We start from the raw sequence: 57,480 nt of genomic DNA, 5'->3' as shown, positions 1-57,480 counted from the left end.
TAACGTCGATCTGAGAACCGGGCAGGAAGGTTTCCATTCCGAATACGTCAACGATAAGACCACCTTTGGTTTTAGAAGTAACAGTACCAGTGATAACTTCGCCGGTTTTGTGAACTTCCACGATACGCTCCCATGCACGTGTGATACGGGCTTGTTTGCGGCTGAGGTTGAGGTGACCATCCCTGTCTTCTTTCTCAACTACCATCACTTCTACTTCATCACCTGTTTTCAGGTTAGGCAGATCGCGGAATTCGTTGAAAGAAACAAGACCATCGGATTTGAAACCGATGTTGATCACAACGTCTGTTTTGGTCAGCGCCACTACGAGACCTTTCACCAGTTCACCATCGGAAACGGCTTTGAAAGTGCCTTCGTAAACAGAGTCGTATTTCTCTTTTTCTTCTTTGCTGTAAGTAGCAACATTGCGTTTGTCGATACTCCAGTCGAAATCGTCATGCGCACCTGCATCTTCTACTACAGGCTGCGTTTGCGCAGGTACAGTTGTTGTCGCTGCAGCTTCTGCGGAAGCAGAAGACTCCTGTGCATCAGCGTTAAGTTGTTTAACAATGAAATTCTGAAACATGATAAATACCCGAAGGATTTTGATTTCGGGGGAGCAAAGATACGCCAAAATATGGGAAAATACGGGATTTGAGGCCGTTTTTTACCCCTGCAATAGGTTGATTTTCAAATGCCCGCCGGGATATTTTTTGAGCGATGTTGAAAAATATGCAGTATTATTTTTACAAAAATACTACCACGTAAAAGTCTTTTCTCACTACTTTTAGGCGAATTTCTAATCAACAATTGTTATGATCACACCGATCTTGATTCAACTCTTTGAAGAAGGGCTTACGAAACTCGCAGATGAAATCAATCAGTATCCCGATGATGCCAGCTTATGGATCCCGTTGGAAGGAATCAGCAATCCCGGTGGAAATCTTTGCTTACACCTGAATGGCAACCTGCAGCATTTCCTGGGCGCCGTGCTGAATGATTCCGGTTATGTGAGGAACCGCGATGCTGAATTTTCATTGAAGAATATCTCCAAAAAGAAATTGCTCGATGAAGTGGAAGCAACCAGGATGAATGTTCGCGACACACTGGAACAACTGAGCAAGAAAACTCTGGAAAAAGATTATCCGATCCAGGTGTTGGGTGAACCCAGGTCCACTGAACATTTCCTGGTATACCTGCTGGCGCATCTGAACTATCATATCGGACAGATCAATTACCACAGGAGACTGGCAACTGCGAAAGTAGCTGCTCCGCAGGCATAAACTTATGTACAGAAGGTGAACGGGGCCGAGGCTTCGTTCACTTTTTTTTATTCCTGTTTTGCGGTTTATGCTTTTGGGCTCATTTGCTTTGCAGCTGATTCGACTGAAACGGTTTTAACGGCTGTAACGACGATGGGGATATAAAAGGCGGGCTGTGAAATGTACCACCGCGGGAGAATATAAGTTGAGCTGTGGGATGGAGAGATGGGCCTGGGATCTTTGCCAGGCTGTATCGCTTACATTTGCAAGGCCCGGCTTTTATATCCCGCATCGCCTCCTGGTTGAAGGTGCAGCAACTTAACCGCAACTATTGGCGGAGAGGAATGATTACTGCTATCAAATCATTTCAGAAACCGCAGAGTCCCGCTTTGCGTTGTATGATGGAGCTCAATTACAACAGGATTTCTTCATTTGTATCGGAAGACTGCTCTGTTTTGCTTTGCCTCCCTGCATTTTGTTGTTTTGTTTTACCAATTGCAAGAGTAAATGCAGATCGCAGCTATTTCAATTGAGCGGCAATAAATCCGCTGGTCCAGGCATGTTGAAAATTGAAACCGCCGGTAATACCATCTACGTCGAGGATCTCACCCGCGAAATATAGTCCCGGCACCAGTTTGCTTTGCATGGTGCTGGCATCCACTTCGGATAAGCGTATACCCCCTGCCGTTACAAACTCTTCCTTGAATGTGGTTTTGCCACTTACGTTATGTTCCTGCGCACAACAGTTTTTGATCAGCTTGTTTTGTTCTTTTGAAGGAAGGTCAGCCCATCGCAGGTCAGGCTTTATGTCCGATTGTTGCAATAGATATTCCCAGAGTCTTTGCGGCAACTGGAAGGGATTCTTATGACCGATTTTTTGTGCGGCCAGTTCAAAACGATGGTATTGCAATTCCTCGCGGAAACTATTCTCATTGAACTGCGGTAACCAGTTCACCATTACCGTGAATTTGTATTCTTTTTCCGCGAGCTCCCTGGCTCCCCATGCGGATAGTTTCAGCACTGCCGGACCACTCATTCCCCAATGCGTGATCAGCAGTGGGCCTGAAGAATTCAGCTTACTACCGGAGATCCTTAGCTGTGCTTCAGGAACAGAAACACCCATCAGTTCCACGATCGGGTTTCCCGGCATATTGAATGTGAACAAAGAAGGTACAGGCACTTCAATAGTATGTCCCAACTGCTGCAACCAGGCAAACATAGAGGTCTTTGGAAAACCACCACAGGCCACACATACAGCATCTGCTTCAAAGATCTTTCCATCGGCCGACTTCAACTGGAACCTGCCTCGCTCCGCCGCATCACCATCTTTATTCACCAAAATCTCTTTCACATCCGTATTCATCCACAATTCCACTTCATACCTGTTCAGTTCTGCAATGAGGCAATCGATGATCGTCTGCGAAGAGTCAGTAACAGGGAACATCCTGTTATCTGCTTCTGCTTTGAGTTCCACGCCTCTCTCCTTAAACCAGGCAATGGTATCCGTGGTAAAAAAATGATGAAAAGCGCGTTTCACAAAATTCCCTCCCCGCGGATATTTCTTCACCATTTCGCTGATAGAGTCACACTGGTGTGTAACATTACATCTTCCACCACCAGACACTTTCACTTTCGATAATACTTTGGAACTTTTCTCCAGCAACACCACCTTCAATCCCGGATGTAATCTCGCAGCATTCACTGCACAGAAGAAACCTGCTGCACCTCCTCCAATTACGATCAGTTGTTTAGCGCTCAATTAATCTCAATATTTAAAACAGAAAAAAAAGAATTCAGAAAAATCAAAAAAAGAGAATTCAAAAATTTATCAGAGCTACAAATCCACAAGCACCGCAGTACCCATTGATCACGCTGACGCACCCGTTACCTCTCTCCCTCCTCAGTCTGATGAAGCATCATCTCAGGGTGCCCGGGGCGAAGCGGAATATGAAAGAAGGGCCTTGCAAACGCAAGCGAAAAAGTCCAGCCCTGATCCACAGCCCCATCCCACCAACCAACAGCTCATCAAACAAACAATAGCGCCGGTGCGTTTCACAGCCCACCTTTCATATCCGCTTCGCCCAACCCAAACAAATCAAAAAACAAAAAGCGCCGAAACCAGCGCTTTCTAAAATTTATGAAACCACTACTCTATCTTTCTTCAACTCCGCATTCGCATTCTCCGCCGCTTCAATGATGCTGTAATCAGACAATATATCCGCCTTTCCTTTCATTACGGCCACATCATGCTCAAAATGCACAGAACATTTATTGTCTTTGGTGCGGATGGTCCAGCCATCATCTTCCGTATAAACATCTTTTACGCCGAGATTGATCATAGGCTCGATGGCAATCACAGTACCTTCTTTGAGTTTGGACCCGGTCCCGCGTTTACCATAGTTGGGCACTTGCGGATCTTCGTGCATTTTTCTGCCGAGACCATGCCCAACCAGTTCACGTACTACGCCATATCCGTATTGTTTTTCGGTATGTTCCTGGATGGCGCTGCCGATATCGCCAACCCGGTTGCCGGCAACTGCTTTCTCAATGCCTTTGTAGAGAGATTCCTTGGTTACGCGGATGAGCTGCATCAGTTCTTCGCGAACGTCGCCGATTGCAAAGGTGTAGGCATGATCTCCGTGAAATCCGTTTTTGTATACGCCAACATCCACGGAAATGATATCGCCATCTCTCAGTTCTGTTTTATTGGGGAAGCCGTGTACCACTACATCATTGACAGAGGTGCAGCTATTGAAGGGATAGCCGTGAAATCCGAGGAATGAGGGAACTGCATCGAAACTGCGGATGATCTCTCCCACTTTCTGATCGATCTGCAGGGTGGTTACGCCGGGTCTCAGCATGGAAGCTATTTCCGTGAGGGTTTGACTTACCAGGCGGGCGCTGATGCGCATCAGCTCAATTTCTTCCCTTGACTTGATATGGACCATATTATTGAACTTCTTTTTGATATTATTCTTTTAAAACAAAACCTGACAACTGATGGTTCAGTTGTCAGGTTTGCTATGCGAAAATAGAATATTTTACATAGATGATGCCGGGGAAACGGTTTGACGTCCCTGGATACGGCCGCTCTTCATCAGACCATCGTACTGACGCATCAGCAGCTGGGTCTCGATTTGCTGGAGGGTATCGAGGATTACGCCTACCATGATCAGCAGGGATGTACCACCGAAGAAGGTAGAGAATCCGGGCTGGATACCGAGGCGTTGTGCAAAACCGGGGAGGATACCAACCACGGCCAGCAGAACTGCGCCGGGGAGGGTGATCTTATCCATTACGGAACCGATATAATCTGCTGTAGGCTGACCTGGTTTAACACCGGGGATGAAGCCGTTGTTACGTTTGAGGTCATCAGCAATTTGTTTCGGGTTGAAGATAAGCGCTGTGTACAGGAAGGTGAAACCGATCACCATTATAGCGTATACCAGCATGTACCAGTAGTTGCTGTGATCGCTGAACACTTTTGCCACGCCCTTGGTGGTTTCGAAACCGCTGAGGAGTGTGGGAAGGAACATGATCGCCTGGGCAAAGATGATAGGCATTACACCGGCGCTGTTCACCTTCATGGGAAGGAACTGGCGGGCGCCCCCGAACTGGCGGTTACCAACAATCTGTTTTGCATATTGAACAGGGATCTTGCGAACGCCCTGGATGAGAACGATCAGACCCATGATGATAGCAACAAGTACAGCGAGCATGATCACGAAATACAGCAGACCGGCGCCGCCTTTGGCTGATTGAGCACCCCACTCCTGCCAGATGGATTGCGGCAGACGGGCGAGGATACCAACCATGATCACAACGGAAGAACCGTTGCCAAGTCCTTTATCAGTGATCCTTTCAGACAGCCACATTACGAATAATGTGCCACCGGTAAGGATAACGGTAGTGGATATGCGGAACAGGTCCCTGAATGCGGGGATCATTGCCGGGCCATTTGTTTGATACAGGTAAGACACGTATGCGTTTGCCTGTAGGATAGTAACAAATACGGCGAGGTAACGGGTGTATTGGTTGATCTTCTTTCTTCCGCTTTCTCCTTCTTTCTGTAATTTCTGGAAAGGCGGATAAAGAATGGTCATCAGCTGCATGAAGATTGATGCAGAGATATAGGGCATGATACCCAAAGCAAGGATAGAAGCTTGAGAGAAGGCGCCACCGGCAAATGCATCGATCAGACCGATGATACCGGTTCCGCTACCTGCAGTATTGATCAGCGTAGGGTTCATACCTGGCAATACGATATGCGTACCCAGGCGATAAACGGCTACCAGGGTAAGAGTCACCAGAATTTTACTCCTCAGTTCCTCAATACTCCAGATATTCTTAAGGGTTTGTATGAACTTTTTCACGAAACGCAGATGTTTAAGATGATGCCTTTTGTTGAAAACCAGAAACAGGTTTGCCAAAAAGAACTTTAGTTGCAAACCTGTCTCTTTTTGAGCGATCAATTTAAGTGAATAAAATCGATCCACAAAAAAGACGCATGATAAATGCGTCTTGCAATGTACGAATTACTTTAAAACTTCCACGGTTCCGCCTGCAGCTTCGATGGCAGCTTTGGCTTTTTCGCTTACGGCATTCACCTTGAAATGCAATTTGGTCTTGATTTCACCATTACCGAGGATCTTAACGAGATCGGTACGGCTAACGAGTCCATTTATGTACAGGTTCTCCATGGAGAACTCCTGCAGTTCATATTTTTCAACCAGGGTTTCAACCTGACCGAGGTTAAACACTTTGTATTCAACACGGTTGATATTGTTGAATCCGCGTTTGGGGATACGGCGCTGGATCGGCATCTGACCACCTTCGTGGGCATTTTTGCGTTGGTAACCTGCGCGGCTCTGACCACCCTTGTTACCTTTGGTAGAAGTGCCACCTTTACCTGAAGCTTCACCACGACCTAATCTTTTTTCTCTATGCGTAGCCCCTTTTGCGGGCCTGATTTCATGTAATTTCATTGTAATTGATTTTTACTCAACGGGGAATCTCCCCTCGCTTTATTGAATTCAGAAAAATTATGCTTCTTCCACTTTCACCAGGTGGGTAACCTTGCGGATCATACCCAGGATCTGAGGAGTAGCTTCTACTTCTTTGGTAACATTGAGCTTGTTCAGTCCCAGTGCTTTCAGAGTCAGTTTCTGACGCTCGGGCCTGTCAATCGCACTCTTTACCTGTGTTATTTTCAACTTTGCCATTGTTATAAGAATTTCGGGATGCAAAATTAACCATTAAAAACCTTCTTCAGGTTCAGCCTGCGGGTCTTAGCCACAGTGATCGGCTCACGGAGCATGGCAAGGGCCAGCACAGTGGCTTTAACCACGTTGTGAGGATTGGCAGAACCGAGAGATTTGGCCAGAACGTCGGTGATACCGGCGCTTTCCAGCACAGCACGCATGCTACCTCCGGCGATCACACCAGTACCGTGGGCGGCTGGTTTGATCAGCACTTTCGCAGCGCCGTCTTTAGCCAGCTGGTCGTGAGGAATAGTACCTTTCATTACAGGCACTTTGATCAGGTTTTTCTTGGCATCCTCGATACCCTTGGTGATTGCCTCCTGAACTTCCTTGGCTTTACCCAGACCATGACCTACCACACCATTTTCGTTACCAACCACAACCAGGGCAGAGAAGCTGAATGCGCGACCGCCTTTAGTAGTTTTTACAACACGGTTAATGGCTACTACCTTTTCTTTCAACTCAAGGTCACCGGCTTTAACTCTGTTTAAATTAACTTTTGCCATTATTGCTATTTGAGATATGAAATTTGAATGTTAATTAGAATTGTAAACCACCTTCACGGGCGCCGTCAGCTACGCTTTTTACGCGGCCATGGTAGAGGTTCCCACCGCGGTCGAATACCACTTTGCTGATTCCCAATTCTGTTGCTTTGCGTGCAATTGCCTGACCTACCAGCTTGCTCTTTTCAGATTTTGTACCTTTCTGAGCAGCAATGTCTTTATCTTTTGAAGAAGCAGATGCCAGTGTTTTGCCTTCATTGTCGTCAATCAGTTGAACGTAGATGTCTGCGTTACTTCTGAAAACTGACAGTCTGGGTTTACCAGCAACACCGGAAACCTTTTTACGGATCCTGTAACGGATCTTTTGCTTCTTTTCAGCTTTAATGTTCATGACTTTTATTTTATATCCCCCCGATACTGCCGGGGGGATCTTTTTATTTCAAATTATTTACCAGCAGCTTTACCAGCCTTACGACGGATAACTTCGCCAACATACTTAACACCTTTTCCTTTGTAAGGCTCAGGTTTGCGGAGGCTGCGGAGTTTGGCGGCTACCTGCCCGATCAGTTGTTTGTCGATACCTTCGAGGGTGATCAGAGGGTTCTGACCTTTCTCCTGGGCAGTAGCTACTTTGAGTTCAGAAGGAACTTCAAAGATGATATTGTGAGAGTAACCGAGAGACAGGTCCAGCAGGTTACCCTGGTTGGAGGCTTTATAACCTACACCCACCAGTTCCAGCTTTTTAGTGAAGCCTTCAGTTACACCTTTTACCAGGTTGTTCACCAGTGCGCGGTACAGACCGTGCATAGCGCGGTGACGGATCTGGTCGGTAGGACGTGTGAAATTAACCTCACCATCCTTGATCTCTACAGTAATATCCCTGTCGATGGCTTGTTTCAGTTCGCCTTTAGGGCCTTTCACGGTGAGCACATTATCCTTACCTAAGGTAGCAGTAACACCTGCGGGAAGCGTTACCGGTTGTTTACCTATACGAGACATAGTTGATTTTTTTAATAGTTGTTTAAATCCCGGGATGAAAGTGTTCAGTTCCGTATAGAAAACTTAATTGTCAGTCATCCCTTTTGCCCCCACCGTTTGGTTTGGGGCTGCAAATATAGAGAAATATAGAAAGGGAGCGGCATATTCTGGCACTCCCCCTGAAAATTGTCTAGTAAACGTAGCAGAGAACTTCTCCACCAACGTTGTTCAGCTTAGCCTGCTTGTCTGTCATCACACCGCGGCTGGTGCTCACGATAGCGATACCGAGACCATTCTTCACACGTTTGAATTCAGCAGGGCTAGCGTACTGACGCAGACCAGGGCGGCTGATTCTTTCCAGTGATTTGATAGCTGGTTCTTTGCTGTTGGGATCATACTTCAGGGCGATCTTGATCACACCTTGTTTGTTATCATCCTCAAATTTATATTTCAGGATATAGCCTTGATCGTACAGGATCTCGGTCATACGCTTTTTCAGATTAGAGGCGGGGATCTCCACGATCCTGTGGCCTGCCATCTGCGCATTACGGATTCTGGTCAGAAAATCTGCTATAGGATCAGTTACCATTTGTATTTGAATTAAACTGTTCTAAATTTTGTTAATAGGATCATACCGGCAAGGGATAGTTGCCCCACCCGGCAGATATCTTATTGTAATTACCAGGAAGCTTTTGTAACTCCCGGAATTTTGCCATTTAAAGCCATCTCACGGAAAGTCACCCTGGAAATACCGAAGTAGCGCATGTAGCCTTTAGGACGGCCGGTTAACTGACAACGGTTTTTCAGACGAACTTTAGAAGAGTTCTTTGGGAGCTCATCCAGCTTCTGCCACTCACCGGCAGCTTTCAGTTCAGCACGTTTTTCAGCGTACTGAGCTACCATGCGTTCTCTCTTTCTTTGTCTGGCTTTTACTGACTCTTTTGCCATAATTGAATTATTTCGAATTTAATTACTGATTGTCTTTTCTGATATTCTTGAACGGCATGCCCAGTTCTTTCAGGAGCTCGTAAGCTTCTTCGTTGGTGCCTGCAGTTGTAACGAATGTGATATCCAGACCTGTGATCTTGTTTACCTTGTCGATATCGATCTCAGGGAAGATGATCTGTTCAGTAACACCCAGTGTGTAGTTACCACGGCCGTCGAATGCTTTATCATTCACGCCCTTGAAGTCACGTACACGTGGGAGCGCAGTGGCGATCAGCCTGTCCAGGAATTCATACATCTTCACACCGCGGAGTGTAACTCTTGCGCCGATGGGCATAGCCTTACGGAGTTTGAAGTTGGAGATGTCTTTCTTGGAGAGGGTAGCCACCGCTTTCTGGCCGGTGATATTGGTCAGTTCGTCGATGGCGATATCCACCAGTTTCTTATCGGTAACAGCGCCGTTCACACCGCGGTTCAGGCAGATCTTCTCCAGTTTGGGAACCTGCATAACCGTGCCGTAGCTGAAACGTTTCATGAGGGCAGGTACAACATCTTTTTTGTACTTGTCTGCTAACCTCGGAGTATATTTTGTTGTGCTCATGATCTGTAAAGTTTATCCTTTATGTATCGGCCCTGCCCGGACTTTTGCCATCAGCCCTTGCAGGGGATGAGAGCCGGCGGACAGATTAATTATTTAATGACTTCACCGGATTTTTTGGTAACGCGAACGAGTTTACCGTTTTCGCGTGTACGTTTGATTCGGCTACCCTCACCTTTTTTAGCGTCCCACAGCATCACATTGGAGATGTGGATAGCAGCTTCGCGCTTAACGATACCGCCTTTGGTATTACGCGCAGAAGGCTTGGTGTGTCTGGTAACGATGTTAACGCCTTCAACCAGTACGCGCTCTTTGTCCGGAAAAACTTCCAGCACTTTGCGGGGCTTGGTAGCATCTTTATCGTCGCCGGCAATCACAACCACTGTGTCGCCTTTTTTGATATTAAACTTAGGTTTGAATCTGTTGCTCATTTTCTTATGCTTTATCTCGTATGAGAATATTGTTCATCATGATCGGCATCACACGGGTGATGGCGAAAACTCTGCTTAGAGTACTTCGGGGGCCAGTGAAATGATCTTCATGTAACCCTTGTCGCGCAGCTCACGGGCAACGGGTCCGAAGATACGGGTACCGCGTGGCTCGTCAGAAGCGTTGAGAAGTACAACAGCGTTGTCGTCGAAACGGATATAAGAACCGTCTTTACGGCGGAGTTTATTTTTGGTGCGAACGATAACCGCCTTCACAACAGTACCTTTTTTGATACCGCCTGCAGGGATCGCATCCTTCACCGTTACTACGATCTTATCGCCGATCTTTGCATAGTCCTGTCCGCTGTTACCCAGCACACGAATGCACAATACTTCTTTGGCGCCACTATTATCAGCTACGTTTAATCTGCTTTCTTGCTGAATCATTGTTTTAGCTTTTAGCTTCTAGCTATACGGCATTGCCGCCAACAGCTAATGATAAAATTATTATTGAAGGTGTCAGCTACGCTAATCGCCAATAGCTAACTGCTTTACTACTTCGCTTTCTCCACCACTTCTACCAGTCTCCAGCGCTTAGTTTTGCTCAGGGGGCGGGTTTCCATGATTACCACTACATCCCCTATTGTGCACTCCTGCTTTTCGTCGTGTGCATGGAACTTCGTAGTTTTCTTTACGAACTTACCGTAAATAGGGTGTTTTACTTTTCTTTCTACGGCAACAGTGATAGTCTTTACCATTTTATTGCTGGTAACTACTCCTGTTCTTGTTTTCCGCAAATTTCTTTCAGCCATTTTGATAATTTGAAAGTTTGATTGTTTTGAATTTGAAAACCTCACAGATCCTTCTCTCCGATCACTTTTTCAAATCACACATATTATTAAGCCTGTTGAGACTTCTGGGTCAGCAGGGTCTTCAGGCGTGCAATATCCTTACGGAGACTGCGGATGCTCATGGGATTCTCCAGGGGAGAAATAGCGTGAGCGAATTCCAGCTTTTTCAGACGAAGTTCGTCTTCCTGGATCCTGGCTTTCAGATCTGATGCGCTCAGGTCCTGCAGGCTTTTTACGAATTCTATTTTCTTAGACATGATACTCGGTTTGAGAATTTGAAGATTTGATTTCTGAAGCAGTTGCTATTTGCAACACCCAATAATCAAATTATGCTTGATAGTCTCTGCGAACAATGAACTTGGTCTTGATCGGCAGTTTTTGTGCCGCCAGTTCCAGTGCATCTTTTGCAACCTGGAGACTAACGCCATCAGCTTCGAACAGGATACGACCTGGTTCAACTACAGCAGCCCAGAATTCAGGGTTACCTTTACCTTTACCCATCCTCACTTCAAGCGGTTTGCGGGTAACAGGTTTATCAGGGAAAATACGGATCCACACATTACCCTCACGCTTCATGGCACGTGTCATTGCCTGACGGGCGGCTTCGATCTGACGGTTGGTTAACCAGATAGGTTCGAGGGCCTTCAAAGCGAATGAACCAAAAGCGATGGAAGAACCACGCTTGGCCACTTCCCGGATGCGTCCTTTCTGCGCTTTCCTGTGTTTCGTTCTTTTAGGCTGTAACATTTATAAACAATTTGAAAATTTGTGAATTGGTTATCTGAAGGTCCCTTTTATCAGGGCATCCTTCAAATTTGCCCTTTTGCTAAGATTACGCTTTCCTGTTGTCGCGACGCTGACCACCGCCACCGCGGTTGTCTCTTCCACCACCGCGACGGTCACCACCTCCACGACGATCGTCACGACGATCACCATGATGTGAGCGGCCACCTTCCTGGCGGTTATCGCCTTCACCCTTTCCACTTACGAAGTTGGGGTTCAGGTCTCTCTTACCAAGTACTTCACCTTTACAGATCCATACCTTGATACCGATCTTTCCGTAAACAGTCAGTGCAAATACGTTAGCATAGTCGATGTCCATACGCAGGGTATGCAATGGAGTACGACCTTGTTTGATCTCTTCCGTACGGGCGATTTCCGCGCCACCGAGACGGCCGCTAACTTTGATCTTGATACCTTCAGCACCCATGCGGAGAGCGGAAGCGATCGCCATCTTGATAGCTCTTTTATAGTTGATACGGTTTTCGATCTGACGGGCAATGGTATCGCCAACGATCATGGCATCGAGCTCAGGGCGACGGATCTCGAGGATGTTGATCTGAACATCTTCTTTACCGGTCAGCTTTTTCAGCTCTTCCTTGATACGGTCTACTTCGCCACCGCCTTTACCTATGATGATACCTGGCTTGGAGGTATGGATCGTTACGATCAGCTTGTTGAGTGTGCGCTCGATCACGATCTTGGAAATTCCTCCCTTGTTGATACGGGCATTCAGATAAGTTCTGATCTTGTTATCCTCGATCAACTTGGTAGAAAAATCTTTTTTGTTACCATACCAGTTAGATTCCCAACCACGGATGATTCCTAACCTGGCACCAATAGGATTTGTTTTCTGACCCATTTATTAGAATTTGAAAATTTGATAATTTGTTGACCTGTACTCCACCGCTCTCTCAGCACTGACCTTACAGATCATTTTTTGTTAGTTTTTAGCATCTACAATGATCGTCACGTGATTGCTGCGCTTGCGAAGGCGGTAAGCTCTTCCCTGCGGAGCAGGTAACATCCTTTTCAGGGTGCGGGCGCCATCAACGAAGATTGTTTTTACTACCAGGTTGGCATCTGCTGCACTTTGTCCTTCATTCTTCTGCTCCCAGTTGTTCACAGCACTTTTCAGCAATTTGTATAATGGCGTAGAAGAGTGTTGCGGATGATGCTCCAGCAATGCCAGTGCTTTTTCTGCTGCCATGCCACGGATCTCGTCTGCGAGCAAACGCATTCTGCGAGGAGATGTGGGATAATTTCTAAGTTTAGCTACTGCTTCCATTGTAATTCTTGTTTCTGGTTCCCGGTTACCGGTTTCCTGTTATTCACCAGGTAACCCGCAACCAGTAACTATTTTGATTAAGCTACTTTTTTACTTGAGTGTCCTTTGAAGTTGCGCGTAGGTGCAAACTCTCCCAGTTTATGACCAACCATGAACTCAGTCACGTATACGGGAATGAATTTATTACCATTGTGCACAGCCAGTGTGTGTCCTACAAAATCAGGAGTGATGGTAGAACGACGGCTCCACGTCTTGATCACACCTTTTTTGGATTTACCTTCATTGATCGCCAGAACTTTTTGTTCCAGCCTGGCAGCAACATAAGGACCTTTTTTTATCGAACGAGCCATAGTGCGTTAATTTGAATTTGAGAATTTTACTTTGCTAATTTTTTACCGTTCTTACGCTGGATGATCAGCTTATCGCTTCCCTTTCCACGTGTACGAGTTTTCAGACCCTTAGCATATTTGCCGGTTCTGCTGCGTGGGTGTCCACCGGAAGCGCGGCCCTCACCACCACCCATCGGGTGATCCACAGGGTTCATCGCAACACCACGGTTTCTTGGGCGGATGCCTTTCCAACGGTTACGACCAGCCTTACCCATCATCTCGAGGTTGTGATCGCCATTGCTCACGATACCTACGGTAGCGTAGCAGTTGATCAGCACCTTTCTCAGTTCACCGGAAGGCATTTTCAAAACTGCATATTTCTCTTCCTTGTTGGCCAGTTGTGCAGAAGTACCTGCAGAACGAACCAGTTTACCACCCTGACCAGGTTGCATCTCGATATTGTGGATGTTGGTACCAAGTGGCATGTTCTTCATCTGAAGCGCATTGCCAACTTCAGGAGCAACAGCGTCTCCGCTAACTACGGTTGCGCCTACCTGTAAGCCCTGGGGCGCCAGGATATATCTTTTCTCACCATCTGCATAGTTCAGCAGGGCGATGAATGCTGTGCGGTTTGGATCGTACTCGATAGAAGCAACAGTGGCGGGAACGCCATTCTTGTTTCTCTTGAAGTCGATCTTACGATACATCTTTTTGTTACCTCCACCGATATAGCGCATAGACCTGCGGCCTTGCACGTTACGTCCGCCTGTGTTCTTTGCAGCTTCCAGGAGAGACTTTTCAGGTTCGTTGGTAGTGATCTCAGCATACGCATTCCCAATTCTCCAACGGGTACCTGCGGTGATCGGTTTGTATTTCTTAAGTGCCATTTGTTGTTACTTATAACAGTTTAAAAATCTTTTGTCAATACTTTGCGGCGTTTGACGCGCCATTCCTGATACTATATAATTAGATATTACCGTACAGGTCGATTGCTTCACCTTCAGCTACAGTGATGTAAGCTTTCTTGTAAGCGGGTTTTACACCAGAGATGAAACCAGCTTTAGTGAAGCGGTTCTTTGCTTTTCCCGGAACTACGATGGTGTTCACATCAATCACGTTCACGCCGTAGAAATCCTGGATCGCTTTCTTGATCTCCAGTTTATTGGCCTTACGATTTACACGAAAAGCATAAGTTCTCCTGGCATCAGTGAGCTTATTGCTCTTTTCGGTAACGATCGGTTTTATCAACACTTCTGAGAGTTTCATATAACTCAAATTTGTAATAATTAGACAATTGGTGAAATCCGGGGACTACCGGTTTTCATTAAGCTTCTGCTACTGCTTCTTCTTCGCTGAAGAGTTTGGCAGTGGTTTCAGTCATAACCAGTACGCCCGCGTTCACGAGATCGTAAGTGTTCATGTCTGAGATCAGTGTACCTTCTACCCTTGGCAGGTTGCGCAGGCTCAGGTATACATTATCGTTATACTCAGGCAGGATAACCAGGGCTTTCTTGCCATCGATATTCAGCGCTTTCAGCGCATCAACGAAAGTTTTTGTTTTGGGAGCGTCGAAGCTCAGGTCTTCCACGATCACGATAGCATTCTCTTTTGCTTTGTAAGCAAGTGCGCTTACTTTGGCCAGGTCCTTCACTTTACGGTTCAGTTTGAAATCGTAATCGCGGGGCTTGGGTCCGAAGATAGTACCACCACCTTTGTACAGGGGGTTACGGAGGTTACCTTTACGGGAACCACCAGTTCCTTTCTGACGGTGCAGCTTCTTGCTGGAACCTTTCACTTCCAGACGGGTTTTCACCTTGTGTGTGCCCTGACGCTGAGCAGCCAGGAATTGTTTAACGGCCAGGTAGATCACGTGATCGTTCGGCTCGATTCCGAAGATATCATCGGGGAGCTCAACTGAGCGACCTGTTTTCTGACCTTTTATGCTTAATACATCTAATTGCATCTTACTTGTTTTGTGACCCATCGGGTCTGTTCATCAGTTAATGTTATTTCTGAACAAATACAACGGCTCCAATGTGACCGGGTACTGAACCGCTCACGAGGATATAATTCTTTTCAGGGAAGATCTTCACCACTTTCAGTCCTTTCACTTTCACCCTGTCGCCACCCATACGGCCTGCCATACGCATGCCTTTGAATACGCGTGAAGCGTCAGAAGAGTTACCGATAGAACCCGGAGCGCGCTGGCGGTCGTGCTGACCGTGTGATTGTTCACCAACACCACTGAATCCATGACGTTTAACTACCCCCTGGAAACCTTTACCTTTTGAAGTACCAACCACGTCAACGGTTTCGCCTTCAGTAAAGATGTCTACAGAGATAGTTTCACCTAATGCTTTTTCGAGAGAATAGTCGCGGAATTCTTTAACGACCTTTTTGGCGGGAGTATTTGCCTTAGCGAAGTGATTTTTTTCGGCGGCAATTGTGTGCTTTTCTTTTTTGTCGCCGTAAGCTATTTGCACTGCACTGTACCCATCGGTATCTTTTGTTTTAACCTGGGTAACCACGCAGGGACCAGCTTCAATGATGGTGCAAGAAGTTTGCTTACCATCGGGACTGAAGATGCTGGTCATCCCGACCTTTTTTCCAATAATTCCTTTCATCGTTTTTAATTTATGCCTTCGAAAGGTTGAAGAGACAGTTGATGACGGATGACCATCAGGACTTCAATCCCCGTTTGCTACCGACCTTTTCCGTTATTCACCGAAGCTGCCTGATCCGGAGATCTGCCGTTTGCTTCGTTCATCCCTTTCCGGGATGCCCGCTGTTGCCTTTCTGTTAGGAAGCCTCTCTGAGGCATATGGCTCGGCGGGTGATGGAAGTACCGATAGTAAACTAACCTCGAAGGGCTAGTTCATATTTAAATGTTTTCACTCGAACAGTTCCCGGAGGAACCGCAATTTTTTTATTTACCCAGCGCTGCTTTATCAGCCGTTTCACCGGCCAGGTTTGCAGAATAGGTTGGAAAGAGCTATGAAAAAAACCTTGTCAGGGTCCTGGGAACCAGACAAGGTCTCTTAAAAATTTTACGCTTTGATCTCAACTTCTACGCCGGAGGGCAGATCGAGTTTGCTGAGCGCATCTACTGTACGGCTGCTGGAAGTATAAATGTCCAGGAGGCGTTTGTGCGTGCAGAGCTGGAATTGCTCACGGCTCTTCTTATTCACGTGTGGTGAACGCAGAACTGTAAAGATCTTTTTCCTTGTAGGTAAAGGAATAGGGCCTGTTACTACAGCGCCGGTGCTACGCACAGTCTTCACGATCTTCTCTGCTGATTTGTCAACCAGGTTGTGATCGTATGATTGCAATTTGATTCTGATTCGTTGAGACATATTCCAAAACCCATTTTTCGATGGGGATGCAAAGGTAAGGGCTAGTTTCTTTATTAACAAAAGAATTGACAAAAACTTTTGCTCCCATCCATTAAAAAAGAGCGGCAAAGTTAGTCATTTTAACCAACTTTGCCGCGATTATCTTCCTATTTCATTGGAATTCAGGAAGTAAATAAGAGTCTCCTGAAGCAGGTTGTTCGTCTTTTTTTCTAATTATTTTTATCTTTTTCGTCTGCAGCATTCCATGCCGACATCCCGGCAACAATCAAAACGCTCCCAACAATCACGCCTGCCACTACACTGGTTACATTGGTAAGCTTCTCCAGATAAGGACGGTCAGCTCCTGCTTTGATATTCCCTGTTCTGGTAATACCCGCAACATAAAAGGCGTGCTGAAGTATTACCGGCTCTCCGCCATCCTCAGGCTCAAGCGTCAGATATGTTCTGAACCGCAATAAAGACTCATCCTCGTTAAAACTCAGTTCTCGTACCCGGACTTTACTATTATCTTCCAATACCACTGTTTTCTTTGTATAGTCTTCAAGAGGGATTTTATACCAACCACCAGTTACTTTAAGCAACTCCCTCGTCACAAAGGAACGGGGTGGAATTTGCTGCTTTTCCACAGGCAGGCTCGTTACTGCAGTAAAATTGGTGCCGCCAGTAGCTATCTCACTATTTAGTTTAAGTGTTTCAGACCTCGCGGCCCCAGCGGTAACAGCCGCATCAGGAACCAGGCTTACAGCTTCATCGTTAATTACAACAGATGATTTTTTCCAATTGACAGTTAATGCTTTGTCATGCTTATTTATAATTTTCATTCCAAGTATGATTCCCTCTCCTTTTAAGTCATAGATTGTGACCACACTATCATTTTCAGCGACGAATTGTCCACCCGCATTTTTTTGAATACCGGCACTTGAACTGCTTATAGTAAGATATTGAAAACGAGTGCAACTAGCCATTAGTAACATGAGCGCAAAAGTGGATATTAATCCATTCATGATCAGGAATTTAGGTTGGTTAATTAAACCCTCAAATTAGCACTCGTTCCAAACTCGTTCTGTTAAGAGTTTACCAATTGATAAATCTTTAAACAGATGGCTGTTACCGGGCGCCGGGCGGACAATACTGCTTCAGGAAATTAGTATACATCGTTGCCAGGTGCAGGAATGTGCCCTCTCCTTCCGCCAGGCTATGTGTGCGGTTGGGGTAGCTCATCAACTGGAATTGTTTATTGTGTTTCACCAGTTCATTGATCAGCATTTCGGCATTATTGTAATGCACATTGTCGTCGGCAGTGCCGTGGATGTACAGCAGATGTCCTTTCAGGTTCTTTGCATAAGTGAGAGGCGAACCAGCCAGGTAATCCGCTTTGTTCTCTTCAGGCAGGCCCATATATCTTTCTTCGTAGATATTGTCGTACGTATGCAGATTGGAAATAGCCGCAACTGAGATCCCCGTTTTATAAATATCAGGATACTGGAACATCAGGTTGAGCGTGGCAGAACCGCCGCCGCTCCAACCCCATACGGCAACTCGGCTGGTATCGATGAAATTCCATTTCAACACTTCGCGGGCTGCCGCGGCCTGGTCGCTGATGTTCAGTTGTCCGATCTTGCGATAGAGTGATTTTCTCCAGGCGCGACCTTTCGGAACAGGTGTGCCGCGGTTATCGATAGAGATATAGATGTAGCCGTCTTTGGTCATGTCGCCGGCATAAAGGAAATTGCGGCCTACCCCCCACTGGTCTTTCACGTTCTGTCCCCACGGTTCTGTATATACGTAAAATACTACAGGGTATTTTTTGCTGGCATCGAAGTTCTGCGGCTTCACCATCCAGCCATCCATTTCCACGCCTTCGGCAGTTTTCACTTTGAAGAATTCAAGTTTGGATTTGCTTTTATCGGCTTTAGCCACATTGCTTTCGATCTTCGAAGCGCCATCCACAGGTTTATGGTCCTGCAGGGTGATCATTTCGGAAGTACCGGGTGTGTAGTAATTGGAGAATCCGTGTACGGCATACCTGGCATTGGGACTCACATCATAAGAGTGCATTCCCTGCTGGTTAGCGGGCGATAATCTTTCAGCAGTGCCTTTACCATCGATTGTAATCCGGTAAAGATATTTCTGCGTGCCGTTATCGGGAGAAGCCATGAAATAAACATAGCCTCCTTTTTCATCGATGCACACAATATCCATCACGTCGTAATTGCCTACTGTGATAAGGGTTTCCTTTCCGTTGCGACCAACCCTGTAGAGATGGCGCCAGCCGTCTTTTTCAGAAGGCCAGATGAATTCCTTTCCATTGTTGATCCAATCCCATCCACCCCAGATATAGTCCTCGTCCCAGAGCTGGATCACATCAATCCAGGCGGCATCTTTCTCATTATAGATGCTTTTTGAAACGCCGGTCTTTGTATCGCAGAGCAGGATATTGCTTTCATTTTGCCTGCGGTTCATGTGCTGCATGATCAGCTCATGGTTGCCGGCCCATTCAAGACGGGTCACATAGCTTTGCAATAATTTATCGTTAGGCACTTTCATCCAATTGGTCTTGGCGGAAGCAATATCCACCACACCGATCTTGAACGGAGAAGGCGCATCTCCTGCTATGGGATATTCAACGGGCACAGCCACGGGATAGATAGAATCGGTATTGTTGATCATCAGGTAATCCTTCGTGTTCTTGGCATCGATCTGCCAGAAAGCAATCTGACGGCTGTCCGGGCTCCATCTGAAGCCATCGCGGCAGAAGAACTCTTCTTCATACACCCAGTCGAAAGTTCCGTTGATCAGTTTGCGGCTGCCATCTGTAGTAAGCTTTTTGATGGCGCCGGTAGAAAGGTCTTCCACATAAATATTGAACTCGCTTACATAGGCCACTTTCTTTCCGTCCGGTGAGAATTTCGCGAACATGAGGCTGGATGCCGGGCGACCTTTGCCCAACTGTTTGAGACTGCCGGCTTTCTTGTCGTATACCCAATAGTTGCCTTTGGTATTCAGTCGCCACACTTTACGGGTATCGGTAAAGAGCAGGATCTTCTGATCATCTTCCGAGAAACTGAAGCTGGAAACATCCAGCACATTTTTTTGACTGGCCGGTGTCAGTTGGGCCTTGCTCATCACTACTACGGAAGGGCTCTGAGGCGCTATCTGAACGATCCCCTGCTTTTGGTCCAGCTCATAGTAACTGTTCCCGTCCTTTGCCCATTGCAGTTCCTGGGCCATGATAGCATTTACACTCAAAACGCCAATAGTTAGAACTATCAGTCTTTTAAAGGTTCTTTTCATATGCATTACCGGCAAAATTTTAGGGCTGGAAATTAAGATAAAAACACTGAAAACAGGTTATTCAAAGGAGGAACGGTAGTATGATAGTAGTGAGATAGTAGTGAAACAGTGCTTAAAACAGGCCTGATAGTACTGAGATAGTACTGAGATAGTACTATGACAGTACTGAGAGCCCGGCAAAAAATAGGCCTCCTGCCGATGCAGGAGGCCCGATACTTTGGAGGTTTAGTTCCAGGTATTAGCTACTAACTTCGAGCTTGTTTGGTGCGTTTCCGGTCGCACCAAAGGCGTAGTTAAGGGTACAAAGGAAATCAAATATGAAATGCGGCATCACTGCCTGTTTGCAGGTGTGGCGTTTGAATGGATAACTGTGCAGAAAACTATCATATCTGCAAAACAGAAATGCAGTTTTACACACAAAACCTTTCGATCCCTTTATTTCCTAATTTCGTGTCCGATTCAAGAGGGGTGCCTTTCAGGCTGAGAATATACCCTTTGAAGAAAGCTGCCCAACTGTTTTCTTCATCCACCTGATCCGGATAATGCCGGCGTAGGGAAAAAAAACAAATTATGAACATACAAGAATGGATCCGTCTGCTCTGGCAGCAGATCGGAGAAACGCCGCTGTTGCAATGGATTGCCGTATCGCTGGGCATTGCCGAGGTATTACTGGCCCGCGCCAATAAGATCTGGCTCTACCCTGCCGGTATCGGAGCTACCACACTTTCCGTTTTTATCCTTTTCGAAGCAGGACTTTATGCGGAATGCCTGCTCAACGGCTATTATATAGTGATGAGCATTTACGGCTGGTGGTATTGGGTGAAAAAGAAAGATAAACCCGCGGTGAAAGTGAGTTTCAGCAATTCGCAGGACTGGCTTGCCGTACTGCTGATCGTAGGGATCGGTTTTGCCGGACTGTATCTCTGCCTGCGATACTTCACGCCCAGTACTGTACCTGTTGCCGATGCTTTTGTGAGCGCCACCGCCTGGGCAGGCATGTGGTTACTCGCCCGCAGAAAAGTGGAAAACTGGATACTGCTCAATATCTCCAATGCCGTGGCGGTCCCCCTGCTCTTCCATAAACAATTACCCCTGTATGCCGGGCTTACGATATTTTTGTTCATCATTGCCGTACAGGGATATTTCAAATGGCGGAAAACAGCCAGACAAAACAAGGAAGAAGATAATTTCCTGATGCCATCAATCGAGTGAGTATGAATATTCCATTTTCTGACCTGATTGCAACGGAAGCAGCGGAAATGATCCGCAGTACGGCGGCAGCAGCCGAACAGTCCAATCAACTGCATCCTGCACAGCTGGAACTGGTCCTTCGCAACAACTGGTTCAATCTTTTTGTACCGAAAACAAATGGCGGACTTGAATTATCCTTTCCGGAAGCTTTGCAACTGGAGGAAGCCCTGGCCTGGGTGGATGGCAGTTTCGGCTGGACCGTAACGTTATGCAGTGGCGCCAATTTCTTCATAGGCTTCCTGGAGCCTGGCATAGCCGCAGAATTATTCAATAATCCAAAAGTCTGTTTCGCTGGTAGCGGCGCAGCAACAGGAACTGCTGAGCTGAAAGCCGATGGCTACCATATTGCCGGCAAGTGGAAATATGCAACCGGTGCTCCACATGCAACTGTTTTCACCTGCGTATGTAATCTGAAAGAGAACGGGGCGATATTGAAAGATGGGAACGGAATAGCTGCCACAGCTGCTTTCTGGTTATTTCCTTCTGAAGTGAAACTGCAGCACGACTGGAATATGATGGGCATGCGCGCCACGGCCAGTCTGAGTTTCGAAGCAGGCCCCATCGTTGTTCCTTCCAACCGCAGGTTTGAAATAGATCCTGCATACGCAGTGTTGCCTCAGGCAGTATATCGTTTTCCATTTTTACAATTCGCAGAAGCCACACTATGCGTAAATTTTTCAGGCATGGCCATGCGATTCCTGGAATTGTATTTCCTTCATACAGCGGAACCAGACAAAGCCGCTATCAAACTGCAACAGGAATTAATGGAGGCCAGGGATATTTTTTATGAGAAGATAAACAACAGTTGGACGAAACTTCTTCAGCAATCCCATATTCCGGACGGCTTACTAACGGATATCAGCAGGTGTAGCAGGGATTTATATGCAGTTTGTGGCAAGCTGATGCAGACTTTGTATCCTGCCATGGGGATGCAAGCAGCGGACAGCAGCACCGAAGCGAACAGGATCTGGCGGAATTTTCATACAGCCAGTCAGCATAAATTATTGCGGGATGCCTGAAGCAAAACAACCCCATCCATCATTCAAACACTAATCAGGCAAATCTATTGTATACAACTGATTGACAGCCGATTAGCAATATCAACTACCTGGCATAATTAACTAACAAAGTAATAATCAACGCATTAAAAGTGTCGAATGGTGCATTAGTTGCCTGGTAATGGTGCATTAGTTGCTGCCGAATGGTACCGGGAGGCATGAAAGAGGTACTGGAGGGTTACCCGGGAGCGCCGCCAGATAGTTTACACAGCCTCACATGTAAAAGGGCCGACCCATCAGGTCAGCCCTTTAATATCTAAAGCAAATTGCTATTAATCTTCAACTTTTGCTTTTCCTTTCACCTTCGCGATCACTTCTTCAGCGATGTTGTTAGGAGCAGGAGAATAGTGAGAGAACTCCATGGTAGAAGTTGCACGGCCGGAGCTCAGTGAACGTAACTGTGTTACGTAACCGAACATTTCAGACAGGGGAACTTTTGCTTTGATCACCTGCGCATTGTTACGGCTGTCCATACCTTCCAGCATACCACGACGACGGTTCAGGTCACCTGTAACATCACCCATGTACTGGTCCGGAGTGATCACTTCCACTTTCATGATAGGCTCCAGGAGAACAGGCTGTGCTTTACGGGCTGCCTCACGGAAACCTTGCTTGGCACAAAGCTCGAAACTCATAGAGTCAGAGTCAACTGCGTGGAAGCTACCGTCGAATACACGGACCTTCATATTCTCAACAGGATAGTTGGCCAGCACACCGGTACCCATGGAAGCCTGGAAGCCTTTCTGGATGGCGGGAACGAACTCACGGGGAATAGATCCACCGAAGATATCGTTCACGAACTGGAACTGCTCGCCTTCGTTTGTTTTCAGCCACTCTTCATCGGCAGGACCGAATTCGAAGATGATGTCGGCAAACTTACCACGACCACCAGATTGTTTCTTCAGCACCTCACGGTGTTCGATCGTTTTACGGAATGCTTCTTTATAGGCAACCTGGGGAGCGCCCTGGTTTACTTCTACTTTGAACTCACGACGCATACGGTCGATGATGATCTCCAGGTGCAGCTCACCCATACCACGGAGGATGGTTTGACCGGTATCTTCATCAGTATTTACGCGGAGTGTAGGATCTTCTTCCACCAGTTTGGCGATAGCCATACCCATTTTGTCAACGTCTGCCTGTGTTTTAGGCTCAACAGCGATCGCGATCACAGGCTCAGGGATGAACATGTTCTCGAGAACGATCGGATGGTTTTCGTCACAAAGGGTATCACCGGTCTTGATCTCCTTGAAACCAACAGCCGCACCGATATCACCTGCTTCGATGAAGTCGATAGGGTTTTGTTTGTTGGCGAACATCTTCATGATACGGCTGATACGCTCGTTCTTGCCGGAACGCATGTTCTTAACGTAAGAACCGGCATCGAGGTGGCCGCTATAACACCTGAAGAACGCGAGACGACCTACGAAAGGATCGGTCATGATCTTGAAGGCCAGCGCTGCAAAAGGTGCTTTGGGATCAGCTTTACGAACTTCGTTCTCACCAGTCTCAGGATTAACACCTACAGTATCTTCGATATCTACAGGAGAAGGCAGGTAACGGCAAACAGCATCCAGTGCAGTTTGTACGCCTTTGTTCTTGAATGAAGAACCACACATCATCGGAACGATGCTGAGGTCGATGGTAGCCTTGCGGATAGCCTCGTGTACTTCAGCTTCAGAGATGCTGTTGGGATCATCGAAGAATTTCTCCATCAGTTTATCGTCATACTCTGCAACAGCTTCGATCAGCTGTGCTCTCCACTCTTCTGCTTCTTCCTTCATGTCATCAGGTACAGGGATGGTAGTGAAGGTCATACCTTCAGTAGCCATATCCCAGATAACACCTTTCATGGTGATCAGGTCAACCACGCCTTTGAAATCATCTTCTGCACCGATAGGGAGCTGAAGAGGAACGGCTTTGGCGCCCAGCATTTCCTTCACTTGTTTTACCACATTCAGGAAGTCTGCACCGGAACGGTCCATCTTGTTCACGAAACCGATACGGGGAACCTTGTAACGGTTTGCCTGACGCCATACAGTCTCAGACTGAGGCTCAACACCGTCAACGGCAGAGAACAGCGCGATCAGACCATCCAGTACACGCATGGAACGCTCCACTTCTACAGTGAAGTCCACGTGACCCGGAGTATCGATGATATTGAAGTAGTATTTCTTGGTGTTTGCATCAGCCTTACCGTTAACGGTAGGGAATTGCCACTGGCAGCTAACAGCAGCAGAAGTAATGGTAATACCCCTCTCCTTTTCCTGTTCCATCCAGTCAGTGGTAGCGCCACCGTCGTGTACTTCACCAATCTTGTGGATCATACCGGTATACCTCAGGATACGCTCTGTGGTAGTGGTTTTGCCGGCATCGATGTGAGCCGCAATACCAAAATTTCTTTGTAGTCTTAAGTCTGCCATGACTTGTTTTTGTTTGCTTTTTAATGTGAACAGGGAACAATTATCCCTGAAATTTGGTGCGCAAAGGTAATCAAATTACCCGGAAAAATACGTGAGACAGCCGCAAAATTTATGTGGCCCGCAGGCAGTCACAAATATTTAACTTTAAGAACAGCGCCGCCTGAATCATGAGAAAATTCTACCTGCCGCTCGCCTTATCCGGATGGCTGCTTTCCGCAACCGCCCAGCAACCAGGCCCTGCCCCTTCAGGCAGGCTCAGCCCCGCCGCTGTCAAAAAATTAACTGACAATCAATCCACTACATGGTGGATCCTCTGCAAAGATACTTCCCTCCTCAGGAAACAGCTCATTAAAATCGGGGGCAATCCCGTATCGAGACATGATCCCCGCACGGGGCTCACCGTCCTCAATGCCTCCCTGCCGGAATTGCTCCCGCTGATCCGGAATGGCCTGGTCCGCTATGCCGACCGGCCCCGTATTCCACGGGAAGAGCTCACCATAGTCACTTTCGATGCCAGCGCCAACCAGCTCAATACCATCCGCCACCTGCAGCCCTCCCTCGATGGCCGCAACCTGGTGCTTAATCTCAAGGAACGCAGTCCGGATACAACCGATATCGATTTCCGGGGCCGCTTCCTTTCTACACCGCTTGCGGATGCAAATACTTCCACCCACGCCACCATTATGGGAACCATGGCAGCAGGCGCAGGCAATTCTCATAGCACCGGCAGAGGAGCCGCCAGCGGCGCTATTATCAGCTCCGCCAGCTTCACCAGTCTTTTGCCGGAAAAAGATGATGATTACCAGCGTTATCGAATCAGCGTCCAAAACCATTCCTACGGCACAGGTATCGAGAATTATTACGGAGCCGATGCATTCGCCTACGATGCAAGCCTCATCGCCAATCCGGCGCTGGTGCATGTTTTCAGCGCAGGCAATGAAGGACTTGCCGCTGCTGAAAACGGCGTCTACGCCAATCTTCCCGGGTTCGCCAATCTAACCGGCAGCTTCAAAATGGCAAAGAATATCATCACTGTTGGAGCAATCGACTCTTTTTACAATATCGCTCCCCTCAGCTCACGGGGACCCGCATACGACGGTAGACTAAAACCCGAACTCATGGCATACGGACAGGATGGAAGCTCCGGCTCAGCGGCTATCGTTTCCGGTATCGCATTGCTGTTGCAGCAACGCTACCAGCTCAACCTGGGCAATACTGATCTTCCCCCCGCTTCACTCGTAAAAGCCATACTCATCAACAGCGCTGATGATCTGGGGAACGAAGGACCGGATTTCACTTCTGGTTACGGCAATGCCAATGCGGCCAATGCCTTACTAACGATGCACAACAACCGATTTTTTACCGGTACCCTGCAGCATGATGAAACCATCAGCTACGATCTGAATATCGGTCCCGGTATCAGGAGATTGAAAGCCACCCTCTGCTGGACAGATCCTCCCGCAGGTCCCGGCAATACAAAAGCATTGCTGAATGACCTCGACCTGCAACTGAAACATACCGGATCTGGTGCCGTTGTTTATCCCTGGGTGCTTTCACAGGCTGCACATGCTGATTCATTGAACAAGCCTGCCCATCGCGGTATCGATACGATCAACAACATTGAACAGGTTTCCCTCGACTTTCCTGAACCCGGACAATACCAGCTGATCATTAAAGGCAGCAAGGTTAGCGGACCGCAGGCTTTTTCCATCGCCTGGCAGGCAGATACTGCCAACCGTTTCCAATGGTATGCGCCAACAGGGTCCGATCCATTGAGAGGAGGCGCAACCTATGTTCTGCGGTGGTCATCCACTTTCGCAGAAAGCATGGGTATTCTTGAATATTCAACAGACGGCATTAATTGGCAACTGATAGCACATGCGGACCTGTCGAAAAGATGCTATCGGTGGGCGGTGCCGGACATCAACTCCCTGGTTCGATTGCGCATCACCGTTGGTTCGAAGATCATTCAGTCGGACGAATTCATTGTCAGTTCGCGTATCACCGGTTTCACCGGTTTCAACTGCACAGATAGTTTCCTGGTCGGCTGGAATAAGTCGCCCGGCGTTCCGCAATATGCACTGTTCACCATCGGTGCCGGTGACCGGTATCTTCGTCCCATAATCACTTCCACTGCCGATACCCAGGCTGTTTTCAAAAAAGATCAGCAACCGGAATTATTCTATGCCGTTGCTCCGCTGATTGGTGGAAAGACCGGACAAAAAAGTTTCACTTTCGACTATACCACACAGGGAGCAGGCTGTTATATTAAAAGCTTTCTTGCTTACTTACAGGACGCAGACCGGGTATCCATCACAGCAGAGCTGGGTACCTTGTACCGGGTAAAGCAGATCGTATTGGAAAAGTTGGGGCCGGCAGTGGCAACATTTTTACAGACCGTTGACCTTCCTTCCGCCAGTTCATATCGATGGGAAGATGATCAGCTTTTGCAGGGAGAGAACAGTTACCGGCTCAGGATCGAACTGGTAACAGGGCAATTCATCTACAGTGAACCGGAGAAAATATTGGTAGTGCAACATGGCAACTATCTCGTTTGGCCCAACCCTGTTGCGGCAAACAGCGGCGTATGGATCCATGCAAAGGATTTCAACGAGGCCCTTATTCAATTGTACAACGTACAGGGGCAACTGCTGAAACAACAGGCGCTGGTCGGTTTTCCGCAATGGTTGCCGCTAACGGGTTTGAAGAGCGGACTGTATTTCCTGGTGATGAGGAGGAATGGCAATCAGGCGGGCAGGTTATCTTTATTGATCAGATGATACAATGAATACAAAAAATTAAATTGAGATCATTGTCAATTCCTTGGCTATTTTTGGCCCCAAAGAACAGAACCCGATGAACCATTCCACCCGTTTTTCGATCCTCATACCCACCTGGAACAACCTGCCCTATCTCAGGTGCTGCGTTGAAAGTATCAGGAAGAATTCCATCATTCCTCACGAAATAATCGTTCATGTGAATGATGGCAGCGATGGTACACTCGGGTGGGTGAAACAACAACCCGATATCAAATTCAACCACAGCGATACCAATATTGGCATCTGCCTGGCAATGAACCTGGCCAGGCCATTGGCTACAGCTGACTATATCCTGTATATCAATGATGATATGTATACCTGCCCCGGCTGGGATACGGAGCTGATGAATGAGATCCGGCAGATCGGGCATAAAAATTTCCTGCTCTCAGGCACACTGATTGAGCCCGATAGCAAAAATGTTTGCACCATCAGCAAAGACTATGGAAAAGATATCAGCAGTTTCCGCGAAGAGGAGCTGCTGCGTACATTCAAGGACCTGCCGATGAAAGACTGGCAGGGCACCACCTGGCCTCCGAATATCATGCATAAGGACCTCTGGGACATGATCGGCGGCTACAGCATCGAGTTCTCTCCCGGTTTTTATTCCGATCCCGATCTCTGCATGAAACTTTGGTTACTGGGTGTAAGGATCTTCAAGGGAGTAGCGGCCAGCCGCGTCTATCATTTCGGAACAAAATCCACCGGCCGCGTAGTTGCGAATAATGGTTACCGTACGTTCCTGCGCAAATGGGGGATCACATCCAGCACTTTCACCGAGTATTACCTGAAGAGAGGAAAAACATACGATGGCCCGCTGACCGAACCGCAGATCCCGGGTAAGGTCAAATTCAAGAATTACATTAAGAAACTGGGACAGCTTTCCTGAATTAGCGGCGAGCGGCAGTCGCTCGCCTCTGGCGAGTGAGTTTTGTTTAGTCGCCTCCGGCGACGCGGTGTTCGCCGGAGGCGAACAAATAGAAGTCACTCGCCGGAGGCGGGCGACAGCCAGCTCTCCGCCTTTTTAGCCGGCCTCGCCTTAATTATTTCAACCTGTAATAAAAATGGGATTGCGCAGTATCAACAATGATCTCCAGCGTATCCTGTGACCTGATCTTCCAGGCAAAATCATTTACATATCCATCCATATAGAAGTGGATACTGTCTGGCGTGGCCCTGTACAGGAATCCATCAGTATTATTGGGATAGTAGAGCGAGTCTTTACTGAGCCGGAAGCTCATATGCGTATCGCCGGTCATAGCCCAGGTTCCGATCAGCGGGCGGACGGTGATTGACGCTGCGGAATGTTCGCTGGGATCTTCAACAGGTGCGATAGTTGCGGAATCATGTTTGGCGCGCGATTCAGTGCCATTGGCTCCCTGCTCATGACAGGCGAGAACCACTATAGTGAGCAGTAACAGATGGGCAAGTGTTCTGATCATAAGGTGCAGGCATTACGGAATAAACAAAAAGCCCCCACCAGGGTGAGGGCTCAGTTATATGGATCAAAGTGACATTAAACTTTGAAGTGAGAGAAGGCTTTGTTTGCCTCAGCCATACGGTGAGTGTCTTCTTTCTTTTTGAAAGCAGCGCCTTCACCTTTAGCGGCAGCAACGATCTCGTTAGCCAGCTTCTCAGCCATGCTACGACCGTTCCTCTCGCGGCTGTAGCGGATCAGCCATTTGATGCTGAGGGAGATCTTCCTGTCCGGACGAACCTCGGTAGGAATCTGGAAGGTGGCACCACCGATACGACGGCTGCGAACTTCAACCGCAGGTGTAACGTTGCTCAACGCCTTTTTCCAAATTTCATAACCGTTTTCATTGGTTGTCTTTGACACGCGATCCATCGCATCATAGAAAATGGTGAAGGCAGTGTTCTTCTTACCTTCCCACATCAGGTTGTTCACGAAGCGCGTAACCAGAGCGTCATTATATTTAGAATCAGGCGCCGGGGCGATCTTCTTGGCTTTTGTCTTCCTCATTTATGAATTATTTATAAATGCGTACTGTTTGATTATTTTTTAGCTTTTTCCTTTTTAGTACCGTATTTGGAACGGCTCTGCTTTCTGTCCTTCACACCGGCAGTATCCAGGCTACCACGTACGATGTGGTAACGAACACCTGGCAGGTCCTTCACACGACCACCCCTTACCAGCACGATGGAGTGCTCCTGCAGGTTGTGACCTTCACCCGGAATATAGGCGATCACCTCTACTTTGTTTGTCAGACGCACTTTGGCAACCTTACGCAAAGCGGAGTTAGGCTTCTTCGGAGTAGTTGTATAAACACGGGTACATACGCCGCGACGGAATGGTGAGGAATCCAGAGCTCTTGATTTGCTCTTTGCCTTGATGATCTCTCTTCCTTTTCTTACCAGTTGTTGAATTGTAGGCATTCTAAACCTTTTGATTTTTGGGACGGCAAAGGTAACCCCCTACCTGTTATTTACCAAATTTTGAAAATCTAATTTGTGAAAAATTTTAACTGAGCGTTTTTTACACTGTAAATGAACCGCTTACACTTTGAATAACCAGCCATGATTATCGGCAGCCCTGCCCTCACGGATATCGGTCAGCCTTCTCTTCATTTCAGGAGCGGCCTTCCACTCGTCTACATTGAAAGTCATTACAAAGTCCTTGTATTTCAGCTCACGGATCGGAGTGATGGTAGCCGCAGTACCTGTTCCGAACACTTCCTGCAGCTGGCCTTTCTTGTACAACTCAATCATTTCCTCGATGCTCACCTCGCGCTCTTCCACGTTATACCCCATCTCTTTCATGATGGTGATGGCGCTGGATCTTGTAACACCATTCAGGATAGTGCCCTGCTCCAGGTCCGGCGTAAGTACTGTATTGCCGGTAACGAAGAATACGTTCATCGTTCCGATCTCCTGCGCATATTTATGCTCGGCTGCATCGGTCCACAATACCTGGTCATAACCTTGTTTACGGGCCTCGGCCGTTACCAGCATGCTGGCGCCATAGTTGCCTGCGGCCTTTACAAAGCCAATTCCGCCAGGAGCGGCGCGTGTATAGGTCTCTTCAACATAGATCCTTGCAGGTGTGCTATAATAAGGCCCTGTGGGGCTAAGGATGATCATGAACTTGTAAGTGTCAGATGCTTTCACGCCAATCACTTCATCAGTTGAGAACATGAATGGACGGATATACAGAGAATGATCTGCATAATCAGGGATCCATTTTTTATCGAGGCCGATCAGCTGGCGCATGCCTTCGATGAAGATCTCTTCAGGAACTTCCGGCATCTGCATGCGTGTGGCGCTTATATTGAAACGTTTCCAGTTATCAAACGGACGGAAGATAAATGCCTCACCTGCCGCATTCCTGTACGCCTTGATACCTTCGAAAATTGCCTGCCCGTAATGAATGGCTGCAAGAGACGGAGCCACAGAAAGATTCTGATATGGCTTGATCTCTACATTCGTCCACTCACCATTGATATAATCCGCAACCAGCATATGGTCGGTAAAGAGTTTTCCGAAGGGGATATTCTCCAGGGGCGTGTCATTCAACTTGCTACGTTCAGTTTTTGTAACAGGAATGCTATAGGCATCAATCATATTTCCTTTTGGTTTTAGAACCACAAAGAAACGAAGAAAGTAGGTGGCTACAAAATGAAGGCGATTAAATTACTAACAAATGTTAGCACATCTGCCTTTCACCATCTTCCGGCATCAGATCTTATAAAAATTGAACTGCTCAGCAAGAAAAATCCTAATTTGGAAAAAATTAACCCGGCCAATAAATTGATCCGCATGCCCATCAAGCTGCTTCACCATCCCCTGCCGCATTGCTTTTGAACAATTATCAGACATATACTGAACAACAGTTGCTGGAATCCCTTAAACTCAGTGAGGAAAAGGCTTTCACAGAAATCTACAACAGATACTGGGAACAGTTGTACCGATCGGCATACAGGAAGCTGACAGACAAAGCCGCTGCAAAGGAGATCGTGCACGATGTGCTCTTCGACATCTGGAAAAGAAGGGAATCGCTTTCAGTGGAACATCTTCCCGCCTATCTGGAAAAAGCTATCCGCTTTCGCGTGATCAATTATATCAACAGGAATAAGTCCTCCCATTTCCTGGATGTTTTCCAAACCATCCTATACTCTCCTTTTGAAGCAGACAGCCAGGTGAACATGCAGGATTTCCTTAAACTGCTCGATGCCTGGATTGCAGCGCTCCCGGAGAAACGCCGGCAGATCTTCGTCAAATATTATTATGAAAACCTTTCCGCCAGGGAGATTGCATCGGAATTGGACTTATCCACCAAAACCGTTCAGAACAATCTCAGCATTACCACACAACAACTGAAAGCCTGGATGATGCAACTGATGGTGATCATGATGGTTGTTTCCGGTTCTTCCCATTTCAAAGCCTGAAAAAAAAGTTCCGGTTCGTCGGGAAACAGGTTATTTTTTTGTGACTACAACTTAAACGGCCTATTGCATGCTCAACAGCAGTGATCAGAAATATGTACAGGAATTATTGAAAAGATATGAGCTGGGAACGGCTACAGCGGAAGAAATTCATTTCGTTGAAACGTATTTCGATTACCAGAATGCAATGAGCCAGCAGCAGAATCCTTTCGCTTCTGATGAAGAAAAGACGATGCTGGAAAAAGAAATGCAGGCAAAACTGTTACAGGAGATCCGTGGAGAAGAAGCTCCTGTGATCCCCATGAAACGCAGGTTCCCTGTAAGATGGGCCGCGGCTGCTGTACTGCTGATAACCACCGCCATCGCCGCTTACCTTTACTTTAGGAACACCGGCGCAGATCAGCCTGTGATCGCTGCAACAGAACAAACAACACCAGTATCCCGCGATCGTGCGGTATTGAAACTCGCTAACGGGCAGGAACTGCAGCTTGACAGCCTGCATGGAAAGATCCTGCAACAACAGCACCTGACCGTGAACAACGATAGTGGCATGCTGCACTACAACAGCAATACCACCAAACCGGAAAACCATACGCTCTATACTCGCAATGGCACTCAATATGAATTGCAATTGCCGGACGGAACACATGTATGGTTGAACGCAGCCTCGTCCATCACCTATCCTACCATATTCACCGGCAACAACAGGGATGTAACCATCACCGGTGAAGCCTACTTCGAAGTAGCCCGTAACAAGAACATGCCGTTCCGCGTAATGGCAAACGACATGCAGATAGAAGTTACCGGCACTCATTTCAATGTAAATACCTACACCAACGAACCTTTCCTCACAACAACACTGCTGGAAGGTGGCGTAAATGTCACCAGGAACAACAACACCGTGCAGTTAACTCCCGGACAGCAATCACGAAGCGGAGCCGATGGAAAAATTTCCGTCAGCAATGATGTGAACACTGAAGAAGTGATGGCCTGGAAGAACGGGTACTTCCATTTTGAAAGCGCCAGCCTTGAAAGCATTATGCGACAGGTTGCCAGATGGTACGATCTCCAACTGGTTTATGAAGGAGCTATTTCCAAAGAGAAGTATTTCGTGATCATCAAACGGAACAGCAGCCTGCAGGCAGTATTGAAAGTACTGGAGGCGAACAATGTCCGTTTTACTATTGATGGCAAAAAGCTGACGGTTAAGGCCATTCAATAATTACCAGAAAAATCGATCAGGCATGGAGGCCCGGTGCATGCATCCCGGGAGGATCCCTATGCGCCATAACGAACCAAAACAGAAAGCTTCAAAATGAGAATGCTCAAACAACTAATGCTGATGCTTTTGCTGACTGGCCCATTGAAATTGGCGGCCCAGAACAAAAGCCCCCTGGTTACACTATCGGTGAAGAACCAGCCGCTCAAAGAAGTATTCCGCTCCATTCAGTCGCAAACAGGATTGAATATCATGGTCACGGAAAATATATTGTCCCAGGCTGGTAAAGTCAGTCTGAAAGTGAAAAAAATGCCGCTGGACCAGGTACTGGAACAGTGTTTCAGGAATACAGACCTTACTTATGAAATAGTGGAAGGAACGATCATTGTTAAGAAGAAAGCAGAAGGCGCCCATTTGGCACTTACAACGGAACTTACATTTTCCGACCTCATTGTACAGGGACGTGTGCTCAACAAATCCGGCGCCCCGCTTGCCGGCGCTACCGTGAGCCTCAAGGGTAAGCCCCGCTACACATTTACCGATGAGCGCGGCGCATATGCCATCCCGGTAGCCAAAGATGATGAACTGATCTTCTCCTTTGTGAACTTCAAGCCCCTGCAGGTAAAAGTAAAGGGTCGTGAAAACATCGATGCCGTGCTGGAGCTCAACGATAAATCAATGGACGTAGTTACCATCTCCACCGGTTACCAGCGCATCGAGCAGAAATACCTTACCGGTTCCGTTACTTCACTGAAGATGGATTCCATCATCCAACCCGGACTCACCACAGTAGACAAAATGCTGGAAGGACGCGTGCCCGGCATGATCTACATGCAAAACTCCGGACAGCCCGGAGCCGCACCCAGGCTGCGCGTAAGAGGCACTTCCACTTTTCTCGGTTCACAGGAACCGCTCTGGGTAGTGGATGGCATCGTGCAGGTAGATCCGGTTCCCATCCCCGCCAATAAGATCAACGACCTGGATTTCGTGAACCTGGTAGGCAATGCCATCTCAGGTATCAATCCTAACGACATTGAACAGATAGATGTACTCAAGGATGCCGCTGCAACAGCATTGTATGGAGTTCGTGCAGCTAATGGCGTTATAGTGGTCACCACCAAAAGAGGCAAACCTGGCCCACCTGCAGTCAATTATTCCGGCAGCCTCACCTATACACGCCGCCCGCGGTATACAGACAAAGACGTGAACATGATGAACTCACAGGAAAGAGTGGAAGTTTCCAAAGAGATCATCGATAAACAACTCCCCTTCTTTGGTATTCCCGAAGGATATGAAAAAGCAGTACTGGATTACTACAATGGGCTCATCGACCGCGATACTTACCTGGCCCGTATCAAAAGCGCAGAAACCATCAATACAGACTGGCTCAAACTGGTAACCCAGGATGTATTCTCTTCCAATCATACCCTTGGCATTTCCGGGGGAAATCAGCAGAGCCGCTACTACGCCTCACTGGGATACACAAACGAAACTGGTGTAATAAAATCTGAATACAGCAAACGGTATACAGGCAGGCTTGGATTTGATGTGAACCATAAGAACTTCAAAGCACAGTTCTCCATCAATGCCAATAAGAACGACCGCCATTACACACCGCAGGAGTTGGCCATCCTGAACTATGCCTATGGCACCAGCAGAACAATTGGTGTGAACAATGAAGATGGCAGCCCTTATTTCTATCCCACCAAACTGAACAATTTCACCTACGTTTCTTCATTGAGCAGACCCAGCTTCAATATCCTGAATGAGATGAACCGCTCGGGACAAACAGTGAATGGTTCCAGCTATACGGCCACAGCCAATCTCAATTACCAACTGTTGACTGGTCTTCAGCTCAGCGCCGTGCTTTCATACACTTCCGGACAAACCGAACAGAAAACCTGGTATGAAGAAAAAACAAATTTCATGGATAAGCTGCGCGGGGAATTTCCGGACGACCCCAATCACAATGCGGCGCCTTTTGGAGGGCAATTGCAAAGACAAACTGCTCGTCAGCAAAATTATACGGTACGCGGTCAGGCAGACTTCAGCCGTTTCCTCGATGCAGGAAACAAGCACCAGTTGAATGCTTCGCTGGGCAGCGAGGTTACTTCTCAGAAAAGCAGCGCCATGTCTCAAACCCACAGGGCCTATTACCCGGAAAGAGGTTTCAGTTTCGGCACCGTTGATCCACGCGATTACCAGGCCTACGCCCTATGGCTGGCTAACAATGGCAAACCCCAGATCGTGGAAGGACTGACCAATCTCCTGTCTGGTTATATGACCACCACCTATATTTTCGACGATAAGTATATCATCGGCGCCACCGCCCGCTCTGATTTTTCCAATGCATTCGGTTCCAAAAGCAATGAAAAGTTCCTCCCCACCTGGTCTCTGTCCGGAAGATGGAATATGCATAAAGACCTGTTTGCGCATACGAAATGGATGAACATGGCTGCGCTCCGTTTCTCTTATGGCACACAGGGCAATATGCTCCCCAACCAAACACCTTATACCATCATCCAGAAAGAAGGTCTCAACAGTGTATACCAGGGCTTTCAATCCATTATCTCATCCTACCCCAATCCCAATCTCAGATGGGAAAAAACACAATCCTATAATCTCGGTCTCGATTTTTCCATTCTCAACAACAAGATCAGCGGCACCATCGGATTCTTTTACAAGAAAACAAGTGACGCCTTCCTGACCAAGCAAGTATCACAGGTGAATGGAACAGGAAGCTATATCGTGAATGGCGGCATTCTCGAGAATAAAGGTTTTGAGCTCAACTTCAATTTCATTCCCATCAACAATATCGGGAATAACCTTACCAAAAAAGGATTCATCTGGAGGATCGATCCGCAACTCGGTCAGGTATTCAATAAACTGCTCAACAGTTCGCTGGATAATAACAGGAATGTATTGGTGGATACTCGCTCCATCACTTATCAAAATTATCTGAATGGTTCCATTCCTATGAACGGAAAAGCCATCAATACATTCTACTCCTATCGTTTCAAAGGGCTCGACAACAGAGGCAAGCCGGTTTTCTATGGCCTGGAGCAGGAAAACGCCGAAGACTTATTGAACAAATTCAAAAAGATGACGAATGAAGAGATCTTCCGATCCATCCTGGTGGAAACAGGAAGAAGGGAACCCATACTACAGGGCGGTGTGTCAAATTATTTCGGCTACAGGAACTGGACGCTCAATTTCACTTTCACTTACAGTTTCGGGAACAAGATCAGGCTGATGAGAATTGCATCCGGCAATTACGGGACCTTTCAGCCTACTTCACAACAAAACCTGCGAAGGGAATTCGTGAACCGCTGGAGATATCCCGGAGACGAACTGATCACGAATATTCCCGGATTGTCCAACTCTGCGGAAGTTCCCTGGTGGTCGTCCACTCCCAATTATTCCGGCCCCTCACTGGGCTTCAACGGATACCAGATTTACGACGATTCCGATATCCGCGTGGTGAAAGGCGATTACTTGAAGCTGCAATCCTTTGAGCTCGCCTGCAATTTGGGGGCGGAGCTCTGTTCAAGGATGCATGTGAAATTCTTCAGACTGAGCCTGACAGGTTCTAATCTCTTCACCATCGCCAGTAAGGAATTGAACGGACAGGACCCCACACAATCGGGCATTTCTCCAAGTATCAATTTATCACTGAGACCTGTTTACACTTTCAATATCAATGTCAGCCTCTGATCCATCCATTAAATCAGCAACTATGCGACTACTTCAAAATATTGTGCCCCTCATCTGCCTGTTGTTCATCACCGGCCTGTTCTCTTCCTGTAAGAAATTCCTGGCCAGCTATTCCCAGAACCAAACATTCAATAAAACAGCTTCAGACCTTGAAGAGTTGTTGCTCGGCCAGGGCTATGCCATTCAGCAGCCCATCCTCTGGGCACACCTGCTGGATGATGATGTTGACGGAAATCCCAGTCCCAACCCATCCGGAGCATCATTCACCTACAACTTTTCCGGTTACCATAACTGGCAGCCTGTTCCCTGGCTCACCTCCTACGGAGGAGAACTGTTCGACGATTATTATACAGCCGTTTACAAAAGGATCGCAGCACTCAATACCGTTTTGTATGATGCGCCGGAAATGAAAAGAAAAGGAGAACCTGAAGAGCTTCTCCGGAAGGTTTCGGGAGAAAGCCATTTCCTGAGAGCCTACTATTATTTTTACCTGGCTAACCTGTATGGACAACCGTACAATCAGGCCACTGCATCCGTTGACTATAGCATTCCCCTGAAAACAGATCCGGCAGTGGAAGACAAGGTATTCAGCCGTAATACCGTTAAAGAAGTGTTCGACCAGATCCTGAGCGACCTGCTGGAAAGCGAAAAAGAGCTCGATTCACACAATGAAAATTCCAGGATCCGGGTCAACAGGACCACCGCACAGGCAATGCTGAGCAGGGTCTATCTCTTCATGTCTGATTATGAGAATGCCATTGCATACGCCGATAAGGTGATCAGCAATAAAAAGTACCAGCTTATAGATCTCAATAACCCACCGGCTGGCCTACCATTCCTGGACAAATCATCCCAGGAGAATATCCTCTGTTTTCCTTCAGCCCTGGGGTCTGGACTGTTTACGAAAATGCAGAACAGCAGTTTCACGTTTGGCGACAATTTCAAAGTATCGCAGGAATTCAGGTCTTCCTTTGCGGCCAGTGACCTGCGTATTGCGGCCTTCTTCGAACAAAGCGGCAACGGTGAAGTGCTGGCAAGAAAAGGAGGCAACAACATGAATGAAATGGAGTCCTATATCATTCGACTTCCCGAGGTCCATCTCATCAAAGCTGAAGCCCTGGCCATTCTGGGCCGCGATGCAGAAGCATCGCTGGCAATACAGGAGCTCAGAAAGAAACGTTTCAAACCCGGCCAGCTCAGTCCCGTAACCGAAACCGGCGCAGCCCTCGTCAATTTCATCCGGGAAGAAAGAAGAAAAGAGCTCTGCTTTGAATGGCATCGCTGGTTCGATCTGAGACGATATGCAGTGAATACACGCTTTCCGTTTGAAAAATCCATTCATCATACCGCATATGGTTACAACAGTTCAGGCAGGTATATACAAGGGTATTACAAACTGAAACCCTATAGCCAGGACAAAGCCACCTGGGTGGCGCCGGTGCCCAAATCGGAAATTGAATTCAACCAGGGAGCTATCAAAAATGAAGTTCGTCCTGAGAGACCCATCATCTGATCACCTTCAATGCAGACATTATGCTCAACAATAAAATATGGATCATCGGTTGTATATTACTGATAGCAGCCTGTAAGAAAGAAGCCGCACTACAACCCGTCAACGCGGAAGAGAACCTGCTGGTGGTGAAAGACAATCCTTCAGATCCTGTTGACCACGCCATCTACCAGTTCTATCAAAGCACGGGGATCCCTTGTTTTTACAATGATACCATTTCAAGAAAACAGGTAGGAGAAAACAATGGCGTTCCCCGCTACTTCTATACAAAGCTTATTGTGAACTGGTCGCCGGCGCTGGGCACCGATACATTTACGCAATTCCGGTTACCGCTGGACAGGACCTCCCTCCTGCCCATGTTGCAACTGGTGAAAGAAGAATTGCTGCCGCTGGTGCCGGATCAGGTCCCGCTTCACAGTATTTTGTTTGCAGACACCATTTTCACTTATCCTGCCATCCCCGCCCCGAACTATCCGGCTAAAACAGAGCTCAATGCTCTGGGAGGGCTCAACACACTTGTGATCAGGATCGTGAATCCCGATACCATGAGCGCAGCCTCCAAAAAGGTTTACATCAACTCCATCCTGCAGGCGCTCGCATTCAAACAACTGTACAATACTCCATCCATCAACCTGCAGGCTGTATTTTTCAGTATTTCAAGGAACGCATTCAAGAATGAGATCTATGTCTCCGATTTCACCTTCCAGTACCCTGATGGAGACCGGAAACCCGAAGAATTCGGCCTGCTCTTTTACTTCGATATCTACGGCTATATCATCACCTGCTCGGAACAGGAAGACCTGCGAATATACCTGGATGTTATTTTCAACTATACCCCGGCTGAGCTGAACAGCAGGTATGCTGCCTGGCCAATAGTACTGGAAAAGATAAATGTGCTGAGAACGATCCTGAAGAATGCAGGATTTCTACTGCCCGGTTAAAACCTTATCATCCATGACATCCGCTAATCATACCCAACAGGAATTCAACAATATTGTACAATCGTATTCCGCCATACTGTTTGCCACCGTGATACAGCTCACGCGGAACAAACAGACAACAGAAGATATTTTGCAGGAAACCTTTCTCAGGTTATGGGAAAAAAAGATGGCCATGAAAAACGAGAACATCGGCGGCTGGCTTTATAGGGTAGCCCTGAACCTCGCCTACAAACACCTGAGAAAGGAATCCTGCAAAAACCGCATCCACGCTTCGTTACAGGCAGGTTGCACTACTGCCTCCAACGAAGTGGAAGAGCGGCTCCTTCAAAAAGAGAACAGGGGATTTTTTACTAAACTGTACAAACGGCTGCCTGAACAACAACAGGCGGTATACCTGCTAAGCAGTGAAGAAGGGCTTTCCCGCAACGAGATTGCCGCACAACTCAACATTTCTCCCAATACGGTTAAAAATCACTTATCCAGGGCCGTTAGGTTCATCAGGGATAATGTAAAATGCGCCTGCATCTTTCTACTTTTTTCTGTTATCAATTATATTTTTTTCAAATCAGGTAGTACAAAATCCGGGCCTGCGGATTTATTTAAAGTACAGGAACATTACAAAAGTACAGGTACTGATAACCGGTATCCTCCCGGCTTCAGCAGCGCCTCCGCAGGGATTTTCATCCTGCAGGTAATGCCGGTCAAAAACATTTAAATAAACGATAGGATTACGAATTAAGGTCGGAGAGCTGCCAGTCGCTCGCCTCTGGCGAGTGACTTGTATTTAGTCGCCTCCGGCGACGCGGTGGTCGCCGGAGGCGAACAAATATTCCTCACTCGCCAGAGGCGAGCGAGTGGGCTCCCCGATATTCAATAACATCCCAAAATTATAAAACAAAAAAGATGAAACTGAAATTCCTGGTGTTCTCAACTTTTATGCTGTTTGCGGCAATCACTGTACATGCACAAGCACAATCAGACTCCACACAGAAATACCAACTGATAGAAGAACTGTTCAAAATAACCAGGCTCGAAGAATCCTGTCGCACTACCGCTCAGCAGGCAGCAGACCAGGTGATTGCACAGAACCAGCTGCAAAGCAAAAGGGCCGAGGTGGAATCTTTCTATGCCAAATACATGTCTTACCAAAACATGAAAGAAATGATGGCAAAGCTCTATGCCAAATACTACACCACCGATGATCTGAAAGAGCTGGTAAGGTTCTACCAAACACCTGCCGGTCAGAAATTCAACACGGCCTCCATGAGTATCGCCAATGATGCTTTCATGGCCAACAATGCGCTGCTGCAATCGAAACAAAAAGAACTGCAGGACTTGATCAACCAACAAAATCCATAATCATCGCACCAACCCATTATCAGTTATGAGCTCCATTTTAAAAGTAGAGAACCTCTCGCACCGCTACTCCAGTAACTGGGCAATCCGCGACATCAACCTGGAGCTGGAGCAAACCGGCATTGTCGGTTTGTTAGGGTCCAACGGCGCAGGAAAGTCCACCACCATGAACATCATCTGTGGCGCACTCAACCAAACGGAAGGCAGGGTAACCATCAACGGGTTTGATACCCGCATCAATATGCTGGAAGCTAAGAAGCATATCGGTTTCCTGCCCCAGCAACCGCCATTGTATACAGACCTCACCATCGATGAATACCTCACCTTCACAGCCGAACTGCGATTGATGGACCAGGATAAAGTGAAAGATGCAGTGGAAGAAGTGAAAGAGAAATGCAGCATCGCGCATTTCAGCAGCAGACTGATCAGGAACCTTTCAGGAGGTTACCGTCAGCGCGTAGGCATTGCACAGTCTATCATCCACAAGCCCAAACTGGTGGTGATGGACGAGCCCACCAATGGCCTCGATCCCAATCAGCTCATCGAAGTACGTAAACTGATCCGCGAAATTGCGCAGGACTGCACTGTGCTGCTCTCTTCGCATATTCTCCAGGAGATCCAGTTGCTTTGTAAGGATGTGATCATGATCGAATCAGGCAGGATCGTATTCTCGGATACCATGGATGCATTCGACAATTATATGCAGCCCAACAGCCTGCTCGTCAAAATGGAGCATCCGCCCTCCGCTCCTGCACTTCAGGAAATTCCCGGCGTAACAAAAGTGGAATTCCTTACAGATAAACAAATGCGCATCTATTTCAGTGGTGATGCAGATATCACCGAAAAGATCATTGCCGCCAGCATGCAGCACGGATGGCATCTTCGCGAGATCAGTGTAGACAAGAGCCAGCTCGATGATACTTTCAGACAATTATCCATGCAAACAAATCCTTAATGACCGCTCATGAAGCTATTACTCAAAATAACAAAGAACGAGCTTCGTAACCTCTTCTATTCACCTGTTGCCTGGATACTCACCCTGCTCTTCCTGGTACTTTGCAGTTATACCTACACTTCCATCGTGTACGTATGGGCGAAGCAAACGGAGCTGATCTCGGGTTTCGATGCCTACATAAAGTTAAAGGCAACGGCATCTACTACCTTCGCGGTGTTCAATGATCCCTCGGGTGGTTTGTTTTTCCAGATCCTGCCGCATATCTACCTGTTCATTCCGCTGCTCACCATGAGCATCATCAGTCGCGAGATCAATAACGGCACCATCCGGCTCCTGTATTCATCTCCCGTTACCCTTCGCCAGATAGTACTGGGCAAATACCTGGCGCTCATGATCTACAACCTGGTGTTCATGTGCATGCCCGCCATCTTTGTGGTATCCGGTTATTTTGATATTCCGCACCTGGATTATGGCCCTTTGTTATCGGCCCTGTTGGGAATGTACCTGTTGTTATGCGCGCTTACAGCCATCGGATTCTTTATGTCTGGCCTCACTACCTATCCGATAGTGGCAGCCGTAGCCAGTTTCACCGTATTACTTGTTTTGGTTTACATCGGAGGTTTATGGCAGCAATATGATTTTGTAAGGGACATTACATATTTCCTTTCCCTGAACAACCGTGTGAATAAAATGATCGCAGGGCTCATTACCAGCAAAGACCTGATCTATTACCTGGTGATCATCTTTATGTTCGTCAGCTTCACCATCCTTAAACTCAAAGATGGCCGCGATCCCAAACCCTGGTCCATCAAAGCAGGAAGATACCTGGCCGTGATTGTAATTGGCCTCACGGCCGGTTATATCAGCTCACGGCCACGATTAATCGCTTATTGGGACACCAGCAACCTGAATGTGAACACCGCCCATCCGGTAACACAAAAGATGCTGAAAAAACTGGACGATGGTCCGCTGGAAGTTACGCTCTACGTGAACCTGCTACACCCCAGTTTTGAATATGGACTTCCCGGCAGACGCAATGCGTACATGAACGAAGTATGGGAGAAATACCAGCGCTTCAAAAGGGACATTCAATACAAATACGTTTATTTCTATGACCTCAGTCCTGCCAACGACAGTTCCATTTTTAAGTTTTATCGTGGCAAATCCCTTAAACAAATTGCCGGGGTGATCGCCAAAAAAGCACAGGTAGACTCCTCCATGTTCATGGGTCCTGAAGAGATCAGGAAAATCATCGATCTCAGCGATGAGAACAACAAAATGATCATGGAGTTGAGATACAAGAACAGGAAAACATTTCTCCGCACCAGTTTCACTGCCGGTACTTCAGGCGGCATCTGGCCTGGCGAAATGCTGGTGAATGCAGCATTCAAGCGGCTTACAGGAGAACCTGTTCCTAAAATATATTTCCTCAGCGGAGAACTCGAACGCAGCATCTATAAAAAAGGAGAACGGGAATACGATACACATACGGCCAACAGGAACAGCAGTGATGCCCTGGTCAATCTCGGTTTCGATGCAGATACCCTCAACCTGCAAACTCAGCCGATCCCCGGAAACGCCACAACGCTGGTACTGGCTGACCCCAGGATGGAACTAAGTCCTGCAGCACAACAAAAGCTGGAACATTATATCGGCGAAGGCCGCAACATGCTAATACTGGGTGAGCCCGGCAAGCAGCATGTACTGAATCCCATTCTCAAAAAAACAGGCGTCCGGTTCATTGAAGGTCAATTGGTGGAATCGAGACAAGATGAAACAGCGGAAAAGATCACTTATCATGGAACACCCGCCAGTTTTGAACTGGCCCGGGAATGGTGGCTCATCTTCTTCAAACACCTCAGTTCCCACAAGGTCCCCAACCTGATGGCCAATGCCTGGCTGGCTGGTGGTGCAGCCCCCGCTTATACGCAAGACAGTGGTTTTACAGTGAAGCCGCTCATCATTACCGGCGGAAAAGATGTGTGGGTGAAAAAAGGAAAATTGGTCACAGATTCAGTGCCCCCGGTTTTTGAACCATTCCAGGGAGATATCAAACAATCGTCCTTTCCAATATTCCTGCAGCTTACCAGAAACATCAATAACAGGGAACAACGCATCATTGTAGGCGGCGACGCCGACTTCGCCAGCAACCACAGGATAGTGCTGGATAATATGCGCTCCTTCTACAGCTGGCTCAACTACAACGAAGCCCCGTACTATACGCCCATTCCCTATGCGAAAGACAATTTTATGAGCCTTGGATCCAAAAGGGCTGCTGTTTATAATATCGTTTATGTATGGGTGTTACCAACTATTCTGTTACTAACAGGAATGATCATCCTAACCAGAAGGAAAAGAAAATAGTATAACATGAAGATTGTATTCAAATTAGCAAAAAACGAATTACGGTACCTGTTCTTTTCGCCCATCGCCTGGTTCCTGCTCATCGTTTTCCTGGTCCAGTGCTCGCTATTGTACTGCGATCCCCTGTTCAACCTGGCCAATTACCAGGATGTATCGCGGAAAGATCAACCGGGGTTCATATTCAATGCCTCACTCACCTACAACCTGTTTTTGGAATCCGGGGTGTTCATGAGCGTTATGAGGAACCTCTATCTATTCATCCCCCTGCTCACGATGGGATTGATTGGAAGGGAATGGGACAATGGTTCCTCGAAACTATTGTTTTCATCCCCCATCAGGCTCAGACAGATCGTACTTGGCAAATATATTGGCGTGGCTACCTATTGCCTGTTGCTGGTGGTAATACTCGGCATATTTGTAGTAGCAGCCATGTTCAATATCAAAAACGTGGACTATGGTTTGTTGCTTTCTGCTCTGTTGGGTTTTTACCTGCTGGTGCTTGCCTATACAGCCATCGGCCTCTTTGTAAGCTCGCTCAGCCATAACCAGATCGTTGCAGCCATTCTCACATTCGCCATCATTTTCATCCTTAGCCGGATCGGCGGCCTCTGGCAACGCCATGATTTTGTAAGAGACCTCACCTGGTTCCTGTCTCTTCAGAACAGGACCTGGAAAATGCTGATCGGTTTGATCATTACAAGAGATGTGATCTATTTCCTGGTCATCACCGCCATGTTCCTCGGTTTCACACTCATCAGGCTGAGAGCAACAAGGGAAGCCAAACCCTGGTATATCAGGGCAGCCAGATATGCCCTCGTACTTGCAGTAACACTGACCATCGGATATATCAGCTCCAGGCCTGCACTTACCGGTTACCTCGACACTACTGCTGCAAAAGTGAATACCATCCCCGTTAAAATGCAGGAACTGCTGAAAGAATTCAGGGACAGTACCCTGGAAGTGACTTTATACACCAACCTGCTTGGCAAAGGGCTGGGGTCAGGAATGCCCGAATCCCGCAATGCCGGTTATCTCTCCGGCTTTTGGGACCCCTACCTTCGTTTCAAACCGGATATCGATCTGAAATACGAGTACTATTACAATACCGTGTATTCAGCTGAAGACAGCACTTACCTGCAGGGCAGGACCATTCATGATGTTGCAAGGGAAACAGCAGAATCGATGGACATTCCGCTCTCCATGTTCAAGAAACCGGAAGAGATCAATGCCATCGTTGACCTGAAACCGGAAAATTACAGACTGGTGATGCAGGCGAAATACAAAGGCAGGAAGGTAATGCTCAGGACCTATGATGATCCTGGTTTCTGGCCAGACCACAACAATATGATGGCAGGTCTGAAAAGATTACTCAATTACAAGATCCCAAATGTTCAATATGTATGTGGTAACCTGGAAAGGCATGCTTACCGGACAGGAGAACGTCAGTATTCTCTGCACGCTACTTATAACGGCGTAAGGATGTCGCTTCCCAACATCGGTTTCAATGCAGATACAGTGAACCTTGCTTCACAGGATATCAGCCCCGGCACAGACCTGCTGGTACTGGCCGATCCGAAAACAACATTGACTTCTACTGCTATGGAGAAGTTGAAACAATATATCGATCACGGTGGGAATATGATCATTGCCGGTGAACCGGGAAAACAGGGAATACTCAATCCTTTGCTTCAGCATATTGGAGTTGAAATGATGAATGGACAACTGGTACAACCTACTTATGATGAAACGCCCGATAAAGTAAGGCCCTATCTTACGTACGAAGGAACATTCCTGTACGATGGACAAATTCCATTTCGACAGCAACTCCTCAGCAAGGATACCATTCCTTCACTCATGCCTGGTGTTACTGCCCTGAAACTTGGCGCTGCAAGCCCCTTCCAAGCAACCAGGGTAATAGAAACATTACCAGGTAAAGTATGGCTCAAAGCTGGCATGCTGGTGGAAGATTCCACGCTGCCTGATTTCAATGCCGCAGAAGGGGATCTCAAACAAAATTCATTCACCACTGCCCTGAGCCTCACCAGGAAGATCAGCAATAAGGAACAGCGCATCATCGTGTGCGGTGATGCCGACTTTGCCAGCAATCTCAGGATAGGCATGAACTACATGAAATATGTACTTCCCTTTTACTCCTACGCTACCGGGAACCTGTTCCCTGTTTATATGCCGAAAAAAGAGCCGGAAGACAGGGAGTTGATCATCCGCGCACCTGCAGCAGCCATTCAAAAAACGATTTTCGTTTGGGTATTACCGGGAGCAGTGCTGTTGTTTGGCGCTATCATGCTGATCAGGAGAAAAAGAAAATAAACAACTGAAAATCGAAACAAGAATGTTACGAACTGATGAACAAACTATAAAAGACCTGGGGATCTTCGGTAGCCGGGATGGCAGTGGCATCTTCGATATCTACAATCAAAGCCATACCCGCGGAGGAGAAACCCTGCTGGAAAGGATCTTCCTGCATCCCCTTTCCAGCAGGGAAGCCATCAATACGCGCAGTAAGATCATTGAAAGCTTTGCCCGTTCAGGGCTTGGCTTTCCCTATGATGCTGCCATGTTTGATATGGCGGAGAAATACCTGAACAACAACAAGGGCAATCCGGAACAAAAGAACAGTCATACCACCCTGGGAGAAAAAGAAATACAGAATGGAGTAACGGCTGTACTTGACCTGGTACGGATCAGCAGGGACTTTATCGAAAACCCTGAAGTAAAAGCTATCGCAGCCTACGCGGCTGAACGCAATGAAATAGCAGAACTCTTATCGGACCCTTCTTTTGGGCCCGCGCTGAAAACGCAATCGAAAGAAAAATTATCTTACTCCGCCATCACCGCCTATGATGCACTGTTCAGGGTAAGCGGAAGGGATAAGATCGGGAAACTGCTCAATTACATTTACTACCTGGATGTATATATATCAGTAGGACAGACCGCTGTGACCAGGAAATTCATCTTTCCCAAAGCCCTTCCGAAAGGTTCCTGTGAATTAAGCCTTGAAGGCGTGTTCCATCCTGCATTGAAAGAACCAGTAGGCAATGATATTTCCATGGGTGCAGCGCATAATATCATTTTCCTCACCGGAGCCAATATGGCCGGCAAGTCAACTTTCCTGCGGGCTGTAAGCACAGCGCTGTACATCGCGCATACAGGCTTTCCTGTGGCTGCAAAGGCCATGAGCTTTTCCGTTCTCGATGGTATGTACACCACTGTGAACCTTCCTGATAACCTGGGCATCGGCGCCAGTCATTTCTATGCCGAAGTGCAGCGCGTGAAAAAAGTGGCAACTGAGCTGAGCAGCGGCAAATCTTTTTTTATCCTCTTTGATGAACTGTTCCGCGGCACCAATGTGAAAGACGCGCATGAAGCCACGGTAGCTGTTATCAAAGGCTTTGCAAAGAACCCAAACAGTCTTTTCATCATCTCTTCCCATATCGTGGAAGCCGGGGATGATCTGCAGGAAAAGAAGAATGTCCGTTACTTCTTTCTTCCTACCCGGATGAACGGCCATCTACCGGAATATACCTACACGCTGGAACAGGGCATCACCAATGACCGGCATGGCATGATCATCATACGCAATGAAGGTATCCTGGAGATCTTGAAGAATGGGAAGAAAATTCATTCCTAAACATATAACCACACCATGAATTTCGGCATCGATAAACAAACACTGGAAGAGCTGAACCTGCTGGGAAAATTCAAACAGGGATCGGTCTATCATCTTTTCAATCACGTAAGAACAAGAGGCGCAGAAAAATTGCTGGACGATATGTTCCGTCATCCGCTGACCGATGAAAATGAGATCAATGCCCGCAGTGGTATTTTCCGTTTCTTCCGGAGCCTTCAGCTCAGCTTCCCATTTGATGTGCAGCAGATCAGCCTGATGCGGGATTATATGGATTCCAGCGCCAGCAAACAGGCAGCTATGGTACTCGCCGGGATGCACATGCGAAAAATACTTTCCAGCCTCACCAGGGACGAGCGTTATAAGAAGAACATACAGGGACTGCATGCTGTGATCATCACGCTGAACAAAGCATATGAATTCGCCAGGAGTATTCCGGATACAGACCATCCTTATGCCGGAAGGATAATGGAGATCCGTGGGATCCTTGACCAGAAATGGTTGGAAAAATTACGCAGGATGGATATCTATCAATCCATGTCTGTAAACACCATCGCATTCTATGAACACCTGTTGAAAGCAAAGCATTTCAAGGAAATGGAGAACATACTGCAATTCATTTATGAAACCGATGTGTACATCTCCGTTAGTAAAGTGGCAGCAGACAGGGGATTCGGTTATGCCTATGCGCTACCTTCTGACGCCAACGTATTTTCCGCTAAGGATCTGTCACATCCCTGTATCACCGGCGCTATCAGCAATGATGTAAAAATGGACACAGGTAAGAATGTGTTCTTTCTCACAGGGGCCAATATGGCGGGTAAATCAACTCTCATGAAATCCATCGGCATAGCCATGTACCTGGCGCATATGGGTTTCCCTGTTGCTGCCGCCAACCTGGAGTTTTCTGTGCGGGAAGGCATGTATTCGAGCATCAATGTGGCAGACAATATCGGGCTTGGCTACAGTCATTTCTATGCAGAGGTAGTAAGAGTGAAGCGTGCCGCTGAAGCAGCCGCCAGCGGTAAACGCTTATTGCTGATGTTCGATGAACTGTTCAAAGGCACCAATGTGAAAGATGCTTACGATGGCACACTCGCCGTAACCGATGGATTTTCCGGCTACAGCCAATGCCTCTTCATCGTATCCACCCATATTACGGAAGTGGGAGAAGCGCTTGACCGTAACAGCAATATCCGGTTCCGGTATATGCCCACCGTAATGGAGGGTGCCCATCCCCGTTATACATACAAACTGGAAGAAGGCATCACGGAAGACAGGCAGGGAATGATGATCATCAGAAATGAAGGCATCCTGGAACTTCTGGATGCAGGCGGGAGACCTTAATTGATCCCCTTCCACCATTGCTGAAAGGATTGTGTGCTATCAGTAAGGATCACGGGCTGACCGATCATAGGCGTTTGCAATTTGTACGACTTACCTGCTGAAAGCGCTGTGATCCTTTCCAGTGGCTCCGTCCACGGATGCTTGCCCAGCGTGAACTTGGAATGGTGAACAGGGATCACGTTCTTTGCCTGCAGATCGATAGCGGCCTGGCTCACATCCTCCGGAAGATTGTGCACGGATTGCCAGGCTTTATCGTACTGCCCATCTTCGATGATGGCCCAGTCGATTGGACCATATTTTTTTCCGATCTCTGCAAAGCGGGAATCATAGCCTCCGTCGCCACTGACATAGATCTTCATATCAGGCGTTTGGATCAGGTAAGACATCCAGAGTGTTCTGCCCCTGGCGAAACCTCTGCCTGAATCGTGGTGTGTAGGTTCGGTATGGATCACGAAGTTTGTATCTATTTCCACTTTCTGATACCAGTCTTTTTCAATGATGCGGCTGGGATCATATCCCCAATATTCGAAATGCGCGCCTACGCCCAGTCCGCAGATCACCTGCTTCACTTTGGGTTTCAGTTGCAGGATGGACTCATAGTCCAGGTGATCATAGTGATCATGCGAGATGATGAGATAATCGATCTCCGGCATATCGTCCGCAGAATAAATATTGCTGCCCTTGAACGCTTTCACTCCCCAGGGCAATGGCGATGCTTTTCCACTGAAAACAGGATCTACCAATATCCGTTTTCCATTTACCTGCAAATAGATGGTGGAGTGCCCCATCCAAACGGCCAGGTTACTGTCTGGCGGTAATTGGCTGAGCTCTGTTTTTACTGAAGGCAGGGAATCTACCGGATGGCGCGACGGATATGATTTGAACAGGGTCTTATAGATCTCACCCATCATCGAATAACCTTCGCTGATAGTAGGTCTTTCCACACGGTTGCGGAATCGTCCGTCCTTATAATGCGGTGATTTTTCTATCAATGCCAGTCTTGCGCCTTCGGGATGTTTCCCGAATTGCGGCTGCTGGATATATACTGCCGTGATCAATGCCAATACGAGTATCAATGTTAATAAGATGAGCATGGTCCGTTTGATTATTTTTAAGAATCGTTTCATCTGAAGAGGTAGACGGGCCAGCGGGACGTATATTGTAAAGATTGACTGAAATAAAAAAGAAAAAAACCGGGGTGGTCATTCATTATTTTCTGCAGCCAGAACTTAACCTTCCTTTTGTATCTTTACCGCGATATGAGCTTCGAGAATATTCAATTGCCTTCCTCTGTTCTGTCCGGCCTCTACAAGCAGGTAGTGGTAACGGATGATTATGACCAGGTGCCCGGCGGCCGTGAAAAGAGAACAGAAGAGATCAGTCCGGCAGTTAAAACAGCACAGGCAATGGATACATCTCAGGCCGCAAGTCAAGGTCTGGACAGAGGTTCGGGTTCCGCCAGCTCCACCGCAACTGGTGCATCCCATCAGGGGGCCGCAGGTTCAAATCCTGTCTTCCCGGCAGCCGCATCACAGCCATCACCTGTGCAAGAAAACTCAGACGCAGCCAGTATTTCCGGCTGGTCTGCCAGCCCTTCATTACCCACTACCCCACCCGGCGATGCAACAGTATACCGCTTTCTCGGAAAGAATGCGAAGCATGTGGCCATCATCGTTTACTCCCCTAATGACGCTTATCTCCCGGACGATCAGTTGCAGCTCCTCACCAAAATGCTGGATGCCTGCAAACTCAATCTCGGAGATGTGGCCATTATCAATCAGGCTTCGCAAACAGTGCATTTCACGCAACTGGCGGAACAATTGAAGGCGCAGAAGACCCTTCTCTTCGGTATCCAGCCGGAGCAGATCGGGCTGCCACTGAGTTTCCCGGCATACAAAGAACAGGAATATGCAGGCTGCACCTACCTTCTGGCCAATCCCCTCGGCGATATGAACCAACCCAATGAGGAAGGCAGATCACTCAAAGGAAAATTATGGGGATGTTTGAAAAAAATGTTCAATATTTAAGGCAGCAAAAGACGAGGCTTTGCCGGTAGCACGAAATAATTTTACCTATGATCAGGATCGTATTTGCCACCAATAATGCCAATAAGGTCACCGAAATGCAGGCTGCCATCGGCGGTTCGCTGGAAGTGGTGAGCCTGAAAGCCGCAGGGATCAATATCGATATTCCCGAACCTCATGATACGTTGGATGCCAACGCATCCGAAAAATCCAACGTCATCCACCAGCTCACCGGGGAAAATTGTTTCAGTGAAGATACCGGTCTCGAGATCGACTCCCTCAACGGAGAGCCCGGCGTGAAAAGCGCCAGGTATGCAGGGGAAGACAAAGCCTTTGATAAAAATATCGATAAAGTGTTGACTAAAATGGGCGATACTGAGCATCGTTCCGCCCGCTTCCGGACCGTCATCTCCCTCATATGGAATGATAAAGAGTACCTCTTCGAAGGAATTTGTGAAGGCCGCATCCTGAGCGCCCGCCAGGGCAGCGGAGGATTCGGATATGATCCCATCTTTATGCCCGAAGGAGGCAACCGGAGCTTTGCCGAAATGAGTATTGCTGAAAAGAACCAATACAGTCATCGCCGCAAGGCAGCCGATAAGTTGGTTTTATTTTTGCAAAACCAAACTCAGTCCGCTTCTGATCGTTCATAATAAGAGGATTACAAAAGGTTTTTATCTTTACTTTCAACACTTGTCAAAAACTTGGATAACAAAAGCAACTATAACATTACCGAATCCGACTTAATAAAGGGAGCTGTGGCCGGTGACAGGCGGATGCAGGAGGAACTGTACAACAGGTTTTCGCCAAAAATGTACGCTGTTTGCCTGCGCTACGCCAATAACAGCAACGATGCACAGGACCTGCTTCAGGAAGGATTCATAAAAGTGTTCAGGAATCTTCACAGGTTCCGGGCCGAAGGTTCTTTTGAAGGGTGGATGAGAAGGGTTTTTGTGAACACCTCCATCGAATATTTCAGGAAGAAGTCCGCACAACTCTCCAGTGTAAGCGAAAAAGAAGAGAATACCATTGAAGACAGCGATATTTCCGCCCTGGACCAATTGGCGGAAAAAGATATCATTGCCATCATCCAGGAATTGAGTCCCGGATATCGCACTGTTTTCAACCTGTATGTTGTGGAAGGATATTCACACCGGGAGATCGGCGAAATCCTGGGCATCAGCGAAGGTACCAGCAAGAGTCAGCTCGCAAGAGCAAAAGCATTGTTACAAAAAAAGATCAGTCAATATTTAAGTGATACGCGTAAATCATATACGCGCTAACCTATGGAACCCACCATCCAACATAAACTGGCTAATCTTGAGATAGCGCCCCCGCAGGGCGGATGGGAACTATTGTCTGCCCGCCTCGATACAGAATATGATCAGTCGGAGATCCGACTGGCGCAAACGCTGAACGATACTACGCTCACGCCGCCATCGGGCGCCTGGGCCGCTATCGCCGCCAACCTGCCTGCTGCTGAAGAAGATCTCATTTCAGTTCCGGCACAACCCGTCCCTGCAAGAGTGGTCTCCTTTCCCCTCGGAAAAGTAGCCGTAGCTGCAGCGGTACTTATCGTTATCAGTTTTGTAAGCTGGTTCATGCTCAGGTCAGGTGAAACAACTGCACCGGTTGCACAAACGGAATCACCTTCCGGTAATAACGCGCAGGCACAACCTAACACGCCTTCCAATTCTCCCAATCGCATCACCACGCCTCCTGCTATCGCACAGGAGATCCCTGCGGAACGCCCGGGAACATCGGCCTCCGAAGAAAGAGATACCGAAAACAATTCAACCGGAACAGACGCATTACCCGATAACCAGGTGGACCAGGACCTTCCTTCAACCGATCCATCGCTGGTACGTGCACAAGACCTGTCTGCTGCTGTAAGTATTCCCAACCGCGCCTATCGCGATGCCGCAGGTAAAGTAGTGATGGACATGGCCCTGCTCACCACCCCCGGCAACCAATATGTTACGGTGACTGCGCCTAACGGAGAACAAACGCGCATCTCGCGAAAGTTCCTCCCTGTGCTCACCTTCATCAATACCGGCGCAGACAATGGCCAGTTCAATTCATCCTTCAAACAAAAGGTCCAGGAGCTCCGTAAACAACTGCTGCAACAGGCATCTTTTGTACCTTCGGCCACCAATTTTCTCGACATCATGGAACTGAAGGAAATCCTTCAGGATAAATAACAACTATGCCACGCATCAAGATCGATCTGCCCACTGATTTCTCTTTTACTTCGGTTATACCTGTACGTATCACTGATCTCAATTACGGCAATCATGTGGGCAATGACACCATCCTTTCACTTATTCATGAAGCACGCGTTCAATACCTTCACTCACTCGGTTACGGAGAGCTCAACTTTGGCGGCGCAGGCCTGATCATGGCCGATGTGGGCATCGAATACAAAGCGGAGCTGCATTATGGCGATATAGTGCGCGCATCTGTTGCAGCCGGCGATCTCTCAAAAATCTCCTTCGATCTTTATTACAAACTGGAAAAAGAAGAAAACGGAAAAACAATACTGGTGGCGGCAGCCAAAACAGGCATGGTTTGTTTCGATTATGCGAAGAAGAAAGTAACCGCACTTCCTGAAGAAGCCCGCCAGAAACTCGAAGCAAAATAATTCCAGCGTGTGCCCAGTCGCTCGCCTCTGGCGAGTGACTTCTATTTAGTCGCCTCCGGCGACGCGGTGTTCGCCGGAGGCGAACTAATATTCCTCACTCGCCGGAGGCGAGCGAGTGGCAGCACCAAAATTAAATGTAACTACTTTTCATTCCAGATCCGCCAGCTTTCCTTAGCCTGGATCACCAGCATATCCATTCCATTCTTGATGGCAGCGCCCTGCGCTGCGCCTCTTTGCAGGAACTGCGTTCTTGCCGGATTGTACACTAAATCATACAGATAATGCTTCGCACTCATTGCCTCATAGGGCAATGCAGGCCAGGCATCTTCTTTCGGATACATGCCCACGGGAGTGGTATTAACAATCAGCGTATATTCATCAATGATAGCAGGCGTTACCTGTTCATAACTGCGCTGGTTAGCCGCAGAAGGAGTACGGGAGATAATGAGGTAATCGATGCCTTTCTGTTCCAGCACATAACAGATGGCTTTGGCTGCGCCGCCGGTGCCCAGCACCAGCGCCTTCCTGTGAGAAGGTTGCAGAAATTCATTGAGGCTTCTTTCGAAACCCAGAACATCCGTATTGAAGCCGGTGAGCTCACCATTCTCAATACGGATGCAGTTGCAGGCGCCGATGGCCTGTACCACCGGCTCCATATGATGTAAAAATGGAATTACCTGTTCTTTGTAGGGAATGGTCACATTCAATCCGGCCAGGTCTGTATGATTGGCCAGGATCTCTTTCAGCACTGCGATCTCCGGGATCGGAAAATTCTGGTATAAACAATCCTGTATCCCTTCTTTTTTGAACTTTTCCGTGAAGAAAGGCTGTGAAAAAGAGTGACCGAGAGGATAGCCGATCAGGCCATATCTTCTCATTGACTCAGTTCATTGTTGAGGAACAAACTGAAAGTATCTCCACGGAGCCCAACACGCATGGCTTCCAGGGGAATCACTTCTGTTGGTGCGATATTACCCAGGTTCACATTGCAACCGAGCAGTTCGATGAAATAAAGTTGTTGTGCTTTCTGCGGCGCTTCCCAGAGGATCTTTTCACCGGGGATCTGTGTGAGGATCTCCTGCACCAGGCCTTCACGTACTTCACCTGAACCACGGTAGATGCCTACGTTGCCTGCTTCGCGCGCTTCTGCGATCACATAGGAGGAACCTGCATTCAGCTCTGCGCGCATCAGTTCGATCCATTTGTAGGGAGGAATGATATGAGCCGCATCCTTGCTGCCCACTTCACTGAGTACGGTGCCATGTTTTGTGAGCTTCTCGATATATCCGCATTTCTCTGCATGGGGAATGGTGATGGAACCATCACTCACTTCCATATACGAAATACCATATTCTTTACAAACGTTGATATAATCGTCGAACTGATTGCGGATGAGAAAAGCTTCAAAAAGTGTTCCGCCGAAATAGATCGGAATATTGTAACTCTGATAGACCTTGATCTTTTCTTTCAGGTTGGGTGTTACGAAAGAAGTACCGAAACCCAATTTCACTATATCAACATGGGGGCGTGAGATCTCCATGAAATTATGCACTTCAGAGATGCTGAGGCCTTTGTCCATCACCATGGTGACACCATCGTTGCGGGGTTGGGCAGTTCTTTCGGGGATCTGAGAAAGATTGAAATTCATTCGACTGGTTTTACACTTAGGAATTTTCTAAAGTCGCCGCAAAAATAGGGAAGAAACGCAAATGCAACAGTGATTTAAATCATTGGCCTATTTATTCTTTTTGAACCTGGCCACAATATCTGCCACTAACTGATGTTGCAGGATGGAAGGGTCCAGCTCCACGATTTTCTTCAGTAGCCTGGGGCTCTGGCTCATGGCATTCTCCAGTTGAAGCAATGCTTCCTTGGTCTTGCCCAGCGCCAGGTACACGGCTGAAAGATAGAACCTGAATACAGGCTTGTTATTGGTCATATGTAAGGCAGCATGCACCTGCTCCAGGGCCTCCTCATAGAATTCGCCATGGTAAAGGCATCGGATCAGCGACTCCCAGCTGGTTACATTCCTGGGTCGCTGCCCTACTACATTAGAAAAATATTGAATAGCTTCCTTGTAATCGCCCAGTTGCATCTTACACTCGCCCATCGCCAGGTTATATTCCGGTTGTAAACGATGGATCTGCATGGCAGTTTCCAGTTGCTTGATGGCAGTGCCCCACTGCCCTTCATTCATATAGGTGCAGGCGATCTTGAAATACAGTTTGCTGTCTTCCTGGTTGAGATGCGAAGCCTTTCGATAGTAGAATCTTGCCTGCGCATAGTTCTTCATTCGATCGTAACAATGACCGATGGCTTCATAGATCACATCTTCAGGCCTCGACAATTCCAGTACTTTCTCCAGCACTTCGATCGCATCCCTGTACTTACGGAGCCGGATATACGCATCTCCCATATTACGGTACGCATAATCGAACTTCTCGTCTATCACAACTGCGTATTTATAGGCGTCGATGGCTTTTTCGTAGAGTTTCAGTCCCTGGTAAGCTGCAGCGAGGTTGAACCAGGCAAGTTCACTGTAAGGATGTTCATCGATGATCTGGTTATGGAGGCGGATGCTTTCTTCATTGCGGCCGGTGGAGTCTGTCCAGAAACAGATCTTGTACAATGCTTCCTCATTGGTAGGGTCCTGTTCCAGGATCAGTTTGAGGCAGTCGAAGATCTTATCGAACTCTTCATAATCATCATAAACATCCGCCAGTTCGAAGAGCAGCTCGATCCTTTCCTGACCCTCAAACAGTTCGAGTGCATTTTCAAGGAGGGCTACGGCTTTCTCCTGCTGGTCCAGCGCCAGGTAAGCGGCAGTCTTGAGAATATACAGGTTGATATCATTACTGTCAAGCACAGCCGCGTGGCCCAAAACCGAAAGCGCCTCATGGTAGTGGCGGGTGGCGATGAGCAGGTCTGCTTTCTTGATATGCAGGATGGAAGAATAGGGAAATAGCTCGATCCCCATTTCTGCGGCTACCAGTGCCTGTTGGAGATCCTCCTCATCATCGTAATAGTCGATGATCTTTTCAAAAGAATCCTCATCCAGGAAAGAGTGGCTTTTACCATTCTTCAGGTTCTGGAACTGTTTTACCAATTCTTTGATTTCGTCGTTATTCTGGCTCGATGGGTTATCTCTCATGAATCAATGTAATGGTTATTCTAAAGTACTTTTCCTGTGGTTCCCTGCCAAGTTTTGTTATTGACAGGGGTGCATAAGTTTTACCTGGAATCCAACAATTTAGGAACGGGATGCAACATTTTGGTAAAAAACAGGATCATTTTGTGCAAACTGTAACATTTCGGCATCTTAAGCGTTAAAAGAATTATAAAGCCCGGGATGAACGGTTAAAGGAATCCCAATTTTTTTATATATTTTTGCATTAATTATGCAGGCAAACTTTACGCTAAAACTTAACCAAATGCTAAGAAGAACGATCATCAGTTGCGCGATGGTTGGGATTGTGGCGCTTGCGTTGGCCAGTAGCGGCGGAGGTGGAAAGAAAGGTTCCCAAAAGAATGTTCCGCTGAAGCCTGAGTTCACTCCCATCAGGACCACCAATGGTTTTACCTTGAAAGCTGGTCCTTTATACACGGGTAGTCAACTGGCCCGTAGCCAGAATTCCGTGAGTTATATCACTTATAACTCATTGGTAACCTACGAACAAGGCAATAAGATCTTTATTCTGCCCAGCTCGGTAAAGATCAAATCACAGCCTCAGTTCCGTTCTAATCTGAATGTACTGGACCTGAAGGTCCGCTTGCGGAAATAATCCGCTTTATTGGTCAAACCCCAGGCAAACGCCTGATCTTCAATTATGGAGCAGGATGTTAATCGCCGTAAAAGATATTGCCAGCCTTCAGGCTGGCTTTTTTATTTCCCTCATTTACTGCAAAAAAAGGGGGCTGACTAAAAAGGGCGGAGAGCTGGCAGTC

At 47.4% G+C, this 57,480-nt stretch carries 59 protein-coding genes (1 of these 59 only partly in view); 23 read left to right on the top strand and 36 right to left on the bottom strand.

All coding sequences use genetic code 11. The features are described 5' to 3' along the window. A protein-coding gene (gene rpsA / locus D9Y29_RS22060) for a 30S ribosomal protein S1 (RefSeq protein ID WP_127132394.1) crosses the window boundary here: on the bottom strand, nt 1-583 show its 5' portion. Its footprint begins 1,337 nt before the window's first position; only the first 583 of its 1,920 coding nucleotides appear in the window; the start codon lies at nt 581-583; the stop codon falls past the left edge of the window. Between the two features lie 229 nt (nt 584-812). Between rpsA and D9Y29_RS22055 the strand changes: the two genes are divergently transcribed. Then, nucleotides 813-1,280 (top strand): DUF1572 family protein, encoded by a 468-nt coding sequence (locus tag D9Y29_RS22055; protein WP_127132392.1) that lies wholly within the window; start codon nt 813-815, stop codon nt 1,278-1,280. Nucleotides 1,281-1,779: 499 nt separating this feature from the next. On the opposite strand, the gene D9Y29_RS22050 is transcribed toward D9Y29_RS22055, so the two are convergent. The 26 genes from D9Y29_RS22050 to D9Y29_RS21925 all read right to left on the bottom strand — a co-directional run bounded on the left by D9Y29_RS22050 (nt 1,780) and on the right by D9Y29_RS21925 (nt 19,867). Further along, complete coding sequence (locus D9Y29_RS22050; protein ID WP_241238015.1) at nt 1,780-3,018, bottom strand: BaiN/RdsA family NAD(P)/FAD-dependent oxidoreductase; 1,239 nt, start codon at nt 3,016-3,018, stop codon at nt 1,780-1,782. Between the two features lie 376 nt (nt 3,019-3,394). Continuing rightward, entirely contained in the window at nt 3,395-4,207 is an 813-nt protein-coding gene (gene map, locus D9Y29_RS22045; RefSeq protein WP_127132390.1) for a type I methionyl aminopeptidase, read from the bottom strand. A 93-nt stretch (nt 4,208-4,300) separates the two neighbouring features. After that, entirely contained in the window at nt 4,301-5,632 is a 1,332-nt protein-coding gene (gene secY / locus D9Y29_RS22040) for a preprotein translocase subunit SecY (protein ID WP_127132388.1), read from the bottom strand. Between the two features lie 162 nt (nt 5,633-5,794). Continuing rightward, nucleotides 5,795-6,244 (bottom strand): 50S ribosomal protein L15, encoded by a 450-nt coding sequence (gene rplO / locus D9Y29_RS22035; RefSeq protein ID WP_127132386.1) that lies wholly within the window; start codon nt 6,242-6,244, stop codon nt 5,795-5,797. Nucleotides 6,245-6,301: 57 nt separating this feature from the next. Beyond that, nucleotides 6,302-6,481 carry a 50S ribosomal protein L30 gene (gene rpmD, locus D9Y29_RS22030; protein ID WP_127132384.1) on the bottom strand — a complete coding sequence of 60 codons (180 nt, stop codon included), beginning with the start codon at nt 6,479-6,481 and terminating at the stop codon, nt 6,302-6,304. Between the two features lie 26 nt (nt 6,482-6,507). Continuing rightward, on the bottom strand, nt 6,508-7,026 hold the full coding sequence (gene rpsE / locus D9Y29_RS22025; protein WP_127132382.1) for a 30S ribosomal protein S5: 519 nt from the start codon (nt 7,024-7,026) through the stop codon (nt 6,508-6,510). Nucleotides 7,027-7,060: 34 nt separating this feature from the next. Next, entirely contained in the window at nt 7,061-7,414 is a 354-nt protein-coding gene (gene rplR, locus D9Y29_RS22020; protein WP_127132380.1) for a 50S ribosomal protein L18, read from the bottom strand. A 53-nt stretch (nt 7,415-7,467) separates the two neighbouring features. Continuing rightward, nucleotides 7,468-8,022 carry a 50S ribosomal protein L6 gene (gene rplF / locus D9Y29_RS22015; RefSeq protein WP_127132378.1) on the bottom strand — a complete coding sequence of 185 codons (555 nt, stop codon included), beginning with the start codon at nt 8,020-8,022 and terminating at the stop codon, nt 7,468-7,470. Nucleotides 8,023-8,191: 169 nt separating this feature from the next. Continuing rightward, on the bottom strand, nt 8,192-8,590 hold the full coding sequence (rpsH, locus tag D9Y29_RS22010) for a 30S ribosomal protein S8 (protein WP_127132376.1): 399 nt from the start codon (nt 8,588-8,590) through the stop codon (nt 8,192-8,194). Between the two features lie 89 nt (nt 8,591-8,679). Beyond that, entirely contained in the window at nt 8,680-8,949 is a 270-nt protein-coding gene (rpsN, locus tag D9Y29_RS22005; protein ID WP_127132374.1) for a 30S ribosomal protein S14, read from the bottom strand. Nucleotides 8,950-8,971: 22 nt separating this feature from the next. After that, the gene (gene rplE, locus D9Y29_RS22000) at nt 8,972-9,547 is read right to left on the bottom strand and encodes a 50S ribosomal protein L5 (RefSeq protein ID WP_127132372.1); all 576 of its coding nucleotides are present in this window, start codon (nt 9,545-9,547) and stop codon (nt 8,972-8,974) included. Between the two features lie 89 nt (nt 9,548-9,636). Beyond that, on the bottom strand, nt 9,637-9,975 hold the full coding sequence (gene rplX, locus D9Y29_RS21995) for a 50S ribosomal protein L24 (protein WP_127132369.1): 339 nt from the start codon (nt 9,973-9,975) through the stop codon (nt 9,637-9,639). A 75-nt stretch (nt 9,976-10,050) separates the two neighbouring features. Next, entirely contained in the window at nt 10,051-10,419 is a 369-nt protein-coding gene (gene rplN / locus D9Y29_RS21990; RefSeq protein ID WP_119051017.1) for a 50S ribosomal protein L14, read from the bottom strand. A gap of 107 nt (nt 10,420-10,526) precedes the next feature. After that, complete coding sequence (rpsQ, locus tag D9Y29_RS21985) at nt 10,527-10,784, bottom strand: 30S ribosomal protein S17 (RefSeq protein ID WP_127132367.1); 258 nt, start codon at nt 10,782-10,784, stop codon at nt 10,527-10,529. A gap of 86 nt (nt 10,785-10,870) precedes the next feature. Next, nucleotides 10,871-11,080 (bottom strand): 50S ribosomal protein L29, encoded by a 210-nt coding sequence (rpmC, locus tag D9Y29_RS21980; RefSeq protein WP_127132365.1) that lies wholly within the window; start codon nt 11,078-11,080, stop codon nt 10,871-10,873. A 70-nt stretch (nt 11,081-11,150) separates the two neighbouring features. Then, entirely contained in the window at nt 11,151-11,570 is a 420-nt protein-coding gene (gene rplP, locus D9Y29_RS21975) for a 50S ribosomal protein L16 (RefSeq protein WP_127132363.1), read from the bottom strand. 85 nt (nt 11,571-11,655) lie between these two features. Next, on the bottom strand, nt 11,656-12,465 hold the full coding sequence (gene rpsC / locus D9Y29_RS21970) for a 30S ribosomal protein S3 (protein WP_127132361.1): 810 nt from the start codon (nt 12,463-12,465) through the stop codon (nt 11,656-11,658). Between the two features lie 81 nt (nt 12,466-12,546). Continuing rightward, nucleotides 12,547-12,891 (bottom strand): 50S ribosomal protein L22, encoded by a 345-nt coding sequence (rplV, locus tag D9Y29_RS21965; RefSeq protein ID WP_127132359.1) that lies wholly within the window; start codon nt 12,889-12,891, stop codon nt 12,547-12,549. A 77-nt stretch (nt 12,892-12,968) separates the two neighbouring features. Further along, nucleotides 12,969-13,241 (bottom strand): 30S ribosomal protein S19, encoded by a 273-nt coding sequence (gene rpsS / locus D9Y29_RS21960; protein WP_127132357.1) that lies wholly within the window; start codon nt 13,239-13,241, stop codon nt 12,969-12,971. 26 nt (nt 13,242-13,267) lie between these two features. Continuing rightward, on the bottom strand, nt 13,268-14,107 hold the full coding sequence (rplB, locus tag D9Y29_RS21955; RefSeq protein WP_127132355.1) for a 50S ribosomal protein L2: 840 nt from the start codon (nt 14,105-14,107) through the stop codon (nt 13,268-13,270). A gap of 79 nt (nt 14,108-14,186) precedes the next feature. After that, entirely contained in the window at nt 14,187-14,486 is a 300-nt protein-coding gene (rplW, locus tag D9Y29_RS21950; protein ID WP_127132353.1) for a 50S ribosomal protein L23, read from the bottom strand. Nucleotides 14,487-14,544: 58 nt separating this feature from the next. Beyond that, entirely contained in the window at nt 14,545-15,183 is a 639-nt protein-coding gene (gene rplD / locus D9Y29_RS21945; protein ID WP_127132351.1) for a 50S ribosomal protein L4, read from the bottom strand. 43 nt (nt 15,184-15,226) lie between these two features. Beyond that, nucleotides 15,227-15,844 carry a 50S ribosomal protein L3 gene (gene rplC, locus D9Y29_RS21940; RefSeq protein WP_127132349.1) on the bottom strand — a complete coding sequence of 206 codons (618 nt, stop codon included), beginning with the start codon at nt 15,842-15,844 and terminating at the stop codon, nt 15,227-15,229. 423 nt (nt 15,845-16,267) lie between these two features. Continuing rightward, nucleotides 16,268-16,573: a 30S ribosomal protein S10 gene (gene rpsJ / locus D9Y29_RS21935; protein ID WP_014220852.1), complete on the bottom strand. Its 306-nt coding sequence runs from the start codon at nt 16,571-16,573 to the stop codon at nt 16,268-16,270. 209 nt (nt 16,574-16,782) lie between these two features. Then, complete coding sequence (locus D9Y29_RS21930) at nt 16,783-17,577, bottom strand: hypothetical protein (RefSeq protein WP_127132347.1); 795 nt, start codon at nt 17,575-17,577, stop codon at nt 16,783-16,785. Nucleotides 17,578-17,680: 103 nt separating this feature from the next. Then, nucleotides 17,681-19,867 (bottom strand): S9 family peptidase, encoded by a 2,187-nt coding sequence (locus tag D9Y29_RS21925; RefSeq protein WP_127132345.1) that lies wholly within the window; start codon nt 19,865-19,867, stop codon nt 17,681-17,683. A 570-nt stretch (nt 19,868-20,437) separates the two neighbouring features. Between D9Y29_RS21925 and pnuC the strand changes: the two genes are divergently transcribed. Both pnuC and D9Y29_RS21915 read left to right on the top strand, forming a co-directional pair. Next, entirely contained in the window at nt 20,438-21,079 is a 642-nt protein-coding gene (pnuC, locus tag D9Y29_RS21920; protein ID WP_127132343.1) for a nicotinamide riboside transporter PnuC, read from the top strand. 2 nt (nt 21,080-21,081) lie between these two features. Then, nucleotides 21,082-22,137, top strand: coding sequence for an acyl-CoA dehydrogenase family protein (locus D9Y29_RS21915; RefSeq protein WP_127132341.1), 1,056 nt, complete (start codon nt 21,082-21,084; stop codon nt 22,135-22,137). Nucleotides 22,138-22,448: 311 nt separating this feature from the next. On the opposite strand, the gene fusA is transcribed toward D9Y29_RS21915, so the two are convergent. After that, a complete protein-coding gene (gene fusA / locus D9Y29_RS21910) occupies nt 22,449-24,599 on the bottom strand; it encodes an elongation factor G (RefSeq protein WP_127132339.1) in 2,151 nt (716 codons plus the stop codon). 167 nt (nt 24,600-24,766) lie between these two features. Between fusA and D9Y29_RS21905 the strand changes: the two genes are divergently transcribed. Next, entirely contained in the window at nt 24,767-27,379 is a 2,613-nt protein-coding gene (locus D9Y29_RS21905; protein ID WP_127132337.1) for a S8 family peptidase, read from the top strand. A gap of 76 nt (nt 27,380-27,455) precedes the next feature. Beyond that, the gene (locus D9Y29_RS21900; protein WP_127132335.1) at nt 27,456-28,304 is read left to right on the top strand and encodes a glycosyltransferase family 2 protein; all 849 of its coding nucleotides are present in this window, start codon (nt 27,456-27,458) and stop codon (nt 28,302-28,304) included. A 154-nt stretch (nt 28,305-28,458) separates the two neighbouring features. On the opposite strand, the gene D9Y29_RS21895 is transcribed toward D9Y29_RS21900, so the two are convergent. From D9Y29_RS21895 to D9Y29_RS21880, 4 genes are all read right to left on the bottom strand, one after another. After that, nucleotides 28,459-28,857, bottom strand: a complete 399-nt coding sequence (locus D9Y29_RS21895) for a hypothetical protein (RefSeq protein ID WP_127132333.1) — start codon at nt 28,855-28,857, stop codon at nt 28,459-28,461. A 74-nt stretch (nt 28,858-28,931) separates the two neighbouring features. Further along, on the bottom strand, nt 28,932-29,399 hold the full coding sequence (gene rpsG, locus D9Y29_RS21890; RefSeq protein WP_127132331.1) for a 30S ribosomal protein S7: 468 nt from the start codon (nt 29,397-29,399) through the stop codon (nt 28,932-28,934). Between the two features lie 32 nt (nt 29,400-29,431). Continuing rightward, on the bottom strand, nt 29,432-29,812 hold the full coding sequence (gene rpsL / locus D9Y29_RS21885) for a 30S ribosomal protein S12 (RefSeq protein ID WP_127132329.1): 381 nt from the start codon (nt 29,810-29,812) through the stop codon (nt 29,432-29,434). A gap of 120 nt (nt 29,813-29,932) precedes the next feature. Then, complete coding sequence (locus D9Y29_RS21880) at nt 29,933-30,997, bottom strand: branched-chain amino acid aminotransferase (RefSeq protein WP_127132327.1); 1,065 nt, start codon at nt 30,995-30,997, stop codon at nt 29,933-29,935. A 236-nt stretch (nt 30,998-31,233) separates the two neighbouring features. Between D9Y29_RS21880 and D9Y29_RS21875 the strand changes: the two genes are divergently transcribed. From D9Y29_RS21875 to D9Y29_RS21820, 12 genes are all read left to right on the top strand, one after another. Next, nucleotides 31,234-31,821 carry an RNA polymerase sigma factor gene (locus D9Y29_RS21875; RefSeq protein WP_164735515.1) on the top strand — a complete coding sequence of 196 codons (588 nt, stop codon included), beginning with the start codon at nt 31,234-31,236 and terminating at the stop codon, nt 31,819-31,821. A 67-nt stretch (nt 31,822-31,888) separates the two neighbouring features. Then, nucleotides 31,889-33,040 carry a FecR family protein gene (locus tag D9Y29_RS21870; protein ID WP_127132323.1) on the top strand — a complete coding sequence of 384 codons (1,152 nt, stop codon included), beginning with the start codon at nt 31,889-31,891 and terminating at the stop codon, nt 33,038-33,040. A gap of 93 nt (nt 33,041-33,133) precedes the next feature. Further along, nucleotides 33,134-36,751: a SusC/RagA family TonB-linked outer membrane protein gene (locus D9Y29_RS21865; protein ID WP_127132321.1), complete on the top strand. Its 3,618-nt coding sequence runs from the start codon at nt 33,134-33,136 to the stop codon at nt 36,749-36,751. A 22-nt stretch (nt 36,752-36,773) separates the two neighbouring features. Further along, nucleotides 36,774-38,264: a RagB/SusD family nutrient uptake outer membrane protein gene (locus tag D9Y29_RS21860; RefSeq protein WP_164735514.1), complete on the top strand. Its 1,491-nt coding sequence runs from the start codon at nt 36,774-36,776 to the stop codon at nt 38,262-38,264. 20 nt (nt 38,265-38,284) lie between these two features. Next, on the top strand, nt 38,285-39,202 hold the full coding sequence (locus D9Y29_RS21855) for a hypothetical protein (RefSeq protein WP_127132317.1): 918 nt from the start codon (nt 38,285-38,287) through the stop codon (nt 39,200-39,202). Nucleotides 39,203-39,215: 13 nt separating this feature from the next. Continuing rightward, a complete protein-coding gene (locus tag D9Y29_RS21850) occupies nt 39,216-39,917 on the top strand; it encodes an RNA polymerase sigma factor (RefSeq protein WP_164735513.1) in 702 nt (233 codons plus the stop codon). A 188-nt stretch (nt 39,918-40,105) separates the two neighbouring features. Then, a complete protein-coding gene (locus D9Y29_RS21845) occupies nt 40,106-40,561 on the top strand; it encodes a DUF2059 domain-containing protein (protein WP_127132313.1) in 456 nt (151 codons plus the stop codon). Between the two features lie 25 nt (nt 40,562-40,586). Beyond that, nucleotides 40,587-41,513 (top strand): ABC transporter ATP-binding protein, encoded by a 927-nt coding sequence (locus D9Y29_RS21840; RefSeq protein WP_127132310.1) that lies wholly within the window; start codon nt 40,587-40,589, stop codon nt 41,511-41,513. Between the two features lie 9 nt (nt 41,514-41,522). Continuing rightward, nucleotides 41,523-43,877, top strand: a complete 2,355-nt coding sequence (locus D9Y29_RS21835; protein WP_127132308.1) for an ABC transporter permease subunit — start codon at nt 41,523-41,525, stop codon at nt 43,875-43,877. A gap of 6 nt (nt 43,878-43,883) precedes the next feature. Then, nucleotides 43,884-46,205 (top strand): ABC transporter permease subunit, encoded by a 2,322-nt coding sequence (locus tag D9Y29_RS21830; protein ID WP_127132306.1) that lies wholly within the window; start codon nt 43,884-43,886, stop codon nt 46,203-46,205. A 22-nt stretch (nt 46,206-46,227) separates the two neighbouring features. Further along, nucleotides 46,228-47,526 (top strand): MutS-related protein, encoded by a 1,299-nt coding sequence (locus tag D9Y29_RS21825; protein ID WP_127132304.1) that lies wholly within the window; start codon nt 46,228-46,230, stop codon nt 47,524-47,526. 15 nt (nt 47,527-47,541) lie between these two features. Beyond that, nucleotides 47,542-48,870 carry a MutS-related protein gene (locus D9Y29_RS21820; RefSeq protein ID WP_127132301.1) on the top strand — a complete coding sequence of 443 codons (1,329 nt, stop codon included), beginning with the start codon at nt 47,542-47,544 and terminating at the stop codon, nt 48,868-48,870. On the opposite strand, the gene D9Y29_RS21815 is transcribed toward D9Y29_RS21820, so the two are convergent. Then, entirely contained in the window at nt 48,867-49,964 is a 1,098-nt protein-coding gene (locus tag D9Y29_RS21815; protein WP_127132299.1) for an MBL fold metallo-hydrolase, read from the bottom strand. The genes D9Y29_RS21820 and D9Y29_RS21815 overlap by 4 nt on opposite strands. Nucleotides 49,965-50,129: 165 nt before the next feature. Here D9Y29_RS21815 and D9Y29_RS21810 point away from each other — a divergent pair, with 165 nt between their 5' ends. From D9Y29_RS21810 to D9Y29_RS21790, 5 genes are read left to right on the top strand one after another with little or no spacing between them, the layout of a single operon-like run. Further along, nucleotides 50,130-50,897 carry a hypothetical protein gene (locus tag D9Y29_RS21810; RefSeq protein WP_127132297.1) on the top strand — a complete coding sequence of 256 codons (768 nt, stop codon included), beginning with the start codon at nt 50,130-50,132 and terminating at the stop codon, nt 50,895-50,897. A 47-nt stretch (nt 50,898-50,944) separates the two neighbouring features. Then, on the top strand, nt 50,945-51,547 hold the full coding sequence (gene rdgB, locus D9Y29_RS21805; RefSeq protein WP_206513845.1) for an RdgB/HAM1 family non-canonical purine NTP pyrophosphatase: 603 nt from the start codon (nt 50,945-50,947) through the stop codon (nt 51,545-51,547). A gap of 51 nt (nt 51,548-51,598) precedes the next feature. Beyond that, nucleotides 51,599-52,177, top strand: a complete 579-nt coding sequence (locus D9Y29_RS21800) for an RNA polymerase sigma factor (protein ID WP_127132295.1) — start codon at nt 51,599-51,601, stop codon at nt 52,175-52,177. Nucleotides 52,178-52,180: 3 nt separating this feature from the next. Then, complete coding sequence (locus D9Y29_RS21795; protein WP_127132293.1) at nt 52,181-53,095, top strand: hypothetical protein; 915 nt, start codon at nt 52,181-52,183, stop codon at nt 53,093-53,095. A 5-nt stretch (nt 53,096-53,100) separates the two neighbouring features. After that, entirely contained in the window at nt 53,101-53,535 is a 435-nt protein-coding gene (locus D9Y29_RS21790) for an acyl-CoA thioesterase (RefSeq protein ID WP_127132291.1), read from the top strand. A gap of 140 nt (nt 53,536-53,675) precedes the next feature. Here D9Y29_RS21790 and D9Y29_RS21785 read toward each other — a convergent pair whose 3' ends face one another. The 3 genes from D9Y29_RS21785 to D9Y29_RS21775 all read right to left on the bottom strand — a co-directional run bounded on the left by D9Y29_RS21785 (nt 53,676) and on the right by D9Y29_RS21775 (nt 56,686). Next, nucleotides 53,676-54,413: a shikimate dehydrogenase family protein gene (locus D9Y29_RS21785; protein WP_127132289.1), complete on the bottom strand. Its 738-nt coding sequence runs from the start codon at nt 54,411-54,413 to the stop codon at nt 53,676-53,678. Beyond that, nucleotides 54,410-55,183 carry a phosphosulfolactate synthase gene (locus D9Y29_RS21780; RefSeq protein WP_127132287.1) on the bottom strand — a complete coding sequence of 258 codons (774 nt, stop codon included), beginning with the start codon at nt 55,181-55,183 and terminating at the stop codon, nt 54,410-54,412. Before D9Y29_RS21780 ends, D9Y29_RS21785 begins: the two co-directional genes overlap by 4 nt. An 87-nt stretch (nt 55,184-55,270) precedes the next feature. Further along, on the bottom strand, nt 55,271-56,686 hold the full coding sequence (locus D9Y29_RS21775; protein WP_127132285.1) for a tetratricopeptide repeat protein: 1,416 nt from the start codon (nt 56,684-56,686) through the stop codon (nt 55,271-55,273). A 280-nt stretch (nt 56,687-56,966) separates the two neighbouring features. Between D9Y29_RS21775 and D9Y29_RS21770 the strand changes: the two genes are divergently transcribed. Next, nucleotides 56,967-57,317, top strand: coding sequence for a hypothetical protein (locus D9Y29_RS21770; RefSeq protein ID WP_127132283.1), 351 nt, complete (start codon nt 56,967-56,969; stop codon nt 57,315-57,317). Nucleotides 57,318-57,480 lie beyond the last annotated feature (163 nt).

The sequence above is a fragment of the Pseudoflavitalea rhizosphaerae genome (assembly GCF_003991355.1).
Classification (GTDB): Bacteria; Bacteroidota; Bacteroidia; order Chitinophagales; family Chitinophagaceae; genus Pseudobacter; species Pseudobacter rhizosphaerae.
Note: the sequence above shows the minus strand (reverse complement) of the source record. Positions and strands in the feature narration are given on the sequence as shown.

Bases quoted from the DNA above. Each gene is read 5' to 3' on its own strand.
- D9Y29_RS22055 (WP_127132392.1), top strand. From the start codon at position 813: ATGATCACACCGATCTTGATTCAACTCTTTGAAGAAGGGCTTACGAAA.
- map (WP_127132390.1), bottom strand. From the start codon at position 4,207: ATGGTCCATATCAAGTCAAGGGAAGAAATTGAGCTGATGCGCATCAGC.
- rplO (WP_127132386.1), bottom strand. From the start codon at position 6,244: ATGAAATTACATGAAATCAGGCCCGCAAAAGGGGCTACGCATAGAGAA.
- rpmD (WP_127132384.1), bottom strand. From the start codon at position 6,481: ATGGCAAAGTTGAAAATAACACAGGTAAAGAGTGCGATTGACAGGCCC.
- rpsE (WP_127132382.1), bottom strand. From the start codon at position 7,026: ATGGCAAAAGTTAATTTAAACAGAGTTAAAGCCGGTGACCTTGAGTTG.
- rplR (WP_127132380.1), bottom strand. From the start codon at position 7,414: ATGAACATTAAAGCTGAAAAGAAGCAAAAGATCCGTTACAGGATCCGT.
- rplF (WP_127132378.1), bottom strand. From the start codon at position 8,022: ATGTCTCGTATAGGTAAACAACCGGTAACGCTTCCCGCAGGTGTTACT.
- rpsH (WP_127132376.1), bottom strand. From the start codon at position 8,590: ATGGTAACTGATCCTATAGCAGATTTTCTGACCAGAATCCGTAATGCG.
- rpsN (WP_127132374.1), bottom strand. From the start codon at position 8,949: ATGGCAAAAGAGTCAGTAAAAGCCAGACAAAGAAAGAGAGAACGCATG.
- rplE (WP_127132372.1), bottom strand. From the start codon at position 9,547: ATGAGCACAACAAAATATACTCCGAGGTTAGCAGACAAGTACAAAAAA.
- rplX (WP_127132369.1), bottom strand. From the start codon at position 9,975: ATGAGCAACAGATTCAAACCTAAGTTTAATATCAAAAAAGGCGACACA.
- rplN (WP_119051017.1), bottom strand. From the start codon at position 10,419: ATGATTCAGCAAGAAAGCAGATTAAACGTAGCTGATAATAGTGGCGCC.
- rpsQ (WP_127132367.1), bottom strand. From the start codon at position 10,784: ATGGCTGAAAGAAATTTGCGGAAAACAAGAACAGGAGTAGTTACCAGC.
- rpmC (WP_127132365.1), bottom strand. From the start codon at position 11,080: ATGTCTAAGAAAATAGAATTCGTAAAAAGCCTGCAGGACCTGAGCGCA.
- rplP (WP_127132363.1), bottom strand. From the start codon at position 11,570: ATGTTACAGCCTAAAAGAACGAAACACAGGAAAGCGCAGAAAGGACGC.
- rpsC (WP_127132361.1), bottom strand. From the start codon at position 12,465: ATGGGTCAGAAAACAAATCCTATTGGTGCCAGGTTAGGAATCATCCGT.
- rplV (WP_127132359.1), bottom strand. From the start codon at position 12,891: ATGGAAGCAGTAGCTAAACTTAGAAATTATCCCACATCTCCTCGCAGA.
- rpsS (WP_127132357.1), bottom strand. From the start codon at position 13,241: ATGGCTCGTTCGATAAAAAAAGGTCCTTATGTTGCTGCCAGGCTGGAA.
- rplB (WP_127132355.1), bottom strand. From the start codon at position 14,107: ATGGCACTTAAGAAATACAAACCGATCACCGCAGGTACCCGTTGGAGA.
- rplW (WP_127132353.1), bottom strand. From the start codon at position 14,486: ATGAAACTCTCAGAAGTGTTGATAAAACCGATCGTTACCGAAAAGAGC.
- rplD (WP_127132351.1), bottom strand. From the start codon at position 15,183: ATGCAATTAGATGTATTAAGCATAAAAGGTCAGAAAACAGGTCGCTCA.
- rplC (WP_127132349.1), bottom strand. From the start codon at position 15,844: ATGAAAGGAATTATTGGAAAAAAGGTCGGGATGACCAGCATCTTCAGT.
- rpsJ (WP_014220852.1), bottom strand. From the start codon at position 16,573: ATGTCTCAACGAATCAGAATCAAATTGCAATCATACGATCACAACCTG.
- D9Y29_RS21930 (WP_127132347.1), bottom strand. From the start codon at position 17,577: ATGAATGGATTAATATCCACTTTTGCGCTCATGTTACTAATGGCTAGT.
- D9Y29_RS21925 (WP_127132345.1), bottom strand. From the start codon at position 19,867: ATGAAAAGAACCTTTAAAAGACTGATAGTTCTAACTATTGGCGTTTTG.
- pnuC (WP_127132343.1), top strand. From the start codon at position 20,438: ATGAACATACAAGAATGGATCCGTCTGCTCTGGCAGCAGATCGGAGAA.
- D9Y29_RS21915 (WP_127132341.1), top strand. From the start codon at position 21,082: ATGAATATTCCATTTTCTGACCTGATTGCAACGGAAGCAGCGGAAATG.
- fusA (WP_127132339.1), bottom strand. From the start codon at position 24,599: ATGGCAGACTTAAGACTACAAAGAAATTTTGGTATTGCGGCTCACATC.
- D9Y29_RS21905 (WP_127132337.1), top strand. From the start codon at position 24,767: ATGAGAAAATTCTACCTGCCGCTCGCCTTATCCGGATGGCTGCTTTCC.
- D9Y29_RS21900 (WP_127132335.1), top strand. From the start codon at position 27,456: ATGAACCATTCCACCCGTTTTTCGATCCTCATACCCACCTGGAACAAC.
- D9Y29_RS21895 (WP_127132333.1), bottom strand. From the start codon at position 28,857: ATGATCAGAACACTTGCCCATCTGTTACTGCTCACTATAGTGGTTCTC.
- rpsG (WP_127132331.1), bottom strand. From the start codon at position 29,399: ATGAGGAAGACAAAAGCCAAGAAGATCGCCCCGGCGCCTGATTCTAAA.
- rpsL (WP_127132329.1), bottom strand. From the start codon at position 29,812: ATGCCTACAATTCAACAACTGGTAAGAAAAGGAAGAGAGATCATCAAG.
- D9Y29_RS21880 (WP_127132327.1), bottom strand. From the start codon at position 30,997: ATGATTGATGCCTATAGCATTCCTGTTACAAAAACTGAACGTAGCAAG.
- D9Y29_RS21870 (WP_127132323.1), top strand. From the start codon at position 31,889: ATGCTCAACAGCAGTGATCAGAAATATGTACAGGAATTATTGAAAAGA.
- D9Y29_RS21865 (WP_127132321.1), top strand. From the start codon at position 33,134: ATGAGAATGCTCAAACAACTAATGCTGATGCTTTTGCTGACTGGCCCA.
- D9Y29_RS21860 (WP_164735514.1), top strand. From the start codon at position 36,774: ATGCGACTACTTCAAAATATTGTGCCCCTCATCTGCCTGTTGTTCATC.
- D9Y29_RS21855 (WP_127132317.1), top strand. From the start codon at position 38,285: ATGCTCAACAATAAAATATGGATCATCGGTTGTATATTACTGATAGCA.
- D9Y29_RS21850 (WP_164735513.1), top strand. From the start codon at position 39,216: ATGACATCCGCTAATCATACCCAACAGGAATTCAACAATATTGTACAA.
- D9Y29_RS21845 (WP_127132313.1), top strand. From the start codon at position 40,106: ATGAAACTGAAATTCCTGGTGTTCTCAACTTTTATGCTGTTTGCGGCA.
- D9Y29_RS21840 (WP_127132310.1), top strand. From the start codon at position 40,587: ATGAGCTCCATTTTAAAAGTAGAGAACCTCTCGCACCGCTACTCCAGT.
- D9Y29_RS21835 (WP_127132308.1), top strand. From the start codon at position 41,523: ATGAAGCTATTACTCAAAATAACAAAGAACGAGCTTCGTAACCTCTTC.
- D9Y29_RS21830 (WP_127132306.1), top strand. From the start codon at position 43,884: ATGAAGATTGTATTCAAATTAGCAAAAAACGAATTACGGTACCTGTTC.
- D9Y29_RS21825 (WP_127132304.1), top strand. From the start codon at position 46,228: ATGTTACGAACTGATGAACAAACTATAAAAGACCTGGGGATCTTCGGT.
- D9Y29_RS21820 (WP_127132301.1), top strand. From the start codon at position 47,542: ATGAATTTCGGCATCGATAAACAAACACTGGAAGAGCTGAACCTGCTG.
- D9Y29_RS21815 (WP_127132299.1), bottom strand. From the start codon at position 49,964: ATGCTCATCTTATTAACATTGATACTCGTATTGGCATTGATCACGGCA.
- D9Y29_RS21810 (WP_127132297.1), top strand. From the start codon at position 50,130: ATGAGCTTCGAGAATATTCAATTGCCTTCCTCTGTTCTGTCCGGCCTC.
- rdgB (WP_206513845.1), top strand. From the start codon at position 50,945: ATGATCAGGATCGTATTTGCCACCAATAATGCCAATAAGGTCACCGAA.
- D9Y29_RS21795 (WP_127132293.1), top strand. From the start codon at position 52,181: ATGGAACCCACCATCCAACATAAACTGGCTAATCTTGAGATAGCGCCC.
- D9Y29_RS21790 (WP_127132291.1), top strand. From the start codon at position 53,101: ATGCCACGCATCAAGATCGATCTGCCCACTGATTTCTCTTTTACTTCG.
- D9Y29_RS21785 (WP_127132289.1), bottom strand. From the start codon at position 54,413: ATGAGAAGATATGGCCTGATCGGCTATCCTCTCGGTCACTCTTTTTCA.
- D9Y29_RS21780 (WP_127132287.1), bottom strand. From the start codon at position 55,183: ATGAATTTCAATCTTTCTCAGATCCCCGAAAGAACTGCCCAACCCCGC.
- D9Y29_RS21775 (WP_127132285.1), bottom strand. From the start codon at position 56,686: ATGAGAGATAACCCATCGAGCCAGAATAACGACGAAATCAAAGAATTG.
- D9Y29_RS21770 (WP_127132283.1), top strand. From the start codon at position 56,967: ATGCTAAGAAGAACGATCATCAGTTGCGCGATGGTTGGGATTGTGGCG.